This window comes from Massilia sp. Soil_C_3, assembly GCF_057657035.1.
On record NZ_JBDGJG010000007.1, the window covers coordinates 364,957 to 421,506 of the forward strand.

The window sequence follows — 56,550 nt, forward strand, 5'->3', positions numbered from 1 at the left end:
GTAGACGCGCATGGTTCAGGTCCATGTGCCGCGAGGTGTGGGGGTTCGAGTCCCTCCGTGGGCACCAAAATCTACCTTGTTTTTCCGGACTTCTCGTCCCGCAAAACGCCGTAGCCTTCTCATGAGGACTACGGCGTTTTGCGTTTTTGCTCCCGTTTTGCGCCCTCTTTTCATTGCGTCGCCAGGTCGTCCAGGATCGGACAATCCGAACGATCGTCGCCATGACAGGATGTCGCGAGGCTTTCCAGCGTCCTGCGCATCGCTTCCATTTCCGCGATCTTGCGATTTAGCTCGGCGATATGCGCCAGCGCCATCGCGCGCACGTCGGCGCTGGCCCGGTGTTTATCTTCCCACAGCGCCAGCAATTCCCTGATCTGGTCCAGCGAAAAACCGAGCGCGCGGCCGCGGTGGATGAATTGCAGCACCCGCACGTCCTGTTCGCTGTACAGGCGATATCCGGCTTCGGTCCGGCGCGGCGCTTTCACCAGGCCGATCGACTCATAATGGCGAATCATTTTCGCCGACACGCGGGAAGCGCGCGCGGCGTCGCCGATGTTCAGGCTTGTGGACTGCATGGTCATTCTCCCGTTGTTTCCCGACCCAAGCATACACCTTCCCACTGTGGGAAGCTCAAGCGGCGCTTGACTTGCAGTCGAGAACGTCCGAGCATGGCCCCATGCAGATTATCCGACCCGCGGCCCTCGGGCTTGCACTCGTCCTCATCCTGTCCTCGGCCCTGGCCGGACCGGCGCCCTATTACCAATGGCGCAGCAAGCTCACCGGCGAACTGGTCTGTTCCCAGACCCCGCTGGGCGAAGGCTGGGAAAAATCAAACGGTCCCTATCGGGACATGCGTTGCGAAAAACTCATTGTTGTTAAATAATGAAAGCGGAAGGGGCGGCGTTTTGACAAACATCGCCGCCAGACTTCATTACATAACAGAGCATCCACTGAGGAGACATCCATGTTTACCAGCCCGGAGCAGTTCGCAAACGCCACAAAAACCTTGTTCGACCTGCAGATGCAGACCTTCAACGCCCTGGCCGGCAAGACCGTCAAGGGCGTCGAGCAGGTCGTCGCCCTCAACCTGAACGCCGCGAAAAGCTCGGTCGACAGCACGATGGCCGCCGGCCGCAGCATGGCCGAGGCCACCCAGGCCGGCAACCCGAAAGCCGCCTTCGACACCCTGGCCGCGCGCATGCAGCCGGCCGCCGGCGTCACCAACGCCACCGAGTACGCGGCCCAGCTCAAGTCCATCATCGACGAGATGCATAATGAATTCCGCGGCGCCGCCGATGCCCACGTGGCGGAGGCGAAGAACACGCTGTCGGCGCTGATCTACGACGTCACCCAGAACGTCAAGCCGGGTTCGGAGAACGCGGTCGAGATCATCAAGGCCGCGATCGAAAATGCTTTCAAGGGCTACGAGCAGGTAACCCAGGCCACCCGCCAGGCGGTGCAGACCGTCGAAGCCCAGTTCGAGCGCGCCAGCTCGATCGTCACACCGGGCGCCTCCAAGCCGCAAAAGCCCGAGTAATCGGCCCCAGTGCACGTCCGCATCCGGCGTCACGGCGCCGGATGTTCGATCCCCAGCAAGTCTTCCAGCCGCGCCAGCGAGGCGTCATCCTTGATCACCGAACGCAGCCAGGCGTGCAGCGGCTGCTCGCCCCAGCGCGCGGCCTTCTCGGCCAGGTAGGCCACCGGGCTGTGCGGCTCGGTGCGGCGGAAGAATTCGGCCACCTGGCGCAGCTGGGCCAGCGCCTGGTCGCGGTGCGCCACCTGGCCGTCGACCCGCACCGGCAGCGCGAGTGCTGTGACGGTGCCGCCGGATGCCGCCTCGGTCGGCGTTGACGCCGCTCCCGCCATCACCACCGGCGTGATCAAGTCGACCACGTCGCCCAGCGCGGCACGCCCGATGCTATAGCCCGGCCCATCGGCGCCGAGCTGGCCGTCGACCACCCGTTCCAGTTCCTGCAAGGCCCCCAGGCAGGCTTCGCAATCGGCCAGCAGCGCCTGCACGAAGGCGCCCTTGCTGCGCGCACGCGCCGTCTCCAGTTCGGCCACCGCGTCCGGTCCCTTGGCGCGCGCAACTTCCCAGGCCTGCAAGGTCAGCACGCCGTTCTCGGCCAGCGGCATCGTCTTGACCAGCGGTGCAATGCGCCCCGCCAGCCAGGCCAGGACCCCGATGCGGCGCTCGAAGCCATCCTCGTCGGCCTGCGGGTGCAGCCCTTCCCAGTAGCGCTCGCACAGCGCCGCCACCAGTCCCAGGCCCTCGGCCAGGCCGCGCATGCCGCCGGTCTTCGCGTTCGCCTCGGCCAGCCACACGGCCAGTTGCAAGTCCTTGCTGCGGGTTTGCAGCAAGCCGGTGCAACGCTTGCCGACCAGCTTCCAGTCGGCTTCCTTGAGCGCCGTGACCCAGGCGCCCTGCTCCAGCGATGGGTCGTCGGCCAGGCGCGCGCGCGCGATCTCGTCGACCTCGGGCGAAAACGCCAGGTCGGCGCCGCAGGGATTGTCGGGCGCGATCGGCGCCAGCAATGCATCGATGTCCATCATCGCGCCCTCCTCAGGACTGTGTCGCTTCGATCAGGTACTTGAACTTGCCGGCCTTTGTCGCGCCGACCTTCACGCGGGCGATGCCGCCGCCATGGGCCATGCGCGCCAGCACGCTGTCGGCGATCTCCGGCAGCAAGGTGCCGTTCAGGACGTTGTCGACGTTGCGGGCGCCGGAATCGACCTCGGTACAACGTTTCAATACGGCCTCCACCAGCGCCTCGTCGTACTCGAACGTCGCCTTGTGGTTGTCCAGCACGCGCGCGCCGATGCGCGCCAGCTTGAGACGGATGATATTGGCCAGCACCTCGTCGCCGATCGGGTAGAACGGCACCACCGCCAGGCGGCCCAGGAAGGCCGGCTTGAAGTTTTTCATCAGCGCGGGCCGCAGCAATTCGGACAGCTGTTCGGGCGTGGGCAGCTCGCTTGCCGGCTTATTCAGGCACGCCGACATCAGCTGGCTCGAGCCGGCGTTCGAGGTCAGGATGATGATCGTGTTGCGAAAGTCGATCTGGCGTCCTTCGGCGTCATCCATCACGCCCTTGTCGAACACCTGGAAGAACATCTCGAGCACGTCGGGATGCGCCTTCTCGGCCTCGTCGAGCAGCACCACGCTGTAGGGATTGCGCCGCACCGCCTCTGTCAGCACCCCGCCCTCGCCATAGCCGACATAGCCCGGCGGCGAGCCTTTCAGGCCGGAGACACTGTGCGCTTCCTGGTATTCGCTCATATTGATCGTGATGAGCTTGCGCTCGCCGCCGTACAGGATGTCCGCCAGCGCCAGCGCGGTCTCGGTCTTGCCCACACCCGAGGTGCCGACGAACAGGAACACGCCCTTCGGCTTGTTCGGATCGTCCAGGTTGGCGCGCGCGGTGCGCACGCGCTGCGCCACGACATGACTCGCGTGGCCCTGGCCCAGGATGCGCTCGTCCAGCATCGTTTTCAGGTTGGCCACGGTGCGGATCTCGTCCTTGACCATGCGGCCCAGCGGGATGCCGGTCCAGGCGGCGACGATCTCGGCCACCGTGTGGCCGTCGACCTGCACCGGCACCAGCGGGGCTTCGCCCTGCAGCGCGCGCAGGGCGTCGGTCAGTGCGCGCAAATCCTTCGCACCGCTGGTTTCGCTCCGGCTGCCGGAGGCCTCCAGTGCGGCACGCAGCTTGCCGATCTGGCCGGCCAGCGCCTGCTCTTCTTCCCACCTGCGCTGCAGCATCTCCTGCCCGGCGGCGGCGCTGCCGCGCTGCTGGCAGAGCGCTGCCAGCACCTCGGCATGGTCGGCGCCTGCGCTGGCGTCGCGGCTCAAGGCGCCGATGCGGGCGTCCAGCCGCTCGATGCGGCGCACACAGTCTTCGAGCAGCGCCGGCGTGGCGCTCTGACCCAACGCCACCTTGGCGCAGGCGGTGTCCAGCACGCTGATCGCCTTGTCCGGCAGTTGGCGACCGCTGATGTAGCGGTGCGACAGGCGCACCGCCTCGGTGATCGCATCGTCGTAGACCCGCACGCCGAAATGCTGCTCCATCAGCGGCGCCATGGCGCGCAGCATGGCCGCCGCCGTGTCTTCGTCGGGCTCTTCGACCTTGATCACCTGGAAGCGGCGGGCCAGCGCGGCGTCCTTCTCGAAATACTTCTTGTACTCGCCCCAGGTCGTGGCCGCGATCGTGCGCAGCTCGCCGCGCGCCAGCGCCGGCTTCAGAAGGTTGGCCGCGTCGTTCTGGCCGGCCGTGCCGCCGGCGCCGATCATCGTATGGGCCTCGTCGATGAACAGGATGATGGCGTGCGGACTCTTTTTCACTTCGTCGATGACGTTCTTGAGGCGGTTCTCGAACTCGCCTTTCACGCTGGCCCCGGCCTGAAGCAGGCCCATGTCGAGCGTGTGGATCTCGACGCCCTTCAACACGTCCGGAACGTCGCCCTGGGCGATGCGCAGCGCCAGTCCCTCGACCACGGCGGTCTTGCCGACGCCGGCCTCGCCGGTAAGGATCGGGTTGTTCTGGCGCCGCCGCATGAGGATGTCGATCGCCTGGCGGATCTCCATGTCGCGCCCGATCACCGGGTCGACCTTGCCGTCGCGAGCGCGCGCCGTCAGGCAGGTGGTGTACTGGTCGAGGGCCGGCGTGGCGCGGGCAGCGGCCTGGGTCAGGTCGGAAGCCGCGTCCGGCCCGGCGTCCACCACTTCCTCCGTCTCGAGCGCGGGCGCCTCAAGCGAGCCACGCGTCAGGCGCTCCAGGTCGTGTTTCAGGCGGTCGAGCGGGAAGCGCGCGAACAGCTTTGATGCGCGCTGCGCCAGCTGGGCCAGTGACGGTTCGGTCAATAGCGCCAGCAACAGGTGGCTGCTGCGGATGCGGTTCGGCTGGCCCGAGCCAAGTGAGGCGATCAGCCACGCATGCTCGAACAGCAGCGGCAGGTGGCGCGAGAACACCGGCGTGCGCCCGCTGCCGGTGGCGAAGCGCCCCACTTCGCGCCGCAGGTCGGCTTCCAGGCCGGTCAGGCTGATGTCGCACTGGCGCGCGATCGCGGCCAGGTCGCTGCCCGGCTGCTCGATCAGGCCCAGGAACAGGTGCTCGACGTCGACCTCGTACTGGCCCAGCCCCATGCAGATGCTGGCGGCGCGGGTGGCGGCGGCGCGGGTGGTGTCGTTCAGCTTGGAGATGAGCGTCTTGAGGTTGATGTCCATCGTGGCTCCCTTATTGTAGTGGCGTGGTGGCGCCGCCTTCAGCCCCTGGGCGGCCGGGCGGTGCAATTGATCTCGTAGTGCAGCGACGACGGCTGCAGCACCGCATTGAAGTTGACCGGTTCGAGCAGGCCGTCGACGGCAAGACGTGCGTGGATCGCGAAGTGCAGGCGGTTGACGTCGCCGGCCTCGGGTTCGAGCACGGCGCGCGCATCGAGCAGGCGCGGTTCGTGGGTGGCGATCGCATCCTCGATGCTGGCGCAGACGGCAGCGCGGTCGACGCTGCTGGTCAGGCAGAAACCGGCGAAGTCGATCAGGCCGTAGTGCAGGATCGAGGTGCGCGCCGCGGGATAGCCTTCGAGGTGGGCGACGTCCAGCGCGATGCGGGTATTGAGCAGGGCTTCCAGGTCGCGCGCGACGCTGTCCTTGAGTTGCTCGACGCCCAGCGCGGCGCCGGCCGCGCCGTCGTCGACCATCAGGCGGTCGAGCAGGCCCGGTGTGAAGCCTTTCATGGTGCCTCCCGGGGAATGTCGGATGCGCGGCAGAACACGTGAAAATGCGGCGGCGACCGACGCGCAGCCGCCGCGCGCACAAGAACGACGAACGCCGCTCAGACGATCTTGTTGGCCGCCAGGTCCCAGCCGCCGGAGGTGTTGCCGCCGGCGCCGCCGGTGACCTTCTGCTGGGTGTACTTCCACTTGATCTTCGAGAACTTCAGGCCGACCGATTCCTGGATGATGCTGCCCTCGGCCACGCTGGGCTTGATGCCGCCGATCAGGACGTTCTCGAGCTCGATCTCGAAATACTTGATGCGCTCGCCCTGGCCATCGGCGCGCATGAATTCCAGCTTGGCTTTCGGGATCGTCTTGCCGGCCGAGCAGGTTTGCAGCAGGATCGGCGACGCCAGGTCGGCCAGCTTGGTCAGCGCGATCTCCTGGTGCTCGCAGCGTTCGGCAGTGTGGCCGCCGCCGGTGGACGCGGTGGCCGAACGCGGCTGGCTCACGCCCCACGCCACCGAGGTGCATTCGATCCAGTCCTTGTGCTTGTCGTCCATCGATTCGCCCTTGATCCCGTCGATCTGCAGGTACACGTCAATTGCCATGCTCTACTCCAAGTAAGTTAATAAGGGTTCTAGCTTTTGGTCGACTGCGGCAGCTCCGCGACCAAACGGAGCGAAACAGAGAGTTCATCGAGCTGGAAGTGCGGGCGCAGGAAGGACACGGCGCGGTACACGCCGGGGCGGCCCGGCACCTCGGACACCTGCACGCTGGCTTCGCGCAGCGGGAATTGCGCCTTCTGGTCCTGGCTCGCGTTATCGTCGAGCAGCACATATTGGGTCAGCCAGCGGTTCAGGTAATCCTCGACGTTGGAGGCGGCGGCGAAGCTGCCGATCTTGTCGCGCATCATGGACTTCATGTAATGGGCGATGCGCGAGACGGCGAAGATGTACTGCAGCTGCGACGACAGCACGGCATTGGCATTGGCCGCCTCGTTGTTGTACTTGCGCGCCTTCTGGGCCGACTGGGCGCCAAAGAAGGCCGCATACGAGGTGTTCTTGCAATGCACCAGCGAGATGAAGCCCAGGTCGGACAGCTCCTTCTCGCGGCGGTCGGTGATCGCGACCTCGGTCGGGCATTTCAGCGCCACCTCTCCCTCGTCGGTCTTGAAGGTGTGGGTCGGGAGGTTTTCCACCAGGCCGCCGCCCTCGACGCCGCGGATCGCAGCACACCAGCCATAGTCCTCGAAGGCGCGCGTCAGGCGCGCGCCGAAGGCATAGGCCGCGTTGCACCACAGGTATTTGGAGTGGTCGCTCCCGTCCACGTCCTCGACGTAGTTGAAGCCCTCGGTCGTCATGCCGTCGGCCGGGTGGTAAGGCAGGCGCCCCAGAAAGCGCGGCAGGCACAGGCCGACGTAGCGCGAATCCTCCGACTCCCTGAACGCCTTCCACTTGGCGTATTCGACGGTGTCGAACACCTTGGCCAGGTCGCGCGGCTTACCCAGGTCGCCGAAGCCTTCGACGCCGAACAACTCGGGGCTGCTCGAGGTGATGAAGGGTGCGTGGCTGGCCGCGGCCACGTGCGACATCTGCTCGAGGAAGTAGATGTCCTCGGGCTGGCGCGAGATCTCGAAGTCGCCGATCAGGGTGCCGTACGGCGCGCCGCCGAAGGTGCCGAATTCTTCTTCGTAGATCTTCTTGAACATCGTGCTCTGGTCGAACTCCATGGCCGACTGGAAGTCCTTGACCAGCTCGCGCTTGCTGGCATTGAGCATGCGGATCTGCAGGTTCGCGCTCGTGGTGCTGTTCCTGACCAGGTAGTTCAGGCCGGTCCAGCTGCGCTCGAGCTTCTGGAATTCGGGCGCATGCATGATGCTCGACAGCTGGTCGGAGATCATGCGGTCCAGTTCCGCCAGGCGCGCGTCGATGGTGGCCGACAGGTTGGACGAGATCACCATCGTCCCCTGCATCACCTGGGTCACGAGCTCCGAGATCAGGTCGCGCGCCCGTTCATGCTCGCTGCTCGATGCCGCCACGCGGCTTTCTTCGACGATCTGGTCGAGCAGCGAAGCGTCCAGTTCCGGGATCGCCGCTGTCGCTTGGGTGGATTCGAATACCGCCGCCATCTCACTCCCCTTTGCCTGGTTTGCGCAGGCTGTCGAGTTTTTCGGTATTGCCCAGCACCTCGGTCAGGATGTCTTCGAGCTTGTCGTTCCCGGCCAGCTTGTTGCGCAGGTCGGCCAGCTTGGTGCGCGCTTCGAGCAGCCCGGCCAGCGGCGCCACCTGGCGCACCACCGACTCGGGGCGGAAGTCGTCCATCTCCCGAAACTGCAGCTGCACCCCGAACTGGCCGCCGCCAGGCGACAGGTGGTTGTCGACCTTGAAGGTGGCGACGGGCGCGACGGCGCCCAGCACCTCGTCGAAATTGCCGGCGTCGACATTGACGAACTTGCGGTCCTTGAGGCGCTTCTTCTCGGCCTTGGGATCGAGGCCGAAGTCGCCGACCACGCCGACCACGAAGGGCAGCTCCTTGTTCTCGATCGCGTCGCCGATCTCGACGTCATAGGTCATCTGCACGCGCGGCGCGCGCACCTTCTGCAAGCGTTTTTGTACGCTTTCGCTCTTGGCCATGTCGACTCCAGTGGGGGAAGATGGGGTTACTTCAAAACGTCGAACGGACTGGCGTTGCCGGCCGCCGGGCGCGGCGGGGCCGCCACCGCCGGCTGGCTCGGGGTCCTGCGGGTCGACGCCGGGCGCGCGGCCGGACGGGTCGTGACCAGCACCTCCTCGCCCAGGCTGGTGCGCAGCAGCTTGGCCAGGTCTTGCGCTTCGCTGCGCACCGAACCCTGCAGGTTGTTCTTGCGCGTCAGGTCGGCCAGCGCCTTGCTGGCCACGCGCAGGCCGCTGACGGCCAGGATGCTGTAGGCCAGCGTGTCGTCGGGATCGCGCGCCAGCGCTTCCTGCGCGCTGCTGATGGCGTCGCCGTACTGGGTGGCGTCGAAGCGGATCTGGGCCATGCGCACCCAGGGTTTCTTGTCGACCGGATGCGCCACGCTGGCCGCCTTGAGCAGGCTGACGGCCTTGTCGCTCTGCCCGGCCGCGAGTGCGGCATCGGCTTCGGCATAGATGTTGTCGGACACGGCGGCGCGCTTGGCGGTCGTGCCCGTGCCGTCGGTGACGCACCCGGCCAGGGCGGCGCCCGCGACCAGCAGGGGTAACAGGCGTTTGCGGAACATGTTCGTCTCTCCAGTGGGTGAACAAGCCCCCATTATTCGCATCGCCCTTTCCGAGAAGTTGTGCACTGTCAATGAAAAGCGAGTTCAGCAATGGACCGTTGGATATCGCTTGCGTTTGCGCGGTGTCAGCCCGGCCTGGCGCGGATGGGTTTCAATCCAACCCTGGTGCCTTAAGACAATTGCGAGGAGATCGTTGATGAGGACGTTCAACCGGGTCGGCCTGCTGATGGCGGCAACCGCGCTGGCAGTGGCGCTTGCCGGCTGCGGCGGCGCCGCGCTGGCGCCGCTGGCGGGCGTGGCCCTGGAAGCGGCCGGCCTGCGCAAGCCGGCCGAACTGCCCGAGTCGCAAAAACCGCCGCGCAACGTGCCGCTCAAGCTGCACGCCGCCACGCGCCTGAACGTGGACGCGCGCGGCCAGCCGCTGGCGCTGGCGGTGCGCCTGTACAAGCTGCGCCAGAAGGACGCCTTCGAGGGCGCGCCCTACGCCACCTTCCTCGATCCGCGCCTGGAACGCGAAAGCCTGGGCGCCGACCTGGTCGAGGTGCGCGAGATCATGCTGGTGCCGGGCCAGCGCTACGAGGTGACGGAAAAAGTCGCGCGCGAAGCCGGCCACGTCGGCATAGTCGCCCTGTTCCACACCCCGGCCTCCGGCCGCTGGCGCACCGCGGTCAGCAGCCTGGACGCCGAACGCGACGGCCTGAGCGTCGGGCTACACGCCTGCGCGATGAGCGTCGGCTCCGGTACTGCGGCGCTAGGCTCTGTGCGCTGTCAATAATCGTTTGTGACTTTCCTGCAAGCTAGTCCTTTCTGAACGGCGAGGAGGCGATCGTGATGCCATCCAAGGTCTTATGGGGCGAGGGATTGTTCCTGCGGCCCCAGCATTTCCAGCAGCAGGACCGCTACCACGAGGGGCGCCTGAACCAGACCGCCTGCGCCTTGCACCCGTATTGCTGGGGCGTGCGCAAGCTGGCGGTCGACCTCGACGCGCTGCGCAGCGACATCCTGCGCATCGACGAGCTGTCGCTGCTATTCCCCGACGGCGAAGTGGTGCGCGCACCGGGCGACGACGTGCTGCCGCCGCAGGTGCGGCTGGGCGACCTGCCGCCGGCACAGCAGACGGTCACCTACCACGCCGCCCTGCCGGCGCTGCGCACGCACGGCGACAACTGCGCCAACGGCCTGGACGCCCTGGAGACCATCGACGTGCGCTTCGGGCGCATCGACCGCGAGACCCAGGACTTGTATACCCAGGCCGCTGACGCCCCCGTCACCTACCTGCGCAAGGCGCTGCGCCTGGTGGCCGACAGCGAGCCGCTGGAAGCCTACGAAAGCTTTGCGCTGCTGCGCCTGCGGCGCGTGGCCACCGGCGGCTTCGAGATCGATCCCGGTTTCATTCCGCCCAGCCTGTCGATCGACGCCGTGACGATGCCCGGCGCCGGCCTCTACATCGGTCTGGCGCGCCTGATGGAAAAGCTGCTGGCCAAGGTCAATGCGCTGTATGGCGACCTGCGCGAGCCGAGCCGCAACGTGGTCGAGATCCGCGGCGGCGACGTGTCGTCGTTCTGGCTGCTGCACACGGCCAGCGCCGGCTATGCGGCGCTGGCCCACTACCTGCACCACCGCGAGCTGCACCCCGAGCGCCTGTACGGCGCCATGCTTGAACTGGCCGGAGGACTGATGACCTATTCGCGCAGCTACCGGCTCGAAGACCTGCCCTCCTACGTCCACGCCGATCCCGGCCCGCAGTTCGCGCGCCTGGACGGCATCATCCGCGACCTGCTCGACACCGTGATCTCGTCGCGCTACTTCACCATCGCCCTGCACAAGGACCGCACATCCTACTACCACGGCGCGCTCGACTCGGGCCGCATCAACGCCCAGACCACCCTGTATCTTGCGGTAGCGGCCGACATGCCGGCGCTGCGCCTGGTCGAGGCGGTGCCGCTGCAGTTCAAGGTCGGCTCGCCCGAAGACGTCGACAAGTTCGTGCTGTCGGCCCTGCCCGGCGTGAAGCTGGTGCATGCGCCCCAGGTGCCGAGCGCGATCCCGGTGCGGCCCGACACTTATTATTTCGTGCTCGAAGGCCGCGGCGCGCTGTACGAGGCGATGCTCAAGGCCCAGGCGATCTCGGTGTACGTGCCGAGCGGCATGCGCGAACTGCGCCTCGAACTGATCGCGGTGTCGGCATGAGCGCCTTCGTCGAGCGCCGCGCCGCGCCCAGAGGCGAGGATGGAAAACTCGCCAACCGCCGCCAGCGGCTGGTGGACATCATGTACGAGGGCTTCCACGCCCTGTTCCTGCTCAAGAACGGCTGCGGACCACAGGACAAGGGCGCCTTCGCCGACAATATGACCGCCTTCCTGGCCGACGTCGACCGCAGCGCCAAGGCGCTCGGCATCGCGGCCGAAGACGTGACGGCGGCCAAGTACGCCTATTGTTCTGCCGTGGACGAAATCATCCTGCGCTCGAGCTACGAGGTGCGCGAAGCCTGGGAAACCCGTCCGCTGCAGCTGCGCGTGTTCGGCGACCAGCTCGCCGGCGAGCATTTCTTCCGCCGGCTGGAAGACTTGCGCGCCAAGGGCGCGCAGCAGGTCGAGGCGCTGGAGGTCTTCCATATGTGCCTGCTGCTGGGTTTCCAGGGCCGCTATGCGCTGGACGGCAAGGACAAGCTGGACTACCTGGTGGCGCGCCTGGGCGACGAGATCGCCCGCATGCGCGGCCGCACCCGCGGCTTCGCGCCGCACGCCGAACGGCCGGACCAGGTGGTCAACCGGCTGCGCAGCGACCTGTCGCTGTGGGTGCTGGCGTCGGTGTTCACGCTGGCCGGCCTGGGCGCCTACGTGGGCTTTCGCACGGTGCTGGGCAACGAGTCCGAGTTCGCGCTGGCGCACTACAATGACCTGGTCAAGCTGCCGCCGAAAGCGGCGCACGTGACCATCACGCTGCCCTGATCAGCTTTTATCGTTAGCGCATGCACGTCGTCCCCGCGGAGGCGGGGACCCAAGCTTGCGTGCGGGTCTGAATCGCGGTTAGGGCTACGCACAGGCGCTTGGGTTCCCGCCTTCGCGGGAACGACGAGCTATGGAAACGAGCCAGGTACTACTGAATCACCTTGAACTCGATGCGCCGGTTGCGCGCCTTGCCCTCCGGCGTGCGGTTGTCGGCCACCGGCCGGTCGGGGCCTTCGCCCGATACCGCGATCGACTCTTGCGCGATCCCCTGGCTTACCACATAGGCCTTGACGGCCTCGGCGCGCGCCTGGCTCAGCGACAGGTTGCCGGCGCGCGAGCCGGCGTTGTCGGTATGGCCGATCACCTCGACCTTCACGCCATTGAGCTTTTTCAGGGCCGCCGTCATTCCGTCCAGCACCTCGGTGCCGGCCGGGGTCAGGGTCGCCTTGCCCGACTCGAATTCGATGATGCGGTCGGCAAGCGCCGCATCCAGCACGCCTTGCTGCGACACGGTCACCCGCAGGCCGTTATTGACCGTATAGGTCGGATTGAGCCGCGCCGCGATCTCGCCGGCGATCTGCTGGCGCTGGGCTTCGCTGGCCACGTCTCCGCGCAGGCTAACGCTGTTGCCCTCGACTTTCAGCTGGCCGCCCTTCACCAGGCGCAGGCTCGGCCCGATCAGGCTGCCCACGTAGTTGTTCCAGTTGGCCGGCGTCGACACGGTGCCCACCGACAGCTGGTCGACCACGCGCTGCGCGCCATACACGCCGCGCAGGCGCTCGAGCAGCGCGGCCTTGGCGGCTTCGTCGGCGACCATGCCGCTGACCACGACCGGGGCGTCGGCCGCGCCGGGCGGCGTCTGCGCGGCCAGCGGCACGATAACGGCCATCCCAAGAAAGAGCAACGAGATGCGGGCTTTCATGTCAGGCTCCAATGAAGGTCTTCATGAACAGGTCGCGCGCCAGCGACAGCGGCAGGTCGGGCTGGGCCAGGTGGCTCGACAGCTGGCGCACGTCGGCGTCGAACTGCAGCTGCTCGTCGATCCAGTCCGTGTCCAGCAGCCGCACCTGCAGCTCGGCGCCGACCAGCGGGTCGATCACGGCGCGCAGGGTTTCGGCCAGCGCCGCGCAAAAGCCCACCACCAGCACCGGCCGTTCTTCCTGGCGCGTGATGAACAGCGCCAGGTCGAACTGCGCGCGGCGCAGGAAAGGCGTGATCAGTTCGAGCCAGAAGGCGGCCACCGGATAGCGCGCCGCCTGGTTGTGCGGCAGCGGCAGCACCAGGCTTTTGTGCAGCTCGGCCGGCTGGCTGTGCATGACCGGCTGCAGCAGCAATCCCAGCGCCAGCACCAGGCGAGCCACCCCGCAGCGGTCCAGCAATGCATCGAGAGAGGCGAGCGTGCCGTGCTCCATCCAGCGCGCCAGGTCCGCTTCGTCCCCGAGCCCGATCGCGCTGTCGGCGATCGCCTGCAGGTAGGCGGCGGGATCGCCCTCGCCGAGCACCTTGGGGCAGATCTCTTCCAAAAACACCCACAGCGGCGCGAACGCCAGCGGGCAACGGGCGACGAAGGCGGCCGGATCGCTGACCGCCAGCGTGCGGGTGGCAAGAAAAGGGAAGCGCCGTCCCGACTGGTCGTGGCTGGCCAGCAGGTGGCCGGCCACCGCGTGGTGACGCGCCGGGCCGACCAGGGCGAAACTCACCGGCGCCATCGCATCGTAGTGAAAGCGCCAGCGCGCGTCCGACGGCAACAAGGTCATCACCTGCGCCAGCCAGGCGTCGAGCATGCCGATCGCGGCCGGGTCATGGGCCAGCTTGACGAAATCGGCGCGCGCCGGAACCTTGCCGAAGTAGCCGATGCGGTCCGCACGCATCATTGGGCTCCCGCGCTGGCCAGCGCCGGCGCTGCGTTCTGGACATCATGGCGCCCGACGATCGCCGGCGGCAGGCGCAGGCCGCGGAAGCCCTGGGCCTGGCCCTGGCCGCCCCCGGTGGACTGCGGGCTGCTGACGATTTTCAGGTCGACCGCCACCGACACGTTCTGCGCGCTCCAGCGCAGTTCGAACACGCCGCCGTCCTTGCGCGTGCGCTGGGCCGCCTCGAACAGGCGCTGCAGGCCGAACTGGCCCGGCTGGTTGAACAGCTCCACCGTGCGCCCATCGAAGGTGACGGCCGAGACCCGCGCGCCCGAGACACCCTGCGGGCCCGGATGGACCATATTGCTCCAGCTTGGGGGCGTGTTCCGGTAGCGCAGCTGCTGGCCGTCGATCTCGAGCGTGTATTCGAGCGTGCCGGGCGCGCTCAGGGGCAGTACCTGGAACACGGTCTGGGCCGCCCCGCTGGCCGCCACGCCGTTGTTCGACAGCGGCGCCACCCAGCCCGGGAAGGCGGCCACCGCCTGCGGCGCCAGCGCGATGCCGATGTCGGCCCAGGTGCGCGCCGCCAGCACGTCGCCGCGCCGCACCACCAGCGGCCCCATCGCGGTGCCCACGAACTTGGCCACCGCGCCCTCGGGGCCGAACACCTGGCCGATCTCGCCGGGCGTCGCCTCGACACTGGACTCCTGGGCGAACGGGTACTTGGTGGCGAGCGTGCGGGTAAACGGCTCGACCACCTGCGCCTGCCAGGTCTTGTTGATCTCGGCCTCGGACGGCAGCACGATCATGGCGAAGGTCTGGGTCAGCGGGCGCACCAGCAGCGGGCGCAGCGCCTGTTTCTGGCTGTCGCTCATCCCGGTCAGCATCTGTTCGTCGACGTAGCGCAGCGCGTCGGCCAGCTCCGAGCCGCTGCCCTCCAGCGTCTGCTGCATGAACTGCTTGGCGCCGGGGCCGGGATCGCCCTGGTTCTTGAGCGCGTTCAGGCGCGTACGCAGGCGAGAGAGCGCGTCGAGATAGCCGGTCATCAGCGACGCCTCCTTCTCCTTGGCGCCGACCAGGCGCGCCACGCCCGCGAACTCACGGCCGATGGGCCCCGCGCCCTGCTGTTGCTGGGCCAGCAGCTGGGCCGGATCGACCGTATCGGCCAGGGTGCGCGCGTCCGATGGCGCGCGCCGCAAGACCACCTGCTTGAACCACTCGACCGCGCCGCGCTCGGTCTTGCCGATGGGCGCGCGCAGGCCGCCCGGATTATCCCAGGCCGTCTCTTCGTAGATCGTGCGCAGCAGCTTGGCAATCGGCGAGGATTGCGGGTCGCCCAGGCGGTTCATGGCTTGCACGCTGGCGTCGAAGCCGCGCAGGTCGGCGATCGCCACGCCCTGCACGAACTTCAGCCATTCGCGCGCATAGTCGGCCTTGTACAGGTCGATCAGCGCCTTCTGGATCTGTTCCGGGCTGCCTTCCAAGGTCAGGTCGTCGCGCGCGGCGGTCTTCAACACCCAGTCGACCGTATTCAGTTCCTTGTTGGAGGCATCCCGGATCGCGCCCAGCACGAACTTGTCCCAGGCCGCGCGGGTGAAGGCCCCGCTGATGGCGTGGCTGCCGGCCACCAGCGCCGCATCCTGCTCGCCGACGATCCGCGCCACCGTCACCGCCGGGAAGCGGGTGGCGGCGCGGGTCTTGATGTCGGCATACACGCGCTCGCGCGCCGGCGTGCCGCGCACCACGCGGCGCAGGTGTTCGCGCGTGGTGTCGAGCAGGCCCAGTTTGTTGGAAATCTGCGGCCAGGCCGTGTCGTCGATGTGGGCCAGGTGGAAGGTCATCAGGCGCTCGGCGCTGCGGATCATCTGCTCGCGCGGCATGCTGCCGCGGTTCGTCTCCAGCCAGCCGCGCCAGTAGCGGGTGAGCTGGTCGTTCAGGTGGCCCGGCTCGGCGTACGATTTATTGCCCAGCATGAGATAGGTCTTGAGCGCGTTGTAGGCGTCGCCGACATCGGTGGGCGACGCGTCCTGGTAAGGCTGGCCGAGCCTGGGCGCGGTGGCGGAGACCGATGCGGGCGCGGCCACCTGGCCCACCGGCTCAAGTCCGGCGGCCTTGTTGTTCACCTCCGTCAGCATGGTCTCGAGCGCGCCTGCGACCGGTTCGACCATCACCGCGCGCACCCCGGCGAAGTATTCGTCGCGCAGCTTGCGCGCCAGGACGTCGCCCTGGTACAGGCCGAAGCCCAGCGCCCACGGCTTGTCGTCGGCATAGCGTTCGAGCTGCTCGATGCGGTCCTGCAGGATGTCGAGCGCCTCCAGGCGCGACTGCAGGTCGATGCGGCCGGCCTGCAGTTTCATCACCTTGTCGAGATCCGACTGCACATTGGCGACCAGCTGGCGATTGCCCATATACGACCACGACCAGCCGCCCATCGCGCACCCCAGCAGGATCGTGGCGGCGAAGAAGGCGCCCAGCTTCCAGCGCGCCGCGGCCGGATTCGTGTAGCGCTTGACCAGTTCGCGGTCGGCGAAGATCACCTTGCGGAACAGCTCCAGCAGAAAATACCCCGCCTGCAAATTTGGCTGCAACTGCCCCGGTTCCACGGCAGCCTCGCCGCCCTTGCGCTCCTGCAGCGCCAGGTCGAAGCGGCTGGCCACGCGCCGGCTCGACAGGTCTTGCACGCTGCCTTCCTGCAGCGCGCTGGTGAAGTAAAAGCCCCGGAACACCGGTTTGAACTGATAGGCATTCTCTTCGAACAGCGTGGCCAGGAAGGCGCGCAGCGGCGTGCGCAGCGCGGCGAATTCCAGCGGGAAGGTGAACACGCCGGAACGCAGCGTCGTGCTGCGGTTGGCGCCCATGCCGGCCAGGCTCATTTCCTTCAGGCCGTCGACCAGTTCGTCGAAATGCTCGTCGAAGAAGGCCAGCACGTCCTGTGGCGCGGCGCGCCGGTTGTAGCGCAGGGTCGCGCCCCAGATCCGTTCGCGCTCGGTCTGCTCGCTGTCGTGGAAGAAGTCGAGGAAGCCGGCGACCAGGTCGGCCTTGGTGAAGACCACGTACACCGGCGCGTGCACGCCCAGGCGCTCGGTCAGCTCCTGCACGCGAGTGCGCAGGTTCTTGGCCAGTTCGTGCGAGGCGGTGGCCGGGCCGGCCATCAGCTCGGCCACGCTGACCGCGATCAGGATGCCGTTGATCGGCGCGCGCTGGCGGTGTCGCTTGAGCAGGTCGAGGAAGCCGAACCATTCGACACGGTCGTCGTCCTGCACCGAGTAGCGCCCCGCAGTGTCGAGCAGGATGCCGTCGGTGGTGAAGAACCAGTCGCAGTTGCGGGTGCCGCCCACGCCCTGCAGCGCCTTGTTGCCGGGGATCGGGAAGCTCAGCCCCGAGTGCACGATGGCGCTGCTCTTGCCGGCCGCCGGGTTCCCGATGATCATATACCACGGCAGCTCGTACAAGGCCGCGGCGCCGCGGGTCAGGCCCAGCTTGGAGGTCTTGATGGTGCCGACCGCCTCCAGCAGGTTCTTGCGCAGCACCGCGACTTCGTCCTTGCCGTCGTCGTCGCTGGCGCCGACGCCGGCGATGGCGCCCGCCAGCTTGCGCGCACGGTGTGCACGCCAGGCGCGGCGCAGCATCCACCAGATGCCCCAGCAGGCCAGCAGCGCCAGGGCGCCAATCGCGGCCCACACGATGCCGAGGCCAAGCAGGCCGGCGCCGATTACCAGGATGGCCGCCAGCGCGGCGACACCGATCGCGGCCAGCACGCGGCTGTCGGTCAGGTACTTCCAGAGTCGTGCCATGGCGGGGTCTCTTGTAGAAAAATCTCACAGGAAATGGTCGCACGGGCATACGGCACGCTGCTTGACTCTGCGCAATGCGGCCAAAATCCGAAAAATTGCGCAACAGCCCGCAGGCGCCGTTTCAGCGCCCCATCACGCCCCGCATGCGTAACTCGATGTGGCCGAAATCCATCATCTTCCAGCGCCCGCCCCAGGTCAGGCCCAGCGATTCGGCCACCTGGCCATACAGCTGGTAGCCGCGCATGGCCCACGGATCTTTTTCCGTGATCACCAGCTTGCCGTCGCGCAGGAAGGCGCAGTCGGCCGCCAGGCCGTACTGGTGCCAGCTCTGGAAGGCGCGCGCATTGGTCACGTGGCCGCCGCTTGCAGCCAGCTCATCCTGGCGCGCCGGACTGCGGTAGCCTTCGAGCAGCGCCATCTCGTAGCCATGCTGTTCCTTCATGATCTTGAACGCCAGCAGCAGGCGCTGGCTGAAGTCGGGATGCAGCAAGCCCCAGTTGCGGCTGGCGCCGACCAGCATCGGCCGCACCAGTTCGACCTCTGCCGTGGTGAACACGCCCGGCGGCAGCGCCACCGGCGGCACCAGCTGCTCGCCGGCCAGCAGCGCCGCCACCTGCTCGTCGGGCAAGGCGGTGCTGCCCTCGTACACCGGCAGCATGGCCGGATTGCTCAGGGCCAGCGCCAGCAGCGATGGGATCAACACCGCCGGGGCGCCGATGGCTAGCAGCACCTGGTGGCGGCGCACTCCCTGCACGACCCGCTCGCGCAGCGACAAAGTGACGCTGTCGCGCATGGCGCCGGCGGCGCGTGTGCCGGCATGGCCCCAGGCCCCGGCGCGGCCGGCCAGGCCGCGCACGACATACATTCCGCGCGACATCCAAGCGCGTCCACTTGGAAAAAGAACAAGCCAAGCCAGGCCTGAAGCTAGACAAACGTACAGAAGGGCGATAAAGATCAGCATCGTACTCCCCAGGATTGTTTCTAATCAGAACAGCAGAAGCCAATCTTAGGAGTAATGTCGTGCGTCCATCAGACGAAAATCAAGACAACCGCATGCATGCCCATATGCGTCCCAACCTGATGTCGTCGTCGCGCCGCGGCGGCCGTGAAGACAGCATCCTCGCCAAGCTCGAACGCGAGCCGGCGCGCCGCGCTGGTACCGGCCATGGCGCGCGCCTGGCCTGGTATGGCGCGGCGGTGGCGGTCACAGTGGGTTTGACGGCGATGCTGGCCTGGCTGGCGGCCGGCGCCGGCCCGGCGCCGCTCGGGGCGGGGCCGGACCAGATGGCGGAGATCGCTCCTGCGCCGATCGCGACGGCCGTGATCGTCGACGCCGTGCCAGAGCCAGTGCTGGCGGCGCCCCCGCCAGCGCCCATTCCCCCGCTGCGGCTGCTCGAGCCGGAAGCCGTGCCCGCGGCCCCGGCCAAGGCCGCGCCGGCGCGCCGTCCGGAACCGCGCGCCGCCACGCCTCACCCCCGCGCCCAGGCATCTCGCCAACCCGCGCGCCAGGCCGCGCGTCCTGCCAGGACGGTCAATCCGGCGCGCGCCGGCCAGTCCCAGGACGACAGCGACGTGGCCCTGATCTCGGCCGTCATCTACCATGCCAACGGCCATGCCGCGCCGGCGGAAGGCGAATCCGCCCCCGCTCCCCCGCCTGCCCGCTAGCCGTGGCAAATAGGCCGCACTTTCCACGGTGCGGCCACACCGGCCCGGCGACTGGCGCCAGTAAACGCTATACTGTATATAAGTACAGGTGGGCGTTCGGTCATGATCAGGGTGTTGGAACACGAGTTTTATTATCTGGATAACTTCCAGCGGGTCCTCGACTGGATCGGCGAACGCTATGGCGACTTGCTGGACGACGGCGAACAGGCCTTCCTGGCCCTGTTCCCCACCCTGCCGCACAATGCGCGCGCCCTGTTCGTGCGCATGGTCATGCGCAAGGGCAATCTGTTCCGGGCCAGCAAACTGAGCTATGCCGAGATCGGCTGCCCGGTCGAGGCCGCCGCGCACCTGCTCGGCACCGGCTGGATCGAGGCCGACCCCGCACTCACGCTCGACGAGTTGTTCGACCTGCTGTCCAAGCCCGAGCTCGCCGATGCCTTCGGCGCGCAGCTGCCGCGCAAGACGGCGCGCAAGGAAGAACAGCTGGACGCCCTGCGCCCCGTGTTCCCCGAGGCGCGGCGCTTCTCCGGCTGGCATCCGGCCTGTCCCGACGTCGCCTGGCGCATCCTGGTCAAGCCGCTGTGCGACCGCCTGCGCCTGGTCTTTTTCGGCAACCTGCACCAGGGCTGGACCGATTTCGTGCTGTCCGACCTGGGCCTGTTCCGCTACGAGAGCGTGGACATCTCGCCCGCCTCGCGCGGTTTCCGCCAGCGCGCCGACGTCGACCACTACCTGCAGCTGCATGCCTGCCGCGAGCGCTTCGCCGCCGGCGAAGACGTGGACGAGGTGGTGCGCGACCTGCCCGTGCACACCTTCGACAACGACTGGCTCGAGAGCCGGCGCGAAAAACTGACGTTCCAGATCGGCCAGCACTACGAAAAGCTGAAGGACTGGGACGGCGCCTTTGCCGCCTATGCACGCTGCCGCTTTCCCGGCGCGCGGGCGCGCGCGATCCGCGTGCTAGAGAAACACGAGCGCTTCGACGAGGCCCATGCCCTGTTGACCGTGGCCCAGGCCACGCCCGAGAACGACGCCGAGCGCCAGCACCTGGCCCGCATCGCGCCGCGCCTGGCGCGCCGCCTTGGGCACGCGCGCCTGGCGCCGCGCGCCAAGACCCACATCGAGCGCATCGAACTGAACCTGGCGCCACCGAATGGCGAGCGCTGGGTCGAGGGCGCCGTGCGCGGCCACCTGCACGGGGCCGATGCGCCCGTGTTCTACGTCGAGAACGCGCTGGCCAACTCCCTGTTCGGGCTGCTGTGCTGGCGCGCCGTGTTCGCCGCCATCCCGGGCGCCTTCTTCCACCCCTTCCACCGCGGCCCGGCCGACCTGCACAGCGCCGACTTCCACCAGCGCCGGCAGGCCGAATTCGCCGCCTGCCTGGCGGAGCTGGACAGCGGCAGCTACCGCGACACGATCCGGCTCACGTATCAGGAAAAAGCCGGCCTGCAGTCGCCCTTCGTCCACTGGGACGGCGTCACGCCCGAACTCATCGAGCTGGCCCTGGCCTGCATCCCGCCGGCCCACCTGCGCAGGTGGTGCGAACGCATCCTGGCCGACGTCAAGGAAAACCGCACGGGCTTCCCCGACCTGATCCAGTTCTGGCCGCTTGAGGCCCGCTACCTGATGATCGAAGTGAAAGGCCCGGGCGACCGCCTGCAGGACAACCAGCTGCGCTGGATCGACTACTGCGCGGCGCACGATATGCCGGTGGCGGTGTGCTACCTGCAATGGGCCGAGACTACCGAGATGGCGGCGTAGTAAGACGTGAACTACACCATCGCCGTACGCGCCCTGTGCGAATTCACCGCCAAGCAGGGTGACCTCGACCTGCGCTTCACCCCCTCCCCCAGCGCCCAGGAAGGCATTGCCGGCCACGCCGTCGTGGCCGGCCGCCGCGGCGACGGCTACCGCAGCGAGGTCGCGCTGTCCGGCCAGTGGAACGACTTGCACGTACGCGGCCGCGCCGACGGCTACGACGCCAATGAAAACCTGATCGAAGAGGTCAAGACCCACCGCGGCCGTGCCGACGCCATCCCCGACAACCACCGCCACCTGCACTGGGCCCAGCTGCGCGTCTACGGCCACCTGATGTGCCAGGAACAGGGCATGGATTCGGTCAACCTGGCCCTGGTCTACTACGACATCGCCAGCGGCGTCGAAACCGTGCTGCGCGAAACGCGCGACAGCGCCTGGCTGCGTGCGCATTTCGAGGAGCTGTGCCAACGCTTTTCGGGCTGGGCCGCCAGCGAAGCGGCGCACCGCGCGGCGCGCGATGCCGCATTGACCGGGCTGTCGTTCCCGCACGCCGACTTCCGTCCCGGCCAGCGCCAGCTGGCCGAAAGCATCTACCGCGCCAATGCCGGCGGCCGTTGCCTGCTGGCGCAAGCGCCGACCGGCATCGGCAAGACCGTGGGCAGCCTGTTCCCGGTGCTCAAGGCCATGCCGCGCGAGAAGCTGGATAAAGTATTCTTCCTGGCCGCGAAGACGCCTGGGCGGCGCCTGGCGCTGGACGGCGCGGCGACCCTGTGCGGCGCCAGCCAGGCGCCGCTGCGGGTGCTGGAACTCACCGCGCGCGACAAGGCCTGCGAGCATCCCGACAAGGAGTGCCACGGCGAGTCCTGCCCGCTGGCGCGCGGTTTCTACGACCGCCTGCCGGCCGCCCGCGCGGCCGCGGCCGAGGTGCTCGTGCTGGACCGCGAGGCGCTGCGCGAAGTCGCCCTGGCGCACGAGGTCTGTCCCTATTACCTGGGCAGCGAGATGGCGCGCTGGTCCGACATGATCGTCGGCGACTATAACTATTATTTCGACGGCAGCGCCATGCTGTACGCGCTCGCGCTGAACAACGGCTGGAAAACCAGCCTGCTGGTCGACGAGGCCCATAACCTGGTCGGCCGTGCGCGCTCGATGTACAGCACCGAACTCGATCGCGAGCTGCTGCGGCTGGCCCGCGCCGGCGCGCCGCCAGGCATCAAGAAGGCACTGGAGCGCGTGGGCCGGGCCTGGACCGCGGTCGACAAGACAGCGCCGGCGCCTTACCAGCTGCTCGAGAAGATTCCATCGAAGCTGGTGGATGCATTGCAGGAAATGGGCAGCGCCATCAACGAACACCTGGCGGCCTTCCCCGGCCCGCTCGACCCCGACCTGCAGCGCTTTTATTTCGACGCCATGGGCTTCGTGCGCCTGGCCGAATCGTTCGGGCCGCACTCGCTGTGCGACCTGAGCCGGGACGCCGACCGCCCCACCCTGCGCGACTCGACGATCTGCATCCGCAACGTGGTGCCGGCGCCCTTCCTCGGCCCGCGCTTCGCCGCCACGCATTCGAGCACCCTGTTCTCGGCCACGCTCGGGCCCTGGCACTACTGCCTCGATACCCTCGGCATGCCGGAAGACACGGCCTGGGTCGAGGTCGAATCGCCGTTCAAGGCAAGCCAGCTCGAGGTCCACGTCGCGCGCGGCATCTCGACCCGCTACCAGGTGCGCGCCGCCTCGGTCCAGCCGATCGCCGAACTGATCGCGCGCCAGTACCGCGAGCGTCCCGGCAATTACTTGGCCTTCTTCAGCAGCTTCGACTATCTCGACAAGGTAGCGAATGCACTGGAGCGGCTGGACCCGACGATCCCGGCCTGGCGCCAGGAGCGCCGCATGAGCGAACACGAACGCCAGGGCTTCATCGACCGCTTCGCCGTTGGCGGCTCGGGGGTGGGCTTTGCGGTGCTAGGCGGCGCCTTCGGCGAAGGGGTCGACCTGCCGGGCGAGCGCCTGATCGGCGCCTTCGTCGCCACCCTCGGCCTGCCCCAGGTCAATCCCGTCAACGAGCAGCTGCGCGAACGGATGCAGGCGCTGTTCGGCGCCGGCTACGACTACACCTATCTGTATCCTGGCATCCAGAAGGTGGTGCAGGCGGCCGGCCGCGTGATCCGCACCGAGCAGGATCGCGGTGTGGTGTGGCTGATCGACGACCGCTTTGCCCAGCCGGGCATCAGGACCCTGATGCCGGCGTGGTGGGAGCTGGGGTCACAGTCGAACTTACGCCAGTAGTTCGCGTATCTTCTGGTAGCCACTGCGGCTGATCGGCAGCTTCACGCCGTCCCTGAGCACCGCGCAGTAATTGTCCTTGCTGACCGGGTCGATGCGTTCGACCGCGCCCACATTGACGATATAGGAGCGGTGGATGCGCACGAACATGGCGCCATCGAGCTGCGCTTCGAGTTCGGACAGGCGCTGGTGCTTCAGGTAAGCCTTGCCACCAGCGCAGATCTGCACATAGTCGTCCTGGGCCTCGATGTAATCGATGCTGTTGGCGACGACCACGTGCACGCGGGCGCCATCCCGGATCAGGACCCGTTCGAGCGGCTGCTGGCGCGCCTGCGCCTCCTTCACCACCGCGGCGATGCCGGCCCGGGCCGGCTGTGGCGCGCGCAGGCGCGCCTGATTCAAGGCCTCGGCCAGGCGCTCGCGCGAGAACGGCTTGAGCAGGTAGTCGAGCGCATGCACCTCGAAGGCGCGCAGCGCGAACCGATCGTAGGCGGTGGCGAAGATATAGTGCGGCTTGCTGCCGGCCAGCTCCACCACTTCGAAGCCGTCCAGCCTGGGCATCTGGATGTCCAGGAAGACCAGGTCGGGATCGTGCTCGGCAATCGCCTTGACGGCCTCGAAACCGTTGGCGCATTCGCCCACGATCTCGACGTCGGGATGGGCCGCCAGGTATTCGCGCAGGAGTGCGCGCGCCAGGTGTTCATCGTCCACGATCAGAGTTCGCATGCCTTATTCTCCTGTGTCGGCGGGCAGCACCAGCTCCACCCTGAACATATTGTCCACGCGCGCCGCATGCACGCTCGCTTCGGTCCCGTACTCCGCCAGCAGGCGCGCACGCACATTGGCCAGGCCGATGCCGCCGCCCGCGGCTCCATCGGCGCCATCCGGATCGACGTCGTTCTCCACCCGCAGCCTGAGCTGCGAACCGGCGCGCTCGACGTGCACGCGCACCACGCCGCCATCGAGCAGCTGGCCGATGCCGTGCTTGACGGCGTTCTCGACCAGCGGCTGCAGGATCATCGGCGGCAGCAGGCAAGCCTCGGCCTGTTCGTCCACGTGGCGCTCCATGCCCAGGCGCGGTCCGAAGCGCACCTGTTCGATGGCCATGAAACGCTCGACCAGTTCCACTTCCTGGGCCACCGTCACCTTGCGATGCGCCTCCAGCCCCAGCGTCTGGCGAAAGAAACCCGCGAGCTGCAAGGTCATATCGCGCGCCGCGCCAGCGTCGATCGCGGTCAGGGCGCTGATCGAATTGAGACTGTTGAACAGGAAGTGCGGATCGACCTGGGTGCGCAGCATGCGCAGTTCGGCGTCCTGGGCCAGGAGCTTGAGTTCGAGCTCGCGCCGCTCCAGGCCACGCGCGCGCTCGAACTCCAGCGCCAGGTAGTGGCCGCAGGCGGTCATCCCATACAGCAGCACGCCGACGCCGAACATCACCGCAGTCAGCGGCCGCGACATCGCCACGCCGCCGTCGCCGTCTCCTTCGCCCGGCCCCAGCCACTGCCACCACGCGGCCCAGCCCGACGCCGCGGCGCACCACAGCAGGGCCGCGCACACGGCGGTGACAAAGAACACGCCCAGCACCGCCGGCGTCGACCTGCGCGCCAGCGGATAGGCGCGGCACAGGTAATAGGCCGAGAAGCCGCACACGGCGGCGTAGACCAGGACCAGGGGCAGCGCGAACAGCAGGCTGGCCGCCAGGCCGGCGCCGCCAGTGGCGGACAGCAGCCCGGCCAGCATCAGCCCCAGCATCAGCCAGGCCGCCAGGTAGAGCGCGGCGCTGCGCCGCGCCCAGAATCCGCCGCCCATCAGTTGCGGATTTCCACGCCACCCATGATCGCGTAGCCGCGGATGACCAGCCGCTTGCTATTGTCCGGCGGCGCGATGGTCTTTTCCTCGAAGCCGCCCAGGATCGGCGTGCCATGCAGGACGATGGCCCAGTCGGGCGGGCACTTGATGGTCACGCCGCCCCAGAAGGCGAACACATTGACCACCGCCTCGCCCTGGATCGAAGCGCCGCGCATATCGAGTTCGCAGCCGCCCATCACCGCCGTGATCTCGCCGCCGCGGAAGTTCTGGCTCGTGACGCGGCGCTCGTAGCCGCCCAGGATGGCGGTGATGTCTAGCACCTCGCCCACGCCCACGTCCACGGGCGCGCCGTCGACCATCGCCACCCCGTGTTCCGGCGTGCGCTTGCCGCGCACCGCCTTCGCCACCAGGAAGCCGCCGAGGCCGATCAGGACCAGCGGCCAGATGGTGCGCCAGCTGAAGTCGATGATGTCCATCCGGTCCAGCATCAACAGGATGCCGACGCCGACCAGGCCGGCCCCGAGCAGGGTGCCGCCCTGGGTGCGGGTGTCGCACAGCTTGACGGTGCCGACGATGACGAACAACATCGGCCAGAACGAGAAGGCACGGTGCATGTCGACCAGGCCCAGGTTATCGAGCAGGAACAGCAGGCCCATCGCGATCACGAGGAGGCCAAGCACGACCTGGCTTGTCACGCCTTTTGCATGCGGATCATTTTTCATGGCGGCTCCGTTGATTGTTGGCGAAGCGGCGCGCGATGAACGGATCCAGCACCAGCTTGACGCCCCACATCAGGATGAACAGCGGCCAGCTGTTGCGGAAGGTCAGGCCAAAAGCATTCTCCAGCACGGCGAACAACCACAGGCCCGTGAACACGGTCCACAGGCCGTTGCCGAATTCCTTCGGGCTCGGGTAGCCGATGGTCTGGCCGATGCCGACCACGACCAGCAGCAAGGGGGCGTAATGCCAGTAATCCTGGGCATCGATATAGTGCAGGCGGTCGAGCAGCACCACCGCGCCGACGACGATCAGGAGCAGGCCCCACAGCACCTGCTTGCGCCAGCGATAGGCATCTTCGGACCCCATTGCGTCACTCCTCTCGTTATCGAACTGGATACACGATAGCAAACGGGAAGGCAATCGCGAAAGCGCTATTCGGTGAATGGCGGCTGGAAGGCGGCGAATGGAGAAGATCGGGAAGGATGGACGTAAAAAAGCCCGCCTCGCAGGCGGGCCAGATAAGGCGTATGGGGTGATCAGGCGGCCGTCTGCGCCTGTTCGCGCTGGGCCTGGCCTTTCGGCTGGTTGCGGTACTTGGCGCGGGCTTCAGCCTGGCGCACTGCTTCGCGCGCGACGTTGGTGCGCTTGATCTCGAGGCGCTCTTTCTTGCCGCGATGTTGGGCGATGTGTTTGCTGCCGATCTTGCTGGTCATGGATGTCTCCTATGGTGGGCTGGGCGCCGCGTCCTCGCGGGACGTCGGCGCGAAAAGAATGAAGCGAAGCTCAGGAGCGGTTGGTGCCCATCTTGAGGTCGGCCGGCATCAGCATGCCCCAGCCAAGCTGGCGCCGGATTTCTTCCGGGGTCGGCGGCGGTTTCGGGTCGCGCGAGCGACGTTCGAGATAGGCGCGCACCAGGTGCTTGGTTGGATGCTTGACATCGTACATGGCAACCTCCGCTTCCGTTATCGGCCGCGCCTGACTGCTGTGGGCGCGGCCCTGAAATTGGTGCCGATCCTCGAGGCGACCGGCTAACCTGTTGAGGTTTCGGATGGCAGCGAATCGAATCGCGCGTTCCTCACTCAGACAGGTGCATCTTATCGAAACCTGCGCCATTGCACCGTTAGGTGACGCACACTGCGCGCGTCAATACAGATGAGCAGCCTGGCAAGTCTCCTCTTTCGCCTGCCCGAATACGACGTTTCTGCCACCGGCAAAAAACGTCGTCCCCGCGCAGGCGGGGACCCAATCTATCCAGCGCAGCCACCCACAGTGAAGCAAGTGGACTGCGCAGAACTTGGGTCCCCGCCTGCGCGGGGACGACGGTGGCTGGTAAATCCCGCCTGGATCAGAACTTGTACTTCAGGTTCAGATAGTACTGGCGACCGCTGACATCCAGCTTCTGCTGCTCTTCTTCGCTGTAGCGATACTGGGCGCGCTTGGCGTTGGTCAGGTTGGTCGCATCGAACGTCAGCACCAGGTTCTTGGCCAGGTTGTAGCTGGCCGAGAAGGCCAGCGTGGTCACGGCGTCGGCATAGGTCGGTGCCGTCGGCATCGCGATGCCGTTGATGACCGACAGGCCCTGGCTGTTGGCGGTCGGCGACGGAGCGGTGGTGCTGTTCACGTATTCGCCGCGGTAGTTGGCCACCAGGCGCGACGAGATCTTGTCGTCCTCGTAGTACAGGCCCAGGTTACCGGCCCATTCCGAGGCGCCGACCATCGGACGGCCGTCGTCGACCTTCGTCTTGGCGCGGCTGACGTTCGAGGTAAAGCCGAAGTTGGTATTGCCGAACGGTTGCTCGTACTGCACTTCGATGCCGTGGATCTTGGCGCCCTGCTGCGACGAGCTGTTGATCGCGAAGGTCTTGACCGTGTTGTCGCGCGGGTCGACCAGGTCGACCGTCGAGGAGCCGGTGGCGCCGGTCTTCACGTAGCCGTCGATCTTCGAATGGAACACCGACACGCCCACCAGCGAGCGCGGCGCGAAGTACCACGACCAGGCGATGTCGATATTGTCCGAGGTGAGCGGCGCGAGGTCTGGATTCGGGCCCGTCACACGGCAGCCGTTGGCGTCGCAGGTCGGGGTGCCGAAGCCGCTGCCCAGCAGGTTGTAGTTCTGGCGGCCGATGGTGCGGCTGGCGCCGAAGCGCGCGATCATGTCGCGGTTGAGCTCATAGCGCAGGTTCAAGCTTGGCAGCCAGTTGTCGAAGGTGCGTTTGGTCGGCGTCTTGTAGTACATGGTGCCGGCCTTCGGATCGAACGGCTGGCCGTCCGGGATCGGGGTGGCGTCACCGGCGTCGGTGATCGCACCCGGATAGCCGGCGCAGACGGTGGCCGGCTGGCCCGGCGCCGAACGGTCGCAGGCGCCGGTCGGGATCGGGGTCGCGATATTGGCCTTGACTTCGGTACGCGTGAAACGCAGGCCAAGGTTGCCCGACCAGCGTTCGCCTTCCAGGTTGGCCATCATGTAGGCGGCGCTCTGGCGCTCCTTCATGTCGATCTCGGAGCTGACGCGGCGTTCCCACGCTTCCGAGGTTTCCTTGGTGGCGCCCGAGATGTAGTCGATGGTGCCGTCCTTGGTATAGGTGAAGCCGGTATTGTCCCAGCCGCTGCCACCCAGGCCATCGCCGAAATCACCCGGATACGGCTGCCAGCCGCTGGTCGGGGTGTCGGGATTGCCTACCAGCGCGCCGGTACCTGGCACGGTCAGGTTGGCGCGGAAGGCCGGGCCGCGGCGGCCGCTGGTGCGCTCGTGGTCCGAGAAGCGCACACCGCTTTCCAGCGACTGGAAGATGCCGCGGTCGACGCGGTATTCGGCGTCGAACTGGGCGCTCCATTCCTTGTCGACGGTGCGCACGCCCGAGGCGGCGCGATCGACCACGCGGTAGCCGCTGCCGTCGGCGTTCAGGCCCGGCTGGTTGGCGCCGGCGCCGTGGTACTGGACATACGGCGCATCGTGCAGGCCGCCCAGGGCATACGAGATGCCGGTGCCGTAGCGCGCCAGGGTCAGGCCCTGATCGAGCTCGGTCGAGCCGACGCCGCGCGTGGCCGACAGCAGGGTCTTGACCGTCAGGTCGTCGTTGACGCGGTACTTGGCGTCGAGGTCGAGGAAGGAGCTTTCGGCCTTGGCGCCTTCGCGGAAGAAGCCTTCCGAGTTGCCGACGTATTGCGGGCTGGTTCCGTCCGCATACATGATGTCGGCCGCCTTCAGCACCTTCAGCGGGTGGCCGTAGACGGTGGTCTCGTCGACGATCACCGGGTTGCGGATCTGGGCGTAGACGCGCTGGCCGTTGGAGTTGGTGTTGACGGCGGCGGCAGCGGTCGAACCGAGCGGATGGTTTTTACCGAGCAGCATGGAGTAGATCGCGCTCGAGGTCAGGCGACCGTGGTTGTCGGCGTCCATCGACGAGTGGAAGCCCGTGAGGCTGACGTCCAGGTCGCGGTTGGGCTTGAATTGCAGCGACAGCATGCCGCCCTTGCGGTCGCGCACCGATTCCACGAATTCCGAACTCATCGAACCCGGCAGGCGCACGCCGTTCAGGTCCGAGGCCTTGAGGCCGGTGCCGGCCAGCGATTCATCGGTGATGCCCAGCATGGTCGAGGTGTTGATCACGTCCCAGCCGCTATTGGTGCCGTAGGCGAAGCGCGACACCGAGTCGCGCCGCACATAGCGCTTTTCGGAGAACAGCGAGGCCAGCACGCCGAAGGTGCCCTCTTCGTTCTTCCAGGTGACCGAGCCGTTCATGTCCGGCGCATAGCGGCCCGGCAGGTCGGCGTAGCTGGCGCCGACGCTGACCACGCCCGAGAAGCGCTCTTTCTGCGACAGGGGCTTGCGGGTCGAGACGTTGATGGTGCCGGCCAGGCCGCCATCGATGATGTTGGCCTGCGAGGTCTTGTAGACCACGGCCTGGTTCAGCACGTGCGACGGCATCAGCGACAGGCTGGTCGAACGCGAGCTCGAGGCCTGGTCGGCGACGTACCAGTCGGCGCTGCTGACGGTGTGGCCGTTGAAGACGATCAGCGACATGTCCGGGTTGGTGCCGCGCATCGAGACTTTCTCGGCCTCGTCGTAATCGGTGCGCACGGCCACGCCGGCCAGGCGCTGCAGGGAGTCGGCCAGGTTCTTGTCCGGCATCTTGCCCACGTCTTCCGCGGTGATCACCTCGACGTTGGCCGAGGCATCGCGCTTGACCGCCAGCGACTTGGCCATCGAAGCGCGGATACCGGTCACTTCGACCGTTTGCATCGGGGTGTCGGCCGGTGCGTCCTGGGCCATGACCGGCAGGGCTGCGAGGCTCCAGACTGCCATCGATACGGCCGCTGCGAGCGGCTTCTGCTTGAACATCATCTCTCTCCTGGGAATAGTGCTATCGTTATTGCTTAAGGCAGACTGAAGGCTGCCATGGTCGGAGTATTCATGTTCATTTCAGCGGTGAATAATCACTTGTGTTCGCTTCTATATAACTTGAAGGAATGTACATAAAGGCGACCTCCGTACGGTTATGGCTGGGCGAAGAAATTTCATTACCCAAGCCAGGCGCACCAGATTAGCTTGACGTTTTTTCCCCACATTGATGAACGCCATGCGCCTTGCCTGCCTGCTGCTTGCCAGCGCCGTCCTGACCGGGTGCACGACCGCGCCCGCTCCCAAATCCATCCCGGGCGCGCCGCCGCCGCCGACACCGCTGTCCGCCCTGCTGCAAAAGCAGGTCTACCGGATGACGCCGTTCGAGGCCGGCCAGTACATCGCCCACATGCAGGGCGCCGAGCCGGACCTGAAGAAACGCATCGCCGCGATCGGCCGCCAGAACATCGGCCAGCCCTACTCGCTGCACCTGCTGGGTGAATTCCCCTACGAGATCCACGACAGCCTGCCTCTATATAGCCTGGCGCAGAGCGATTGCGTGGTGTTCGCCGAGCATACCTATGCGATGGCCCTGTCCGGCTCATGGGAAGAGTTCTTCTGGATGCTGCAGCGGATCCGCTACCGCGACGGCGTGATCGGCGTGGCCACGCGCAACCACTACACCGAGATGGACTGGAACGTGGCCAACCGCTGGCTGGTGACCGACGTCAGCGCCCAACTGGCCGGCCCCGGCGGCCCCTCGTACGACATGAAGGTCGACCGCGCGCGCTTCCTGGCCACCCGCCACAATACGGTGCGCGACATCCCGGTCGAGACCAGCCGCCAGGCCTATGTGCCGAAGAAGCAGGTGGCGGCCATCGCCAGCCAGTTGCAGGAGGGGGATTTCGTCAACGTGATCTCGACCCGCGACGGCGAGTACTGGGCCTCGCACGTGGGCCTGGTGGTGCTGGGGCCGAACGGCGAGCGCCACTTCCTGCATTCGGCCGAACCGCAGGTGCGCGAGGAGACGTTCGAATCGTATATCGGGCGCACGCTCGAGCGCCAGGAGCGCAATGCGCGCGCGGGCAAGCGCGGCCAGGCGCTGGCGGGCTTCAAGTTCCTGCGCCTGAACGAACAGATCACGGTGCCGCCGATGGCGCCGCAGCCGCGTCCGGGTCGTCCCGCGGCCTGACATCGCTGCCAGCGTTCCGGCCTGCCGGGCCGGGACGCTTTCTTGTTTCCGCCGTTCCCGTCGGCATACGCCGATCCCGCCTTTTCTCGAACATCCTGATTTAAAGAAATATCCGCTAGAAATTATTATCCAGCGCCATTTCTTGCATTCGCTTCTTCATTTCAACTTCTCTTTTCACGCATTATATCCCTGATCGCTGTTGAGTGACCTCAAGCCCGCGATTCAATCTCGGACAGATAATAAGCTTATACCCACAAAGCCACTCCGCAAAGCCACCCTATTCAGCGCAGTAGTTATTCAAACGCCTGGTCGTGCAGTAAACCATTATTTTGATTGCAGCAGCACGTCGTTCTCTTTCAGCGAGAAGCCGATCGCCATGTCAATTCAACGCTACAGCCTGTCTCACCAGCTCTGCGCAAGAATCGTGTCCATGCACCGCACTGCGAAGGCCGCCCTGGCCATCGGGGTCGACCTGGTTGCGCTTCCCGTGTGTTTTTTAATCGCAATGATATTGCGCGGTGGCGATTTACAGCTCGCAAAACAATTCGGGCCGGGCTCTTATTTACTGGTGGCGGCGCTGACGATAATGGCTTTCTGGCTATCCGATTTATACCGGGCCGTTATCCGCTTTATCGACCATCGCCTGCTCACCCTTACCGGTCTCGCATTGGGTATTGCGGTATTATGTGCCTATCTCACTTTGGTATTCCTCAATGAGGCGCGATTTCCGCGCAGCGCGCTGGCGATATATTGGTTCATCGCTTTTTCTCATGTCGTCGTCTCGCGGATCGGCGTGCGCAAGCTGCTGCGCAGCAAGCGCGGTCCCTGCGCCGGCAAGGCGCTGGCGGTCGCCATCTACGGCGCCGGCGAGGCCGGCGCCCGGCTGGCCCAGACCATGCGCGACGGCGACGAGTACCGCCCGCTGTGCTTCTTCGACGACAAGCACGCGCTGAACGAGCGCACCGTGGCCGGCCTGCGCGTGTTCCACACTTCGCGCCTGGTCGAGCTCGGCGCCGCGCTCGGCATCCGCACCATCGTCATCGCCCTGCCCGCCGCCGCGCCCGAACGCCTGCGCGAGCTGATGCAGCGCCTGGGCCAGGCCGGCGTGCCCACTAAAATCCTCACCCGGCTGGTCGACCTGGCCGACGACAAGGCCAGCGACAAGTCGGTCCTGCGCGACGCCATCCGCGAAATCAAGTTCGAAGACCTGCTCGGCCGGCCGCCGGTGCCGCCGCGGCTCGACCTGTTCGCGCGCTGCGTGCGCGGCAAGGGGGTGCTGGTGACGGGCGCCGGCGGTTCCATCGGCAGCGAGCTGTGTCGCCAGATCGTCACCCTGAGCCCGGCGCGCCTGCACCTGGTCGACCATTCCGAATACGCGCTGTACACCATCCGGCAAGAGCTGGCGGCGCGCTTTCCCGACCTGCCCATCCACGCCCACCTGGGCTCGGTCTGCAACGCCGACCTGGTCGAGCGCGTGCTGGCCGCGGGCGGCATCGACACCATCTACCATGCCGCCGCCTACAAGCACGTGCCGCTGGTCGAGACCAATATCGTCGAAGGCCTGCGCAACAATGTGCTGGGGGCCCAGATCATCGCCGCCGCCGCGGCCCACCACGGCGTCCAGACCTGCGTGCTGATCTCCAGCGACAAGGCGGTGCGGCCGACCAATATCATGGGCGCCAGCAAGCGCATCGCCGAACTGATCTTCCAGGCCGCCGCCGCCCGCGCCGCCGGTGGCGGCGCACCGGGCGACGGCGCCGGCAACGGGACCAGCAGTGGGGCCAGCAATGGGGCCGGCAACCGCGAAGGCAACCGCGCAGGCACCACATTCTGCATGGTCCGCTTCGGGAATGTGCTGGGCTCCTCGGGGTCGGTGATTCCCCTGTTCCAGCGCCAGATCACGCGCGGCGGTCCGGTGACGATCACCCATCCCGAGGTGTCGCGCTACTTCATGCTCATCCCCGAGGCGGCCCAGCTGGTGATCCAGGCCGGCGCCATGGCCAAGGGCGGCGACGTGTTCGTGCTCGACATGGGCGAGCCGGTGCGCATCCTCGACCTGGCGCGCACCATGATCGCCATGCACGGCCTCACCGAGCGCACGCCCCAGCAGCCGCGCGGCGACGTCGAGATCCAGTTCATCGGTCTGTTCCCGGGCGAGAAGCTGCACGAAGAACTGCTCACCGACGGCACTGTCTTCCCGAGCGAGCACCCGCGCATCATGCGCATGAAAGAAAGCGCGCTGCGGCCCAGTGTGCTCGAGACCTGCATCACCTGCCTCATGATGGCCTGCGAGACCCACGAGCGCGGCCCCATCGAGTCGATGGTCAAGGCCATCGTGTCCGAATACCTGCCATCGCCTCCGGCGCCCTTGCCGCAGGCGCCGGTCGAGGAACCGGTGCCTGCTGGCCTGATTCGCAAGTTCGTACCGTTCCGGATCTAGAGCCGGCCAGCGCCGCCGCTTCACACAGTCACCGTCACATCGTTGCTGTCGTAATTGCTGCCATACCGGCTGTCATGCCTGCTGTCATACCCGTCGTCACACTGTCACTGTCGAGGAACCCATGCGAGACGAGAACCAATCAGTTCAACTGGAGCAGCTGCTGGCCCGGCTGCGCGACCGCCATGCCGTGATCGGCATCATCGGCCTCGGCTACGTCGGCCTGCCGCTGGCGCTGCGCTACGCCGCCGAAGGTTTCCGTGTCCTCGGGATCGACGTCGACCCCGACAAGGTCGCGCGGCTCAACCGCGGCGGCAGTTATATCGCGCACATCGATGCCGCGACAATCGAGGCGGCGCGCGCCAGCGGCTTCATGGCCAGCACCGACTTCGCGCGCACGAGCGAGGCCGACGCCCTGATCATCTGCGTTCCCACCCCGCTCACCGCCTACCGCGAACCCGACCTGTCGTTCGTGATCGGCACCGTCGAATCCCTGCTGCCGCACATGCGGCCCGGCCAGCTGCTGTCGCTCGAGAGCACCACCTACCCCGGCACCACCGAGGAAGAGCTGCGCCCGCGCCTGGAGTCGCGCGGCCTGCGCGTCGGCCAGGACGTGTTCCTCGTGTTCTCGCCCGAGCGCGAAGACCCGGGCAATCCCGATTTCCATACCCGCACCATCCCCAAGGTATGCGGCGGCTCCACCAATGCCTGCCTGGAAGCCGGCCTGGCCCTGTACCGCGCCGCCATCGACACGGTGGTGCCGGTCAGCTCGACCCGCGCGGCCGAACTGACCAAGCTGCTCGAGAACATCCACCGCGCCGTCAACATCGGCCTGGTCAACGAGATGAAGATCATCGCCGACCGCATGGGCATCGATATCCACGAGGTGATCCGCGCCGCCGCCACCAAGCCGTTCGGCTTCACCCCCTATTACCCCGGCCCCGGCCTGGGCGGACACTGCATCCCGATCGATCCCTTCTATCTCACCTGGAAGGCGCGCCAGTACGGCCTGCACACCCGCTTCATCGAGCTGGCTGGCGAGATCAACAGCGACATGCCGGGCTGGGTGGTCGGCAAGGTGGCCGACGCCCTCAACGAGCGCGGCCGCGCGGTGATGGGCAGCCGCATCCTGGTGCTGGGCATCTCCTACAAGAAGGACGTCGAAGACATGCGCGAGTCGCCCTCGGTGGCGCTGATGGAGCTGCTGCGCGCGCGCGGCGCCGCGGTCGACTATTCCGACCCGCACGTCCCGGTCTTCCCGCGCATGCGCGAACACCATTTCGAGCTGTCGAGCGTGCCGCTAACGCCTGCCTCGCTCGCCTCCTACGACGTGGTGCTGCTGGCCACCAGCCATAGCGCCTTCGACTACGACCTGGTGCGCCAGTACGCCAACCTGATCGTGGACACCCGCGGCGTGTACCCGAACCGCTTGCCGAACGTGGTGCAGGCCTGAGCGGCCGCAACTCCGATCCGACCCGTCCACGCCCTACTTATCGACATCTACCGTCACGCCCGGAGCCCGCATGCGCCACTATCCTCCTCCCATCCTCGACCGCAAGATCCGCTTCGCCCTGGTCGGCTGCGGCCGCATCGCCCGCAACCACATGAACGCCATGCGCGAGCACGCCGACCGCTGCGAACTGGCCGGCGTGTGCGACATCGATCCGCGCGCGCGCGAAGAAGCCGCCGGCATCGCCGGCGCCCGCCCGTATGCCAGCCTCGAGCGCATGCTGGCCGAGCTCGACGCCGACGCCTTCGTGCTCGCCACCCCGTCCGGCCTGCACCCGGGCCAGGCGATCCGCATCGCCGCTGCCGGCCGCCACGTGATCACCGAGAAGCCGATGGCCACGCGCTGGGAAGACGGCAAGCGCATGGTGGCCGCCGCCGACGAGGCCGGGGTGCGGCTGTTCGTCGTCAAGCAGAACCGCCGCAACGCCACCCTGCAACTGCTCAAGCGCGCCGTCGAGAAAAAGCGCTTCGGCCGCATCTATATGGTCAACCTCAATGTGTTCTGGACCCGCCCCGACGCGTACTACCGCAGCGCCGGCTGGCGCGGGACCTGGGAATTCGACGGCGGCGCCTTCATGAACCAGGCCAGCCACTACGTCGACCTGCTCGAATGGATCGTCGGCCCGATCGAAAGCCTGCAAGCCTATACCGCCACCCTGGCGCGCGACATCGAGGTCGAGGACACCGGCGTGATGAGCCTGCGCTGGCGCAATGGCGCGCTGGGCTCCATGAACGTCACCATGCTAGCCTGGCCGCGCAACCTCGAAGGCTCGATCACCATCCTCGGCGAGCATGGCAGCGCGCGCATCGGCGGCGTCGCCGTCAACGAAGTGCAGCAATGGGAATTCGCGCAGCCCGATCCCGACGACGCGCTGGTGCTTGATGCCAGCTACCAGACCACGTCGGTCTATGGCTTCGGCCATCCGCTCTATTACGACAACGTGATCCGCGTGCTGCGCGGCGAGGCCGAGCCCGAGACCGACGGCCGCGAAGGCCTCAAATCGCTCGAGGTGCTGGTCGCCGCTTACCGCTCGGCGCGCGACGGCCGCCGCGTCGCCCTGCCGCTGGAGTACTGACCATGGCCATCATCATCCATTCCAGCGCCATCGTCGATCGCGGCGCCCAGCTCGGCGACGACACCCACGTCTGGCACTTCGCCCACGTCTGCGCCGGCGCGCGCATCGGCGCCGCCTGCTCGCTGGGCCAGAATGTCTTCGTCGGCAACGACGTGTGCATCGGCAACGGGGTCAAGATCCAGAACAACGTCTCGATCTACGACGCTGTGACCCTCGAAGACGACGTCTTCTGCGGTCCTAGCATGGTGTTCACCAACGTCTACAACCCGCGCGCCGCGGTGCCGCGCAAGCACGAATACCGGCGCACCCTGGTGCGGCGCGGGGCCACCATCGGCGCCAATGCCACCGTGGTGTGCGGCGTGACGATCGGCCAGTACGCCTTCGTCGCCGCCGGCGCCGTGGTCAACCGCGACGTCGCGCCGCATGCGCTGGTGGCGGGCGTGCCGGCGCGCCAGATCGGCTGGATCAGCCGCACCGGCGACCGCCTGGCCCTGCCCCTCACCGGCAATGGCGAAGCGCGCTGCCCGCATACCGGCGAGTCCTACGTCCTGCAAGACAGCGTCTGCCGCGCTGCCGACAGCGCAAGCGACCTGATTGGCAGCGCCCCGAAGCCAAGCTCGATCCAGAGCGCCGCACGAGGATAATCCATGGACTTCATCGACCTCAAATCGCAATATCTCGCCTCGCGCGCGCTGATCAACGGCCGCATCCAGGCCGTCCTCGACCACGGCCAGTACATCCTCGGCCCCGAGGTGGCCGAGCTCGAGGCGCGCCTGGCGGCCCGCACCGGGGCGCGCCACTGCATCACCGTGTCGTCCGGCACCGAGGCGCTCATCATCGCCATGATGGCGCTCGGCATCAAGGCCGGCGACGAGGTGATCACCACCCCGTTCTCCTTCATCGCCGCGGCCGAAGCCGTGATGCTGGTGGGCGCCACCCCGGTGTTCGCCGACGTCGAAGCCGCCACCGGCAATATCGACGCGCGCCTGATCGCCGAGCGCATCACGCCGCGCACGCGCGCCATCCTTCCGGTCTCGCTGTACGGCCAGCCGGCCGACATGGACGCCATCAGCGCCATCGCCGAACCCTATGGCATCGCCGTCATCGAGGACGCCGCCCAGAGCTTCGGCGCCACCTACCGCGGCCGCCAGAGCTGCCACCTGTCCACGATCGGCTGCACCAGCTTCTTTCCCAGCAAGCCGCTGGGCTGCTATGGCGACGGCGGCGCCCTGTTCACCGACGACGACGCCCTGGCCCAGGCCATGCGCGAGATCCGCGTCCACGGCCAGTCGCACCGCTACGTGCACACCAGGCTGGGCGTGGGTGGACGCATGGACACCCTGCAGTGCGCCGTGGTGCTGGCCAAGCTCGAGCGCTTCGAATGGGAAGTCGAGCAGCGCCAGCGCGCCGCGGCCGAGTACGACGCCTTGCTGCGCCACCAGATTCCCGTCCTCGCCGTGCGCAGCGACCGCAGCAGCGTCCATGCCCAGTACACGGTGCTGGTCGACGACCGCGAGCGGGTGCGCGGGCAGCTTGCCGCCGCCGGCATCCCGACCGCCGTCCACTACCCGGTGCCGATCCACCGCCAGGCCGCCTATGCCCATCTGGCGCCGGACACCTATCCGGTGGCCGAAGGACTGGCCCGGCGCGTCCTCAGCTTGCCGATGGGGCCGTTCCTCGACAGTGCCAGCGCGCAGCGGGTGGCCAGGGCCTTGCTCGACGCCTGTCGCCAGTCGCGCAACGCGATGCCCGCAGTGACGCCGGACGAGGTGACGCCAGACGAGGTAGCGCCTGCGTCGGCCACCTCCGTCGCCTCGGTCGCCTCGGTCGCCGCCACTCCCGCCACCACTTCATGAGGCATTTGCCGCCATTCTGGCGCCACGTCGCCACCGTCCTCGGTGGCGCCCTCGGCGCACAGGCCCTGCCGCTGCTGGCGGCGCCGCTGCTGACGCGCATGTGCACGCCGCAAGAGCTGGGCGCCTACAGCGTCTGGCTCGGCGTGATCGCGCTGTCGGCGATCGGCGCCACCCTGCGCATGGAGGCGGCGATGATCCTCGACCACGAACAACAGCACCAGCGCACCTGCTTCCGGGTCGTGTTCTACAGCGCCACCATCGCCGCATTGCTGCTGACCCTGATTGCCACCGCGGCGCGGCTGGCCGGCTTCGAACCGGCCCTGCACCTGCCATGGGCGGCCCTGCTCACGATCGGCGCCGGCGCCTGGCTGATCGCCTGCATGCAGACCACGCTCGCCTACGCCACTTCGCACAATGCCTTCGGCAAGGCGGCGCGCGCCAAGGTGGTGGCGGCCGCCGTCATCGTCTTCACCCAGCTCACGCTGCTGCATGCCGGCCTTGGCGGGTCCGGCCTGATCGCCGGCCACCTGTGCGGCCTGCTGGCCGGCTACCTGTATGCGCGGCGCCTGCTGCGTCCACCGCGCGCGCCGGTCGCCTGGCTACCCGATCCCGACCAGCGCGCCTACCTGCGGCGCCACCAGGCCTTCTGGCGCTATTCGCTGCCGTCGAACCTGCTCAATGGCGCCGTCAGCCAGTTGCCGCTATTCCTGATCGGGATGCGCCACGGCGTGCTGGCCGCCGGCCTGTATGCGCTGACCCAGCGCGTTCTGTCGGCGCCGGTGTCGCTGCTGGCCGCCTCGGTGCTCGAAGTCTTCAAGCGCGAATCGGTGCTCGAGTTCCGCGAGCACGGCAATTGCAGCCGCACCTACCTCCACACCTTCAAGGCGCTGCTGGTGCTGGGCATCGGTCCGGCGCTGCTGCTGATGGCCTTCGCCCCGACCCTGTTCGCCACGGTGTTCGGCGCCTCCTGGCGCGAGGCGGGCGAACTGGCCCAGCTGATGGCGCCGCTGTTCCTGCTGAACTTCGTCGCCAGTCCGCTGAGCTATGTGTTCTTCGTGGCCGGCCGCCAGAAGGCCGACCTGCTGTGGCAGGTCACGCTGTTCGCCACCACCCTCGGCGCCTTCCTGCTGCCGGGCAGCGTGCACGACAACGTGCTGTGGTACGTGATCGGCTATTCCTGCCTCTACCTGGTCTACCTGCACATGTCCTGGAACTGCTCGCGCAACGGGCTGGCCACCGCATGAATACCTTGTCCACGACGCATCCAGCTCCGCCTCCGGCCCTGAATGCAGGCGCCGCACCCGATATCTGGCAGTTGGCGCTGCAGGGCGGCCCCACCCAGCCCCGCGGCGCAGCGCGCGCCCGGCGCGAGCAATGGCTGATGATCGCCTGCTTCTTCATGCTGTTCCCGGGCTTCTTCTTCTACCACACCCTGCTCGGCACCGGCACCACCGGCGCCTTCCTGGGCGGTTACTTCGGCCCGGTGGCGCTGGCCTTTGCCTGCCCGATGTGCCTGGTTTACCTTGCCCGCATGCGGCGCGACACCCGCCGCCTGACCCTGGTCGACATCCACTACGGCGTTTTCTTCGCGTATTTCGTGGGCGTGGTGGTGGTCAATGCGGCGGCCGGCGCCAACCGCGCCATCGTGGTCTACCACATGCTCGCCATCCTGTTCATGGTGCTGGTCTACATCCAGTTCTGCTTCATCGACTTCGCCAGCCGGCGCTTTCGCGTCGTCGGCCTGCTCAGCCTGGCAGCGATGTCGACCATCGTATTCTCGTATTCGGTCGACGGTGTGTTCTACCTCGGCGCGCTCGGCATCGCCAAGGACACCAATGCGCTCGCCACCTACCAGGGTTTCTCGCGTTCCTACCTGTTTACTTATCTGGCGGTGGCCACGTTCACGCGCAGGCTGCCGCTGCGCCTGACCTTGCATGCGCTGGGCGCGGCCACGCTGTTCGTCAACACCGCGCGCAGCGAGTTCGTGGCCCTGCTGTTCGCGATTCCCCTGATCGAATTCTATTATTCGCGCCACAAGCTGTACTTCGTGCTGGCTGGCGTGTGCATCGCCGCCACCGTCGGCCTCTACCTCGACCAGATCCTGGCGTCCCTGCCCTCGAACCGCATCCTCGAACTGTTCGACCTGTCGCACTCGACCTCGGCCAACAAGCGCCAGCAGTTGACCGTGCATGCGGTGCAATCGATCGCCGCCCACCCCATCCTGGGCGACTATGGCAGCTACAAGCCCGGCCATTACTCGCACAACGTGCTGTCGGCCTGGGTCGACCTCGGCCTGTTCGGCATGCTCTACGTAGCGGCGCTCGCCATCGTCCCGATCACGCCGATGTTCTTCCACGACTACTTCGCCGCACGCCGGCGCCCGCTGTTCCTGCTGGCCTTCGCCTTCGCCTGCGTCACCGTCCTGTTGCTGCTGACGTCCCATTACTTCACTGACATGCTGCTCAGCGCCACCCTCGGCGCCTGCAGCCGCTATGCCTACGAGAGGAAACATGCCGCGCATCGTTCACCTGACCTCGGCGCATCCGCGCTACGACACCAGGATCTTCATCAAGCAATGTCGCACGCTGGCCAGCCACGGTCATGAGGTGATCCTGGTCGTGGCCGACGGCCTCGGCGACGAGCTGCGCGACGGCGTCTGGATCGTCGACGCCGGAAAACACACGGGCGAGCCGTCGGGGCAGCGTCAAAACGCCCTCGTGGAGCGTTTGGACCGCATGCTGTGGACCACGCGCCGGGTCGCCGCGCGCGCGCTGGCCTTCGATGCCGACGCCTACCAGTTGCACGACCCGGAGCTATTGCCGGCCGGCCTGCGCCTGCAGCGCGCCGGCATGCGCGTCGTCTTCGATGCCCACGAAGACGTGCCGACCCAGCTGCTCGACAAACCCTATCTGGCGCCTGGCGTCGCACACCTGGTGGCAGGCCTGTACGCGCGCTATGAACGCTACGCCTGCAAGCGCCTCGACGGCCTGCTGGCCGCCACGCCGCATATCCGCGAGCGGCTCGCGCGCTGCAATGCGCAGACGATCGACGTCGCCAACTATCCGCTGCCAGAGGAATTCGCGCCCGAACGCAGCTGGGACGCGCGCACCGAAATCTGCTACGTCGGCAGCATCTCGGCGATCCGCGGCATCCGCGAAATGGTGCATGCCTGCGCCCTGCTGCGCACCCCGGTCCGGCTGGCCCTGGCCGGCAGCTTCGGCGATCCGGCGCTCGCGCGCGAGGTGGCGCTGCTGCCGGGCTGGGCCCGCATCCGCGCGCTCGGCCACCTCGACCGCGCCGGCGTGGGCCGGGTCATGGAAAACGCGTTCGCCGGCCTGGTCACCTTGCTGCCGACCGCGAGCTACCGCGATGCGCTGCCGGTCAAGATGTTCGAATACATGGCGGCCGGCATTCCCGTGATCGCGTCGGATTTCCCGCGCTGGCGCGCCATCGTCGAGGCCAGCGATTGCGGCCTGTGCGTCGACCCGCGAGATCCGGCGGCCATCGCCGCCGCCATCGACCGCCTGGCGCAAGATCCGCAACTGGCCAGGCGCATGGGCGCCAATGGCCGGCGTGCTGTCGAGCAGACCTATAACTGGAGAAACGAGGCGCAGAAACTGGTGCGATTTTATGATGACCTGACCCGGCATCCATTGGCCCACCGCCTGGCGCTGACCTAGCAAACAGAAATAAATTCATGCCGCGCCAGCGCCCTTCGTTTAAGCGGGTTCAAGGAATCGCACGGCGATCCACCTTATCGTGTAAAGCAGACTTAGAGGTGAGAATATGTTCTTGCAACACTACAACACATTTATTCAAGCCATTAATTTGCCGGTGGCGAAACTCTGTTTTCACGAGCACATCGATCCGGAGGATATCCGCACGACCTACCGCGCCTTCACCCGGCCGCATCCGCGCTTTCGCCTCATTCGCGCCAAGACCGTCGGCGCGGCGCTGATCGACCTGTCGCGCTTCGCCGACCGCCATGCCTACGAGGAGCAGATCAAGGCGAAGAACCACGGCGGCTATCACGCCAAACGGGCGCGCCGGCGCGGCTACCGTTTCGTCGACATCGACCGCAACGATTATATCGACGACATCCACGCCATCAATACCTCGCTCGATACGCGGCAAGGCCGCCCGATGGACCGCAAATATACCGAGAAACGCGAGGCATTCGACACGCTGCCGCATTTCCGCCATCACGGTATTCTCGATCCACAAGGAAAACTGGTCGCCTATGCGAGCCTCGCCATCTATGGCAATTTCGCCGCCTTTTCGCAAATGCTGGGATTTCGCAATAACGACGGCATCATGCACCTGCTGCTGGTGGAAACCATCAGCCGCCTGATCGACGAACAGCAGGTGCGCTACGTCATGTACGACACCTTCCTCGGCGCCCAGCCCGGCCTCAAGACCTTCAAGACCATCCTGGGTTTCCAGCCCTACCGAGCGCAGTATTGTCTGCAATGAAGACTTTCCTCAACCGGGTGTATGCCGACTACCTGATGCCCAGCCGCCTCGGCGAATATGCATCCCTGCTGCAGGCGGCGAACGACGCCGGTTACGCACAGGTATCGGTGCGCAGCTTCTTCCGCAACCTGAACCGCCAGGACACGCCGCGCAAGACGCTGGTGCACCGCCACGACATCGACAGCGATCTGCGCACGGCAAAGAAGATGTTCGCGCTCGAGGCCCGGCACGGCGTCCGGGCCAGCTATTACTTTCGCCTCTGCACCCTCGACTATGGCTTCATGCGCGAAATCGAAGCGGCCGGCAGCGAAGCCAGCTACCACTACGAAGAGGTCGCCGATTTCGCCAAGCGCCACCGCATCCGCAAGGGCGACGAGCTGCGTCTGCGCTTTCCCGAAATTCGCGAACTGTTCGCACGCAATATCGGCCAGATCGCGTCGCGCCTGGGCGCGCCGCTGGCCACTGTGGCAAGCCATGGCGACTTCGCCAACCGCCGCCTGAACGTGATCAACCACGAGCTGCTGCGCGACCGCGCGCTGCGCACCCGCTGCGGCATCGAATGCGAATCCTACGACGCCGAATTGCTGCGCGGCTTCGACCTGTACATCAGCGACCGCAAGCATCCCGTCTACTACACACCGATGTCGCCCTTCGGCGCCCTCGGCCACTACGAACGCATCTGCATGCTCACCCACCCGGTGCAATGGGAAACCAACTGGATCGAGAACACCCGCTGCAACTGGCGGCGCCTGGTCGAGGAAATGGCGTGGCGCATATGACGCATCAGATATGACGCATCTGATATGACGCATCTGATATGAACATCCTTCTCATCAACCACTACGCCGGCTCGGTTCACCACGGCATGGAGTACCGCCCCTATTACCTGGCGCGCGAATGGGTACGGGCCGGGCACCGGGTGCACATCGTGGCCGCCTCGCAGTCGCACCTGCGGCGCCAGGGTCCCACCATGGCCGGCCGCGACCGCGTTGTCGAGGACATCGACGGCATCCACTACACCTGGCTGCGCACCCCCGCCTATGCCGGCAATGGCGCCGGCCGCGTGCGCAATATGCTGGCCTTCGTGGCGCGCCTGTGGCGCGAAGCCCCGCGCCTGGCGCAGACCTTCGCGCCGCAAGCCGTGATCGCCTCCAGCACCTATCCGCTCGACATCTGGCCGGCCCACCGGATCGCCCGTCTGGCGGGAGCGCGCCTGCTGCACGAGGTGCATGACCTGTGGCCGCTGTCGCCGATGGAACTGGGCGGCCATTCGCGCCGTCACCCCTTCATCATGCTGCTGCAGGCGGCCGAGAACCACGCCTGCCGCCACGCCGACGCCATCGTCTCGATCCTGCCCCAGGTACGCGAACACCTGGAGGCGCGCGGCATGGCGCCGCACAAGCTGCACCTGATCCCGAACGGCGTCGACCCGGACGAATGGCCGGCCGCCGGCACGCCGCTACCCCACGCGGATGGGTCATGCAGCGGCCTGGACGCATTGCCGTCAGCCGCCCCCCTGCTTGCCCGCCTCGACAGGCTGCACGCCGAAGGCCGGACGATCGTCGGCTATGCCGGCAGCCACGGCCTGGCCAATGCGCTCGACACCCTGCTCGACGCCGCCCACCTGCTGCGCCAGCGGCCATTCGCCTTCATACTGGTCGGCGACGGCCCCGAAAAGGAGCGGCTGCGGCGCCAGGCGCGCGCGCTCGGGCTCGACCACGTCCACTTCGTCGATCCGGTCCCGAAGCGCGCCATCCCGGCCTTGCTGGCGCGCTTCGACATCGCCTTCCTCGGGTGGCGGCGCCAGCCGCTGTACCGCTTCGGCATCGCGCCCAACAAGCTGCTCGACTACATGATGGCGGGTTGTCCGGTCCTGCATGCGGTCGAGGCCGGCAACGATCCGGTGGCGGAAACCGGCTGCGGCGTCAGCGTGGCGCCCGACGATCCGTCCGCCCTGGCCGAGGGGCTGGCGCGCCTGATGGCGCTCGACCCACGCACGCGCCGGGCGCTGGGCGAGCGCGGCCGCCGCCACGTGCTCGAGCACCTGAGCTATCCAGTCCTGGCCCGACGCTTCCTTGCCGTACTCGCACAGGAGACCCGCCATGCCTGACCAGATGCTGCCCGCAGACACCTTTTTGCCCTTCGCCCTGCCCGACATCGGCGAAGAAGAGATCCGCGCGGTCGAAGCCTGCCTGCGCTCCGGCTGGGTCACCACCGGCCCCGTCACGCGGCGCTTCGAATCCGCCTTTCGCGACTACCTCGGCGGCGAGGTCGAGGCGATCGCCGTCAACTCCGCCACCGCCGGCCTGCACCTGGCGCTGGAGGCGGCCGGGGTCGGCCCGAACGATGAAGTCATCGTACCGACCCTGACCTTCACCGCCAGCGCCGAAGTCGTGCGCTACCTCGGCGCCCGGCCGGTGTTCGTCGATGCCGACCCGCACACCCTCAACCTGGACCCGGCCGCGGTGGCCGCCGCGATCACGCCGCGCACGCGCGCGATCGTCCCCGTGCACTTCGCCGGGATGGCGGCCGACATGGACGCCATCGGCCGTCTCGCGCGGCGCCACGGCCTGCGCGTGATCGAGGACGCCGCCCATGCATTCCCCACGCGCCACCATGGCCGGCTGGTGGGCACGCTCGACAGCGACGTGACCGTGTTCAGCTTCTATGCCAACAAAACCATGACCACCGGCGAGGGCGGCATGGTCGTCACGCGCGACCCGCGGCTGGCCGAACGGATCCGCTGCATGCGCCTGCATGGCATCAGCCGCGACGCCTTCGACCGCTACACGGCGCGCACGCCGTCCTGGTACTACGAGGTGGTTGCCGCCGGCTTCAAGTACAACCTGACCGATATCGCGTCCGCGATCGGCATCGAGCAGCTGCGCAAGATCGACCGCTTTCAACAGCGCCGCAGCGCACTGGCCGCACGCTACGATGCGGCGTTGGCCGGCCTGCCCCTGATCCTGCCGGCGCGCCCGGAGACGGGGTCCGGCTCGACCCACGCGTGGCACCTGTACGTGGTGCGCCTGGAGCATACGGCGCCTGATGGCTTGGACAGCGCGCGCAACGCAGGGACGGCGCACGGTGGGCGCGACGCACTGATCGCGAGGCTTGCCGAACGCGGTATCGGCACCAGCGTGCACTTCATCCCGCTGCACCGCCAGCCCTACTGGCGCGACAGCTACAACCTGCGCGCCGCCCACTTCCCGGTCGCCGAGGCCGCCTTCGGGGCGATGCTGACGCTGCCGCTGTACACCCGCATGGGCGACGCCGACCAGGAGCGGGTGATCGCGGCGCTGCACGACCTGCTGTCATGAGCAAGCGCCTGTTCGACCTGGCGGCGTCGCTGGCGGGATTGCTGCTGCTGTCGCCCTTGCTGCTCGCGATCGCCTTGTGGATCAAATGGGATTCGCCGGGGCCCGTGCTGTACCGCCAGCAGCGCGTCGGGCGCGGTGCAACCTTGTTTACGATCTATAAATTCCGCACCATGCACCAGAGACTGAACGGCGGTCCCGAGCTCACGGTCGGCGCCGACCCGCGCATCACCCACGCCGGCGCCGTGCTGAGGCGCTACAAGCTGGATGAGCTTCCGCAGCTGTTCAACGTCGTCAATGGGAGCATGAGCCTGGTGGGACCGCGGCCTGAAGTGCCGCGCTACGTGGCCCACTATCCCGAGCCGCTGCGCCGCATCGTGCTGTCGGTCGCGCCCGGCATCACCGACTGGGCCTCGATCCTCTACAAGGACGAGAACGCGGTGCTGGCGCGCGCGGGCGACCCGGAACGCGCCTATATCGACACCGTGCTGCCGGCCAAGCTGCACTACTACGTGCGCTACGTGCGCGAACGGACCTTCTGGATCGACGTGAAGATCATCCTGCGCACGCTGGCCGCGATCGTTCGCTAAGCAACAAGTGGAAGATCGGGCGATGCTGCGCGTGCTGCACCTGGGTGACCTCGATGTCGCGCTGCCGCTGGGAGCGGCGCTCGCGGCCTGGCTACTGGCCGCCGGGGCCTGGCGCACGGCGCTGCGCTGGGGCGCGGGTTTCGGCGCGGCAGTGGTGCTGGTCGGCGGCAGCAAGATCGCGCACCTGGGCTGGGGCACCGATTTCTCCATGCTCGAGTTCAAGGCGATCAGCGGCCACGCGACACTGGTCAGCGCGCTCTATCCGTTCGCGGCCTGGGTGCTGCTGTTGCGCCAAGTCGAAGGCGAGGGCCAGGTCGCGGCGCGGGTGGGCCTGGCGCTCGGCCTGCTGCTGGGCCTGGCCGTCGCGGCGCTGCTGGTCGCAACGGGCGAGCACACGGCCGCAGAGGCGTTCAGCGGCTGGCTGCTGGGCGCCGCCGCCAGCCTGCTCGGCGCAGCCTGGTCGGACGACCTGGAGCGGGCCCGGCTGCTGCCGGCGATCTGGTGGTCGCTGCCGGTACTCGCGGTCGGCGCCTGGCTGATGGAATTCGCGCACGTCGGCTACTGGATGATCCTGGTGGCCCTCGCGCTGTCGGGCAACAGCCATCCCTATCCCTGGGATGCCTGCTAACACTGCAGAAAGGAGCTACACCATGCCGTCCCTATCGCTTCCCACGATCCGCTGTCGCGCCCAATCCAACCTGCACGACCATCCGCTGCAATCGCTGGCACTCTCGCTGCTGCGCGGCGTCGCCGCGCTCGAGGTCGCCGCCGGCCACCTGCGCTCCGAAATCTATCCCGGCCTGCGCTCGCTGGAAGACCCGACGCTGGCTTACCAGGTGTTCGCCTTCGTAACCGGTTTCGCCCACCAGGCGGTGGTGGTGTTCTTCCTGATCAGCGGCTGGCTCGTCGGCGGCAGCCTGCTGAACCGCCTGCACCAGCCGCGCGCCCTGGCCAACTACGCGATCGACCGCGTCACCCGGCTGTGGACTGTCCTGCTGCCGACCCTGTTGCTGATCCTCCTGGTCGGCCTGGCCATCGGCGTGGCCCAGCCCGGGGCGATCGATGTATCGCCGTCGAACAACTACTCGGCCGCGAGCTTCGTCGGCAACCTGCTCGGCCTGCAGACCTTCCTCGTCCCGAATTTTGGCGGCAACTACGCTTTATGGAGCCTGACCTACGAGACCTGGTATTACGTGCAGTTCCCGCTGCTGGCCCTGGTGCTGTTCGGCCATGGCCGCTTCAAGCGCCTCGCCTGCGCGGCCGCCTTCGTGGTGCTGGTGATCGTGCTGCCGAAGATGATCTCGATGTACTTCATGCTGTGGCTGCTCGGGGCGGCATTCTCGCGCATCGAGCTGCATTGCGGGAACGGCTTGCGCGTGGTGCTGGGCCTGCTGACGATGGGCTTGTTCAGCTATTACCGGCTGACCGGCAGCAATAACGAACTGGTGCCGGAATCCTTCGTGCAAGACATGATCTGCAGCGTTCCCCTGCTGCTGCTGCTGTCCTCGCTGCACCAGCCGGTCGATCCTTCCGCGCCGCGCTTCCTGCGCATCAACGGCATCGCCACCTTCTTCTCGGAGTTCTCGTTTACCCTGTACGTCACCCACCTGCCGCTGATCTTCCTGGCGATCCACATTGGCGGCAAGACATTCGGACGCGAACAGCTAGATCCCTTCGTGACGCCCGACTACCTCTGGTACGGCGCGCTGCTTCTGGGCCTGATCGGCATCGCCTATGTGTTCTACCTGGCGTTCGAGCGCAATACCTTCCGCATCCGCCGGGCAGTCAAGGACTGGCTGCTCGCGCCACGCAGCAACCGGCCCACCGTGTCGGTCCTGTCGCCGGATTGAGTGGGGCGATGCCGGTCGGTGAGTGTGCTGGCCGGTACGCTCGCTGGCCAGCGCAGTCGCAAGGCGGACTACGCGCTGGCCGGACGCGCCATATGATGGATTGAATGCAGGGCTTTTGATGCAGGGCTTTTGATGCAGTGCTTTTGATGCAGCGCGCCAGGTGCAGTGCGCGAAGAGCTGCGGCGGAGCCGCAGGCAGACGCAGGCACAAGGAACGGCGCAAGCACATCAGGGCGGCCGGAACGCCGGCCGCCCTTCCCTCAGGCGGCGTACCCCAGTTGCGCCGTCCCGTACTGCGAGCGGTGCTCGCCAAGCCGCAGCGCCATATCGTTGAACAGCACCCCGCGCGGCGAAATGCCGGCGTGGTTGAGGCGCTTGATCGACTCGTTGATGTGGTTCTCGGTTGTCACGCCCGAGCGGGCCACGATGAACACGGCGCCGGCATGGGCGCCGATGATGAGCGCATCGGCCACCGCCAGCAATGGCGGCGGGTCGAGCAGCACCAGGTCGTAGCGCCCACTGACCAGCTCGAGCAGATTACCGAGGTTCAGTTGCAGCAGGAACTCCGAGCGGTTGTTCGGCAACTCTCCGGTCGGAATGAAATCCAGGTTATCCAGCACGCTCCGGTGGATGACCTCGTCGACCGGCATGGCGCCCGCGATGGCACGCGACAGGCCGCGCGAGCGATCGACGCCGAAATAGCGGTGCAGGTGCCCGTTGCGCAGGTCGGCGTCGATCAGCAGCACCCGCATGCCGCTGGCTGCCATCACCGCAGCGAAATTGGCGGTCACGAAGGATTTGCCCAGCCCGCGCGTGGGTCCGGCGATCATGACCACATTGTTCTTGAAGTGCGGCATGGAAAAGCGCAAGGCGGCGCGGAAGCTGCGCAGGCTCTCGACGGCAGGGTCCTCGGGCAGGATCTGGGCCAGCAGCGGCAATCCACCATCCGGCTTGACCTTGCGCATGAGCTTGTCCTCGTTGCCGCTGTGCGGAATCGAGGCATACACCACCCGCGCCCGCAACAGCCGCTCGATCTTGGCCGGATCGTCGATCCCGCCGCGCATGGTCTTGCGGGTGAAGGCGAGTAGTGTGCCGAGGAATAGCCCGGTGACCACCGCCAGCGCCACGATCAACGGCCGGTTCGGCTTGATCGGCCGCTCGGGCTCGATCGGCGCATCGACCAGGCGCACATTGCTGACCCGACCGACCGAGATCAGGCGCAGCTGCTGGGCCGTGTTCGACAGCGCCGTATAGAGGTCGGTATTGACCTTGATGTCGCGGGTCAGGCGCGCCTCGTCCTGCTCCATCACCGGCAAGGTGCGGATGCGGGCCGCGATCGCTTCGATCTCGGCATCGACCTCGCGCCGCTGGCGGTTGACGGCGGCGACGACCGGATGGTCTTCGGTAAAGCGGGCCAGCAATTCGGTCTTTTTCTGCATCAGCTCCATGCGCCGCGCCCGCGCGGCCGCCGCCTGCGCCAGGCTCATGCGCGCTTCTTCGCGCAGGTCGACCGTGCCATGGGCATTGCGGAACTGGTTATAGCGGTCTTCGGACTGCTCCAGCTGACGCTTCAGGATCGGTAATTGCTGGTTCAGGAAAGCCAGCGACTTCTCGGCTTCCTCGGTCTTGCGCGCCAGGTTCTGGCGCATGTATTCACGGCCGATCTCGCTCAGCAGGCTGTTGATGCGGTCGGCGTCCTGGCCCTGCATCTTGACCTCGATCACGCCCGACTGCTTGCCCTGCTCCGTGATGACCATGGAGCGCTGGATGCCCTGGATCGTGCCCAAGCGCGACTTGCGCTTGATCTTGAAGCGCGCGCCGGGATTGGCGACCAGGCGGTCGACCTTGATTTCGACCAGCCCGTCCGGCGTCTGCACCCGGTAGCGCTGGCCGACGCTGGCATCGAAGGCGATGCGCTGGCCGCCGCCGGAAAAGCGATAGCGGTTGTTGGCGCGCGTGGTGATCACGAATTCGCGGTTGAGCCAGTTGTCGGGGACCTCGAACACCGACACCGCCGCGCGCTCGCCGCCCCATACGAAGCCGCCATAGCCGAACAGCCCGGGCTTGGACAGCGCGCCGCCGTTCTGGTTGGCGAACCACGAGCCCAGCACCGGGAAGTATTTCGGCTGCACCTCGACGTACAGCTGCAGGTTGTCGACCGCGCGCGAGACCACCATGCGCGAGCGCAGCAACTCCATCTCGGCGATCGCCGCCTTCTTGGTCTCGAACAGCGACGAGGCCTCGCTCAGGATATTCTTCGAGGCGTTCGGACTTTCTTCCTCGACGTGGATCATCAGGTTCGCTTCATAGACCGGGTTGGCCACCAGCGCATACAGCACGGCGACGATCGTGATGATCGCCGTGATGCTGCCGATCAGCCAGCGACTGTCGTACAGGGTGTTGAGATAGCCCTTCAGGTCGACCGTGGATTCTTCGGGCAAGGGATCGGGCGGGCGTGGGTCGAACGGCACCGACAGCACCGGCGGGCTGTGCGAGACTTGTTTGAGCGAATGCGCCTCGTGCGGGCTGGTCATGGCGGGACTCCTCGGGACAGCTCAGGCAGTGTGGCGCTGCTCAGGGACGATTCGTGACGCCTACGGCATTCGTCAGCGCGCCCGGGAACAGCAGGCTCAGGTGGCGGTTCCAGTTCGCCAGCGGCGAGGCCGCGACGTACACGACGTCCTTGGGCCGCAGCTCGAAGGTCTCGGCCATCGCCAGCGCGCCGGAGTCGCGCGCGTCGAGCCGGAACACGCGGGTGCGGTCCGGCGCCTTGCGCACCACGTACACCTGGCGCGCGTCGCCGCTCAGGGGACTGATGCCGCCCGTCTCACCCAGCGCTTCGTTGAGCGTGAGCCGGCCGTTGTGCATGGTGAGCGCCTTCGGCGAGATCACCTCGCCCGAGACGAACACTTTGCTCTCGTCGCGCGAATGCACGCGCACGACGTCGCCATGCGCCAGCAGGATGGTGCCCGGATTGACGCCCTTCTGCACCAGCTCGCGCAGGTTGACGTGGTAGCGCTCGTCGCCGCGCTCGATCACGATGCGGCTCTGGTCGGCGCCCGGCTGCATGCCGCCGGCGCGGTTGAGCGCCTCGACCAGCGTCATCGGGATGTCGTCGATCGCCTGCAGGCCGGGCGTGCGCACTTCGCCATCGACATAGACGCGGCGACTGCGGTAGGCCTGCACGCGCAAGGTGACGTTCGGGTTGGCGATGTAGCGCGCGAGCTTGCCGGTGAGCAGGGCGCGCGCTTCTTCCTCGGTCTTGCCGTCGATACTGAGCAGGCCGATCAGGGGGAACTGGATGCGGCCCTGGTGGTCGACCGCGAAGCCCGGCGGCGTGGCGTTCGGCTGGACGACGCCGCTGTCGGCGGCCGAGGTGGCCATGGTCATGCCGCCGGCGGCCAGCTCCGGATGGTCCCAGACCACGATCGACAGGATGTCGCCGCGTCCGATCGTATACGGCGGCGGCGGGGACACGAACAGGGGCGACAGGTCTTGCCGTGCGACGCTGGCCTGCGCCGCGCGCTCCGTCTCGATCAGGGTTTCGGTAATCAGCTCGGTGGTGGGCGCCGAGGCAGCGCCGGGACCGTCCGAACGCGCCGCTTCGCGAAAGCCGATGCCGGTCGCGCAGGCCGACAGGGCGAGGCATAGCGCGAGCATCAGGGCGACGGTGAACGACGACACCGGCGCGCGAAGCGACAGCGATCGACACGGTAAAGCCCACGGCAAATCCCTTATTGCAACTGAACGAAACCAAACCATGATTGTTGCCTATCAAAAATAGTCGCTGTAGATGAACGATTCAGTTCAGGGTACGGCGTCCATCGGGCTTGGCTTTGCAGCGCATCAAATGGCGAACGGCGGCGTCAGGTCCTCAGCGCATCTCTTCGATCAGCTTGAGTCCGTCGGCGAAGCGCCAGATGCGGCGGATCTCGATGATGTCGAATTGTGCGGCGACATTCGGGGGAAACGCCGAATAGCGGGCGTTCAGGCGCACGAAGCGGCGCACCGCATCGTCCATGTCGGCCCGCCCGCTCGAGCGGATGATGGTGACGTCCTCGATGCTGCCGTCGCTGCGCAGCGACACGCTGACCAGGGGATCGATGCGCACGTCCTGCAGCGACAGGCGCGCGCCGCCCAGCACCGCGTTGCGCTCCAGCTTCTGGCGCACGCTGTCGACATACAGGCGCAGCGGCGCGTCGCGCTCGCCGCCGTCGGCCAGCACCCGGCGCCCGCCCATGGCCCGCTCGGCCGGCGTGGCGGGTGCATTCACGTTGGGGATGGTCACGCCGCGCAGCAACTCGCGCGCACGGTTGCCGGGCAAGCCGGCCAGCGATCCGGAGCCGGGCTGGCTTCCAGCGCCGCTGCCGGCGCCCCGCCCCGCGCCCTGGCCCGGACCGACGGGCATGGAGTCCATCGCCGCCGCGCCCGCGCCGGGTCCGGGCGCCTGTGCCTGCATGCGCTGCGCCGCGGCCTGGCGCGCGGCTTCGTCCGCCTGCTGACGCGCCAGGCGTTCGGCCTCGGCGCGCGCCTGTTGTTCCGCTTGTTGTTGCGCCTGCTGTTGCGCCTGTCGTCTCGCCTGCTCTTCCGCCTGCTGCTGCGCCAACTGGCGTGCGCGCTCCTCCGCCAGTTGCCGTTGCGCGAGTTCCTCGATGCGCTGGCGCTCGAGCGCCTCCTGCGCGAGACGCTGCGCTTCCAGATGTTGCCGTTCGGCGCGTTCTCGCTCCTGGATCTGCGCCTGGCGCAGCGCTTGCTCGGCCTGCTCGCGCGCGGCCTGTTCCTGGACCTGCAGCCGCTCGGCTTCGCGCAGCTGCGCGATCCGGGCCTCGTCTTCCGCTACGAGCCGTTCCTGCTCACGCCGTTCCCGTTCCAGCCGCTCCCGTTCGACGCGTTCCTGCGCCATGCGCTCGGCGGCCTCACGCTCTGCCCGGACCAGTTGCTCGAGTTCCTGTTCCGCAGCTAACAAGCGCTGGCGTTCTTCCTCGGCCTGTTGCGCGACGAGGTCCGGGCCGGTGTCCGCAACCTCGTCCGGTTCCGCCGGCGCTTCGTCCGCGACCGCATCGGCCAGTGCCGGCGCCTCCTGCACCGGTTCAGGTACGACGTCCGGCAAGGGCAAAGGAACCGTGAATTCCGAATCCGGATCCGGCGCGGCGACGATGACCGGAGGCGGCACCTCGCGCAGCTTGCGCTTCGGCGTGGGCGGTTTGGGACGCTTCGGGCGCCGGGCCTGGGCCGGTGGCCGCGCCTCGGCCTGGACGATCGGCGGCGCTGGCGGCGGATCGACCAGGCGCAGGCCGCGCGTCGGCGCGGGGGCCGGTGGCGGCGCCGGCGTGTCAGGCAATGGGGGGGCAGGCAATGGCAGAGTCGGGGCGGCCACCAGCGGCGCCGCCGGTGGCGGCGCCAGGGTGACGTCGATCGGTCCCCCTCCGCCAAGGTCGAGGCCGGGCATACCGAACTGCAGCGACAGCAACAGGCCGTGCAGCAAGACCGAAATGGCAATGCCCACGCCCAGGCGCCGGTCGCTGCGTGCCTGGTCGTATCCGCGCCTGCCAGCGGTCGCTTTGGTCATGTCATCGCTTGAGCAACATTGTCAAGCTGGCATCTTAGCGTTTACTCAGCAGTAAGGCGAGCGCGCACGATTCAAATCCGCCCACTGGCGAACGAGCTCATGCTCAGCGCTTCGTCCTCATGAACGTATAGGTCTCGCCATGCGCCAGGTACACCACTTCCTGTTCGAGTCCGGCGGCCTTCACCTCGCGCGCGAAGTCCTCGAGCGGCGACTTGAAGACGTCATAGTCGTTATAGTGGATCGGGATGGTCTTTTTCGGACGCACCACCTGCATCATTCGCACGCCGTCCTTGCCGTCCATGGTGACCTTCACCACGCCCAGGATACGCGTCCCGCCCAGGTGCAGCAAGGCCAGGTCGATGCCTGGAAAGCGTTCCGGCACGGTCTTGATGTCGTCGATCACGAGCGTATCGCCGCTGATGTACATGCGGTAGTCCGGCGCCGCCGGATCGGCCCCGAAATCCAGCACCGAACCCATCACCTTGGGCAGCAGCGCGGCCACGCCGGCCGGTCCGTGGCGGCCCGGCGTGGCCGTGACCCGCAGCCGCGCCTCGCCCTTCGACACCTCCAGCCGGTCCCACGGACCGAGTCCCGTCACGCGGGTGAATCCCAGTTTTGCGAGACTGGCCGCGGCCTGGCGGGTGCTGACGATGGGCACCGCGCGGTTCAGGCGCTTCTGTACCAGCTGGTCGAAGTGGTCGCCGTGAAAATGCGACAGCACCACCAAGTCGATGGGTGGGAGATCGTCGAAAGCGATCGCCGGATTCGTCTTGCGCTCGGAGGTCAGGCCATAGCCAAGGTGCACGTGATCGCCCTTGTGCAGGAAATTCGGGTCGGTCAGGATGGTGAAGCCCTGGTAGCGGATCAGCACGGTCGCCGTGCCGATGAACTGCACGCTGCCCTGCGCCGCATCGATCGCGCCCTCCCCGGCTGGAAGCTGCAAGCTGCTGACCTGGCCCGGCTGCCGGGTCGGCGGCCCCTGGGTCTGGGCGTGAACGCCGGCAGCGAAGCCGGACAGTCCGGTCAGGAGGATGGCGGCGCACAACAGGCGGGTCAAGCGCATGGAAGGTCTCCGGGTGGCTGCGAACCACCTGGCCCGCCGACCTTCACGCTAGCACGAAGGCCCGCGTGGCGCCGTTCACTTGTTCGCAGTACCCGGCATCGCGCCGACCAGCGCCCGCAATCCGGCTTGCGCCTGGGCCCAGGGCGTGCCGGCCAGCTGCGCCGCGCAGCTTGGGCAGGCCTGCATCGGATCGCAGTCGTGCGCCAGTTCGACGTAGTTCAGGCCGATCACGGTCTTGCCCTGGTAGCTGTCGACCCGGCCAAGCTTCGCAGACGGAGCCTCGGCGCCGGGCGCGCCGTCAATCCACTTGGCGAACGGTTCTGTGGCAATGCCATCCGGCACGTACCAGCGTTTCCGGGTCGGGTTCCAGCGGGCGCCGAGCGCCTTGGCGGCGTCCTTCTCGGCGTAAGGGACGGTGAGGAAAACCATGGACGTAGATGCTCCGGTATCGATATCAATGCAGAGCGCTATTCTACAGGGGCCGGCCCCGGTTCATTCTCCGTTCTTGCGCCTGGCCCACGCCGCATCGCTCTCGCGCTGCTCGCGGCGGTCCTTGCGCCAGGTGTATACCAGGTTGACGAGCGCTCCCAGCAGGCCGGTGAGGATGCCGACGAGGATCCCGAGGTCGGACAGCGTCAGCGAGGTCGCCAGGTCGGCGCCGACAAGGCGCAGGTATGTGTCAATGATCATTGTGTCTCCCCTGCTTCGCCATGAGTCGGCGCAACGACGGCCGTACCGTCCCCTGACCCAGCTCAATGCGGTTGATGAAAGTATAGGAAAACTATACCACATCAGTAAATAAAAACTATACTCTTTTGTATAGTTTTCCTATACCATGGCGACATGGATCTTCAAACGACGATTGCCGGCTGGGTGAGAGAAGCGCGCACCGCCGCAGGCCTGTCCGGCACGGCGCTCGGTGCGCGGCTGGCGCTCGAGCTCGGCACCGAGCGCGGCAATACCAAAGCCAACATCTCGCACTGGGAGAACGAAAAGCACAGCCCGAACCTGAAGCAGCTGCTCGCCATTTCGCGCGTCACCGGCCGCAGCCTGCCGCCCGACATCCTGGCGTCGATGTCGGGCGCGCCGGCGAACGACGCGCCCCCTGGCGGCGTGACGAACGCCCTGCGGGTGGTGGCGGCCGAAGGCGACGACGATGGTTTCGTGCAGATCCCGATGGTCAAGCTGCGGCTGTCGGCCGGCATCACCGGCTACCAGACCGAGCCGGAAAGGCGCGACGGCGGCACGCTCGGCATGCGCCGCACCTGGCTCGAACGCAACCAATACAGTCCGTCGCACCTGATCGCCATCTACGTCAAGGGCGAGAGCATGGAGCCCTCGTTGTACGCGGGCGACATCGTGGTCATCAACACGCTCGACACCAAGCTGGTCGACGGCGCCGTGTACGCCTTCAACTACGAGGGCGAGGCCGTGGTCAAGCGCCTGGCGCGCGACGCCGGCCAGTGGTGGCTGACCTCGGACAACGTCGACGGC

Annotated in this window: 50 protein-coding genes (1 of these 50 only partly in view); 25 read left to right on the top strand and 25 right to left on the bottom strand. The window is 67.1% G+C overall.

Translation table 11 applies throughout. The annotated features are described in order from the left end of the window. Positions 1-170 precede the first annotated feature (170 nt). A complete protein-coding gene (gene cueR, locus AC3A6F_RS16815; RefSeq protein WP_487682833.1) occupies positions 171-560 on the bottom strand; it encodes a Cu(I)-responsive transcriptional regulator in 390 nt (129 codons plus the stop codon). 116 nt (positions 561-676) lie between these two features. On the opposite strand from cueR, the gene AC3A6F_RS16820 reads away from it, so the two are divergent. Next, entirely contained in the window at positions 677-883 is a 207-nt protein-coding gene (locus AC3A6F_RS16820) for a hypothetical protein (RefSeq protein ID WP_487682683.1), read from the top strand. Positions 884-964: 81 nt separating this feature from the next. After that, complete coding sequence (gene phaP / locus AC3A6F_RS16825; protein ID WP_487682684.1) at positions 965-1,537, top strand: TIGR01841 family phasin; 573 nt, start codon at positions 965-967, stop codon at positions 1,535-1,537. Between the two features lie 29 nt (positions 1,538-1,566). Here the strand turns inward: phaP and tssA are convergent, their stop codons facing one another. From tssA to AC3A6F_RS16860, 7 genes are all read right to left on the bottom strand, one after another. Continuing rightward, positions 1,567-2,553, bottom strand: coding sequence for a type VI secretion system protein TssA (gene tssA / locus AC3A6F_RS16830; RefSeq protein ID WP_487682685.1), 987 nt, complete (start codon positions 2,551-2,553; stop codon positions 1,567-1,569). A gap of 10 nt (positions 2,554-2,563) precedes the next feature. After that, positions 2,564-5,224: a type VI secretion system ATPase TssH gene (tssH, locus tag AC3A6F_RS16835; protein ID WP_487682686.1), complete on the bottom strand. Its 2,661-nt coding sequence runs from the start codon at positions 5,222-5,224 to the stop codon at positions 2,564-2,566. Between the two features lie 38 nt (positions 5,225-5,262). Then, positions 5,263-5,733 carry a type VI secretion system baseplate subunit TssE gene (gene tssE / locus AC3A6F_RS16840; protein WP_487682687.1) on the bottom strand — a complete coding sequence of 157 codons (471 nt, stop codon included), beginning with the start codon at positions 5,731-5,733 and terminating at the stop codon, positions 5,263-5,265. A 98-nt stretch (positions 5,734-5,831) separates the two neighbouring features. Next, the gene (locus AC3A6F_RS16845) at positions 5,832-6,323 is read right to left on the bottom strand and encodes an Hcp family type VI secretion system effector (RefSeq protein WP_487682688.1); all 492 of its coding nucleotides are present in this window, start codon (positions 6,321-6,323) and stop codon (positions 5,832-5,834) included. Positions 6,324-6,352: 29 nt separating this feature from the next. After that, positions 6,353-7,843: a type VI secretion system contractile sheath large subunit gene (gene tssC / locus AC3A6F_RS16850; RefSeq protein WP_487682690.1), complete on the bottom strand. Its 1,491-nt coding sequence runs from the start codon at positions 7,841-7,843 to the stop codon at positions 6,353-6,355. A 1-nt stretch (position 7,844) separates the two neighbouring features. Next, positions 7,845-8,348, bottom strand: coding sequence for a type VI secretion system contractile sheath small subunit (tssB, locus tag AC3A6F_RS16855; protein WP_487682692.1), 504 nt, complete (start codon positions 8,346-8,348; stop codon positions 7,845-7,847). 26 nt (positions 8,349-8,374) lie between these two features. Beyond that, on the bottom strand, positions 8,375-8,953 hold the full coding sequence (locus AC3A6F_RS16860; RefSeq protein WP_487682693.1) for a tetratricopeptide repeat protein: 579 nt from the start codon (positions 8,951-8,953) through the stop codon (positions 8,375-8,377). A gap of 196 nt (positions 8,954-9,149) precedes the next feature. On the opposite strand from AC3A6F_RS16860, the gene tssJ reads away from it, so the two are divergent. The 3 genes from tssJ to icmH are packed head-to-tail and all read left to right on the top strand — an operon-like array spanning position 9,150 to position 11,904. Further along, positions 9,150-9,728, top strand: coding sequence for a type VI secretion system lipoprotein TssJ (tssJ, locus tag AC3A6F_RS16865; protein WP_487682694.1), 579 nt, complete (start codon positions 9,150-9,152; stop codon positions 9,726-9,728). A gap of 56 nt (positions 9,729-9,784) precedes the next feature. After that, positions 9,785-11,143, top strand: a complete 1,359-nt coding sequence (gene tssK / locus AC3A6F_RS16870; protein WP_487682835.1) for a type VI secretion system baseplate subunit TssK — start codon at positions 9,785-9,787, stop codon at positions 11,141-11,143. Beyond that, positions 11,140-11,904: a type IVB secretion system protein IcmH/DotU gene (gene icmH / locus AC3A6F_RS16875; protein ID WP_487682695.1), complete on the top strand. Its 765-nt coding sequence runs from the start codon at positions 11,140-11,142 to the stop codon at positions 11,902-11,904. The genes tssK and icmH overlap by 4 nt, the downstream gene beginning before the upstream one ends. Positions 11,905-12,052: 148 nt before the next feature. Here icmH and AC3A6F_RS16880 read toward each other — a convergent pair whose 3' ends face one another. The 4 genes from AC3A6F_RS16880 to AC3A6F_RS16895 all read right to left on the bottom strand — a co-directional run bounded on the left by AC3A6F_RS16880 (position 12,053) and on the right by AC3A6F_RS16895 (position 18,512). Further along, the gene (locus tag AC3A6F_RS16880) at positions 12,053-12,826 is read right to left on the bottom strand and encodes an OmpA family protein (protein WP_487682696.1); all 774 of its coding nucleotides are present in this window, start codon (positions 12,824-12,826) and stop codon (positions 12,053-12,055) included. 1 nt (position 12,827) lies between these two features. Beyond that, positions 12,828-13,778, bottom strand: a complete 951-nt coding sequence (tagF, locus tag AC3A6F_RS16885) for a type VI secretion system-associated protein TagF (RefSeq protein ID WP_487682698.1) — start codon at positions 13,776-13,778, stop codon at positions 12,828-12,830. After that, positions 13,775-17,551, bottom strand: a complete 3,777-nt coding sequence (tssM, locus tag AC3A6F_RS16890; RefSeq protein WP_487682700.1) for a type VI secretion system membrane subunit TssM — start codon at positions 17,549-17,551, stop codon at positions 13,775-13,777. Before tssM ends, tagF begins: the two co-directional genes overlap by 4 nt. A gap of 121 nt (positions 17,552-17,672) precedes the next feature. After that, positions 17,673-18,512, bottom strand: a complete 840-nt coding sequence (locus AC3A6F_RS16895) for a M15 family metallopeptidase (protein WP_487682702.1) — start codon at positions 18,510-18,512, stop codon at positions 17,673-17,675. Positions 18,513-18,571: 59 nt separating this feature from the next. On the opposite strand from AC3A6F_RS16895, the gene AC3A6F_RS16900 reads away from it, so the two are divergent. The 3 genes from AC3A6F_RS16900 to AC3A6F_RS16910 all read left to right on the top strand — a co-directional run bounded on the left by AC3A6F_RS16900 (position 18,572) and on the right by AC3A6F_RS16910 (position 23,257). Continuing rightward, on the top strand, positions 18,572-19,216 hold the full coding sequence (locus AC3A6F_RS16900; RefSeq protein ID WP_487682703.1) for a hypothetical protein: 645 nt from the start codon (positions 18,572-18,574) through the stop codon (positions 19,214-19,216). A 102-nt stretch (positions 19,217-19,318) separates the two neighbouring features. Further along, positions 19,319-20,977 (top strand): VRR-NUC domain-containing protein, encoded by a 1,659-nt coding sequence (locus AC3A6F_RS16905; protein ID WP_487682705.1) that lies wholly within the window; start codon positions 19,319-19,321, stop codon positions 20,975-20,977. 6 nt (positions 20,978-20,983) lie between these two features. Beyond that, the gene (locus AC3A6F_RS16910) at positions 20,984-23,257 is read left to right on the top strand and encodes an ATP-dependent DNA helicase (protein ID WP_487682707.1); all 2,274 of its coding nucleotides are present in this window, start codon (positions 20,984-20,986) and stop codon (positions 23,255-23,257) included. Here the strand turns inward: AC3A6F_RS16910 and AC3A6F_RS16915 are convergent. From AC3A6F_RS16915 to AC3A6F_RS16945, 7 genes are all read right to left on the bottom strand, one after another. Further along, positions 23,246-23,980: a LytR/AlgR family response regulator transcription factor gene (locus AC3A6F_RS16915; RefSeq protein ID WP_487682709.1), complete on the bottom strand. Its 735-nt coding sequence runs from the start codon at positions 23,978-23,980 to the stop codon at positions 23,246-23,248. The two genes, AC3A6F_RS16910 and AC3A6F_RS16915, sit on opposite strands and share 12 nt — an antisense overlap. Before the next feature lie 3 nt (positions 23,981-23,983). Next, positions 23,984-25,063, bottom strand: a complete 1,080-nt coding sequence (locus AC3A6F_RS16920) for a sensor histidine kinase (protein WP_487682711.1) — start codon at positions 25,061-25,063, stop codon at positions 23,984-23,986. After that, positions 25,063-25,785 carry a LiaI-LiaF-like domain-containing protein gene (locus tag AC3A6F_RS16925; RefSeq protein WP_487682713.1) on the bottom strand — a complete coding sequence of 241 codons (723 nt, stop codon included), beginning with the start codon at positions 25,783-25,785 and terminating at the stop codon, positions 25,063-25,065. Before AC3A6F_RS16925 ends, AC3A6F_RS16920 begins: the two co-directional genes overlap by 1 nt. Next, complete coding sequence (locus AC3A6F_RS16930; protein WP_487682715.1) at positions 25,775-26,149, bottom strand: LiaF transmembrane domain-containing protein; 375 nt, start codon at positions 26,147-26,149, stop codon at positions 25,775-25,777. The genes AC3A6F_RS16925 and AC3A6F_RS16930 overlap by 11 nt, the downstream gene beginning before the upstream one ends. A 170-nt stretch (positions 26,150-26,319) precedes the next feature. Then, positions 26,320-26,496 (bottom strand): hypothetical protein, encoded by a 177-nt coding sequence (locus tag AC3A6F_RS16935; protein ID WP_320476063.1) that lies wholly within the window; start codon positions 26,494-26,496, stop codon positions 26,320-26,322. Positions 26,497-26,566: 70 nt separating this feature from the next. After that, positions 26,567-26,728, bottom strand: coding sequence for a hypothetical protein (locus AC3A6F_RS16940; protein ID WP_320476062.1), 162 nt, complete (start codon positions 26,726-26,728; stop codon positions 26,567-26,569). Between the two features lie 400 nt (positions 26,729-27,128). Beyond that, positions 27,129-30,128: a TonB-dependent receptor gene (locus AC3A6F_RS16945; RefSeq protein WP_487682718.1), complete on the bottom strand. Its 3,000-nt coding sequence runs from the start codon at positions 30,126-30,128 to the stop codon at positions 27,129-27,131. A gap of 235 nt (positions 30,129-30,363) precedes the next feature. On the opposite strand from AC3A6F_RS16945, the gene AC3A6F_RS16950 reads away from it, so the two are divergent. From AC3A6F_RS16950 to AC3A6F_RS17025, 16 genes are all read left to right on the top strand, one after another. Further along, positions 30,364-31,317, top strand: a complete 954-nt coding sequence (locus tag AC3A6F_RS16950; RefSeq protein ID WP_487682720.1) for an N-acetylmuramoyl-L-alanine amidase-like domain-containing protein — start codon at positions 30,364-30,366, stop codon at positions 31,315-31,317. 505 nt (positions 31,318-31,822) lie between these two features. Further along, positions 31,823-33,757, top strand: coding sequence for a polysaccharide biosynthesis protein (locus AC3A6F_RS16955; protein WP_487682837.1), 1,935 nt, complete (start codon positions 31,823-31,825; stop codon positions 33,755-33,757). Positions 33,758-33,878: 121 nt separating this feature from the next. Then, positions 33,879-35,207, top strand: coding sequence for a nucleotide sugar dehydrogenase (locus AC3A6F_RS16960; protein WP_487682722.1), 1,329 nt, complete (start codon positions 33,879-33,881; stop codon positions 35,205-35,207). A gap of 70 nt (positions 35,208-35,277) precedes the next feature. Next, positions 35,278-36,339: a Gfo/Idh/MocA family protein gene (locus AC3A6F_RS16965; protein WP_487682724.1), complete on the top strand. Its 1,062-nt coding sequence runs from the start codon at positions 35,278-35,280 to the stop codon at positions 36,337-36,339. A 2-nt stretch (positions 36,340-36,341) separates the two neighbouring features. Beyond that, on the top strand, positions 36,342-36,983 hold the full coding sequence (locus tag AC3A6F_RS16970) for an acyltransferase (protein WP_487682726.1): 642 nt from the start codon (positions 36,342-36,344) through the stop codon (positions 36,981-36,983). Between the two features lie 3 nt (positions 36,984-36,986). Continuing rightward, positions 36,987-38,195 carry a DegT/DnrJ/EryC1/StrS family aminotransferase gene (locus AC3A6F_RS16975; RefSeq protein WP_487682728.1) on the top strand — a complete coding sequence of 403 codons (1,209 nt, stop codon included), beginning with the start codon at positions 36,987-36,989 and terminating at the stop codon, positions 38,193-38,195. Continuing rightward, complete coding sequence (locus tag AC3A6F_RS16980) at positions 38,192-39,439, top strand: lipopolysaccharide biosynthesis protein (RefSeq protein ID WP_487682730.1); 1,248 nt, start codon at positions 38,192-38,194, stop codon at positions 39,437-39,439. Before AC3A6F_RS16975 ends, AC3A6F_RS16980 begins: the two co-directional genes overlap by 4 nt. Next, positions 39,436-40,800: a hypothetical protein gene (locus AC3A6F_RS16985; RefSeq protein WP_487682732.1), complete on the top strand. Its 1,365-nt coding sequence runs from the start codon at positions 39,436-39,438 to the stop codon at positions 40,798-40,800. The genes AC3A6F_RS16980 and AC3A6F_RS16985 overlap by 4 nt, the downstream gene beginning before the upstream one ends. After that, the gene (locus tag AC3A6F_RS16990; RefSeq protein ID WP_487682734.1) at positions 40,706-41,875 is read left to right on the top strand and encodes a glycosyltransferase; all 1,170 of its coding nucleotides are present in this window, start codon (positions 40,706-40,708) and stop codon (positions 41,873-41,875) included. The genes AC3A6F_RS16985 and AC3A6F_RS16990 overlap by 95 nt, the downstream gene beginning before the upstream one ends. 106 nt (positions 41,876-41,981) lie before the next feature. After that, positions 41,982-42,668, top strand: coding sequence for a hypothetical protein (locus AC3A6F_RS16995; protein WP_487682736.1), 687 nt, complete (start codon positions 41,982-41,984; stop codon positions 42,666-42,668). Then, positions 42,665-43,447: a hypothetical protein gene (locus AC3A6F_RS17000; RefSeq protein ID WP_487682738.1), complete on the top strand. Its 783-nt coding sequence runs from the start codon at positions 42,665-42,667 to the stop codon at positions 43,445-43,447. Before AC3A6F_RS16995 ends, AC3A6F_RS17000 begins: the two co-directional genes overlap by 4 nt. A 38-nt stretch (positions 43,448-43,485) precedes the next feature. Then, positions 43,486-44,778: a glycosyltransferase family 4 protein gene (locus tag AC3A6F_RS17005; RefSeq protein WP_487682740.1), complete on the top strand. Its 1,293-nt coding sequence runs from the start codon at positions 43,486-43,488 to the stop codon at positions 44,776-44,778. Then, a complete protein-coding gene (locus AC3A6F_RS17010) occupies positions 44,771-45,988 on the top strand; it encodes a DegT/DnrJ/EryC1/StrS family aminotransferase (protein WP_487682742.1) in 1,218 nt (405 codons plus the stop codon). Before AC3A6F_RS17005 ends, AC3A6F_RS17010 begins: the two co-directional genes overlap by 8 nt. Continuing rightward, positions 45,985-46,575, top strand: a complete 591-nt coding sequence (locus AC3A6F_RS17015; protein ID WP_487682744.1) for a sugar transferase — start codon at positions 45,985-45,987, stop codon at positions 46,573-46,575. Before AC3A6F_RS17010 ends, AC3A6F_RS17015 begins: the two co-directional genes overlap by 4 nt. A gap of 22 nt (positions 46,576-46,597) precedes the next feature. Further along, a complete protein-coding gene (locus tag AC3A6F_RS17020) occupies positions 46,598-47,203 on the top strand; it encodes a phosphatase PAP2 family protein (protein ID WP_487682746.1) in 606 nt (201 codons plus the stop codon). 22 nt (positions 47,204-47,225) lie between these two features. After that, positions 47,226-48,425, top strand: coding sequence for an acyltransferase family protein (locus AC3A6F_RS17025; RefSeq protein ID WP_487682748.1), 1,200 nt, complete (start codon positions 47,226-47,228; stop codon positions 48,423-48,425). 259 nt (positions 48,426-48,684) lie between these two features. Here AC3A6F_RS17025 and AC3A6F_RS17030 read toward each other — a convergent pair whose 3' ends face one another. The 6 genes from AC3A6F_RS17030 to AC3A6F_RS17055 all read right to left on the bottom strand — a co-directional run bounded on the left by AC3A6F_RS17030 (position 48,685) and on the right by AC3A6F_RS17055 (position 55,746). Beyond that, complete coding sequence (locus AC3A6F_RS17030) at positions 48,685-50,958, bottom strand: polysaccharide biosynthesis tyrosine autokinase (RefSeq protein WP_487682750.1); 2,274 nt, start codon at positions 50,956-50,958, stop codon at positions 48,685-48,687. A gap of 40 nt (positions 50,959-50,998) precedes the next feature. Continuing rightward, positions 50,999-52,108 (bottom strand): polysaccharide biosynthesis/export family protein, encoded by a 1,110-nt coding sequence (locus tag AC3A6F_RS17035; protein ID WP_487682752.1) that lies wholly within the window; start codon positions 52,106-52,108, stop codon positions 50,999-51,001. Positions 52,109-52,298: 190 nt separating this feature from the next. Next, entirely contained in the window at positions 52,299-53,780 is a 1,482-nt protein-coding gene (locus AC3A6F_RS17040) for an energy transducer TonB (protein ID WP_487682754.1), read from the bottom strand. A 316-nt stretch (positions 53,781-54,096) separates the two neighbouring features. After that, positions 54,097-55,056 carry an MBL fold metallo-hydrolase gene (locus AC3A6F_RS17045; protein ID WP_487682755.1) on the bottom strand — a complete coding sequence of 320 codons (960 nt, stop codon included), beginning with the start codon at positions 55,054-55,056 and terminating at the stop codon, positions 54,097-54,099. Between the two features lie 75 nt (positions 55,057-55,131). After that, the gene (locus AC3A6F_RS17050) at positions 55,132-55,485 is read right to left on the bottom strand and encodes a DUF5710 domain-containing protein (protein WP_487682757.1); all 354 of its coding nucleotides are present in this window, start codon (positions 55,483-55,485) and stop codon (positions 55,132-55,134) included. 63 nt (positions 55,486-55,548) lie between these two features. Further along, the gene (locus tag AC3A6F_RS17055; protein ID WP_487682759.1) at positions 55,549-55,746 is read right to left on the bottom strand and encodes a phage holin family protein; all 198 of its coding nucleotides are present in this window, start codon (positions 55,744-55,746) and stop codon (positions 55,549-55,551) included. A gap of 153 nt (positions 55,747-55,899) precedes the next feature. Between AC3A6F_RS17055 and AC3A6F_RS17060 the strand changes: the two genes are divergently transcribed. After that, positions 55,900-56,550 carry the 5' portion of a S24 family peptidase gene (locus tag AC3A6F_RS17060; protein WP_487682761.1) on the top strand. Its footprint extends 84 nt past the window's final position, so the window shows 651 of its 735 coding nt (coding positions 1-651); it begins with the start codon at positions 55,900-55,902; its stop codon lies off the right edge, out of view.

Bases quoted from the DNA above. Each gene is read 5' to 3' on its own strand.
- AC3A6F_RS16820 (WP_487682683.1), top strand. From the start codon at position 677: ATGCAGATTATCCGACCCGCGGCCCTCGGGCTTGCACTCGTCCTCATC.
- phaP (WP_487682684.1), top strand. From the start codon at position 965: ATGTTTACCAGCCCGGAGCAGTTCGCAAACGCCACAAAAACCTTGTTC.
- tssA (WP_487682685.1), bottom strand. From the start codon at position 2,553: ATGATGGACATCGATGCATTGCTGGCGCCGATCGCGCCCGACAATCCC.
- tssH (WP_487682686.1), bottom strand. From the start codon at position 5,224: ATGGACATCAACCTCAAGACGCTCATCTCCAAGCTGAACGACACCACC.
- tssE (WP_487682687.1), bottom strand. From the start codon at position 5,733: ATGAAAGGCTTCACACCGGGCCTGCTCGACCGCCTGATGGTCGACGAC.
- AC3A6F_RS16845 (WP_487682688.1), bottom strand. From the start codon at position 6,323: ATGGCAATTGACGTGTACCTGCAGATCGACGGGATCAAGGGCGAATCG.
- tssC (WP_487682690.1), bottom strand. From the start codon at position 7,843: ATGGCGGCGGTATTCGAATCCACCCAAGCGACAGCGGCGATCCCGGAA.
- tssB (WP_487682692.1), bottom strand. From the start codon at position 8,348: ATGGCCAAGAGCGAAAGCGTACAAAAACGCTTGCAGAAGGTGCGCGCG.
- AC3A6F_RS16860 (WP_487682693.1), bottom strand. From the start codon at position 8,953: ATGTTCCGCAAACGCCTGTTACCCCTGCTGGTCGCGGGCGCCGCCCTG.
- tssJ (WP_487682694.1), top strand. From the start codon at position 9,150: ATGAGGACGTTCAACCGGGTCGGCCTGCTGATGGCGGCAACCGCGCTG.
- tssK (WP_487682835.1), top strand. From the start codon at position 9,785: ATGCCATCCAAGGTCTTATGGGGCGAGGGATTGTTCCTGCGGCCCCAG.
- icmH (WP_487682695.1), top strand. From the start codon at position 11,140: ATGAGCGCCTTCGTCGAGCGCCGCGCCGCGCCCAGAGGCGAGGATGGA.
- AC3A6F_RS16880 (WP_487682696.1), bottom strand. From the start codon at position 12,826: ATGAAAGCCCGCATCTCGTTGCTCTTTCTTGGGATGGCCGTTATCGTG.
- tagF (WP_487682698.1), bottom strand. From the start codon at position 13,778: ATGATGCGTGCGGACCGCATCGGCTACTTCGGCAAGGTTCCGGCGCGC.
- tssM (WP_487682700.1), bottom strand. From the start codon at position 17,551: ATGGCACGACTCTGGAAGTACCTGACCGACAGCCGCGTGCTGGCCGCG.
- AC3A6F_RS16895 (WP_487682702.1), bottom strand. From the start codon at position 18,512: ATGCTGATCTTTATCGCCCTTCTGTACGTTTGTCTAGCTTCAGGCCTG.
- AC3A6F_RS16905 (WP_487682705.1), top strand. From the start codon at position 19,319: ATGATCAGGGTGTTGGAACACGAGTTTTATTATCTGGATAACTTCCAG.
- AC3A6F_RS16915 (WP_487682709.1), bottom strand. From the start codon at position 23,980: ATGCGAACTCTGATCGTGGACGATGAACACCTGGCGCGCGCACTCCTG.
- AC3A6F_RS16920 (WP_487682711.1), bottom strand. From the start codon at position 25,063: ATGGGCGGCGGATTCTGGGCGCGGCGCAGCGCCGCGCTCTACCTGGCG.
- AC3A6F_RS16925 (WP_487682713.1), bottom strand. From the start codon at position 25,785: ATGAAAAATGATCCGCATGCAAAAGGCGTGACAAGCCAGGTCGTGCTT.
- AC3A6F_RS16930 (WP_487682715.1), bottom strand. From the start codon at position 26,149: ATGGGGTCCGAAGATGCCTATCGCTGGCGCAAGCAGGTGCTGTGGGGC.
- AC3A6F_RS16935 (WP_320476063.1), bottom strand. From the start codon at position 26,496: ATGACCAGCAAGATCGGCAGCAAACACATCGCCCAACATCGCGGCAAG.
- AC3A6F_RS16940 (WP_320476062.1), bottom strand. From the start codon at position 26,728: ATGTACGATGTCAAGCATCCAACCAAGCACCTGGTGCGCGCCTATCTC.
- AC3A6F_RS16945 (WP_487682718.1), bottom strand. From the start codon at position 30,128: ATGATGTTCAAGCAGAAGCCGCTCGCAGCGGCCGTATCGATGGCAGTC.
- AC3A6F_RS16950 (WP_487682720.1), top strand. From the start codon at position 30,364: ATGCGCCTTGCCTGCCTGCTGCTTGCCAGCGCCGTCCTGACCGGGTGC.
- AC3A6F_RS16955 (WP_487682837.1), top strand. From the start codon at position 31,823: ATGATATTGCGCGGTGGCGATTTACAGCTCGCAAAACAATTCGGGCCG.
- AC3A6F_RS16960 (WP_487682722.1), top strand. From the start codon at position 33,879: ATGCGAGACGAGAACCAATCAGTTCAACTGGAGCAGCTGCTGGCCCGG.
- AC3A6F_RS16965 (WP_487682724.1), top strand. From the start codon at position 35,278: ATGCGCCACTATCCTCCTCCCATCCTCGACCGCAAGATCCGCTTCGCC.
- AC3A6F_RS16970 (WP_487682726.1), top strand. From the start codon at position 36,342: ATGGCCATCATCATCCATTCCAGCGCCATCGTCGATCGCGGCGCCCAG.
- AC3A6F_RS16975 (WP_487682728.1), top strand. From the start codon at position 36,987: ATGGACTTCATCGACCTCAAATCGCAATATCTCGCCTCGCGCGCGCTG.
- AC3A6F_RS16980 (WP_487682730.1), top strand. From the start codon at position 38,192: ATGAGGCATTTGCCGCCATTCTGGCGCCACGTCGCCACCGTCCTCGGT.
- AC3A6F_RS16985 (WP_487682732.1), top strand. From the start codon at position 39,436: ATGAATACCTTGTCCACGACGCATCCAGCTCCGCCTCCGGCCCTGAAT.
- AC3A6F_RS16990 (WP_487682734.1), top strand. From the start codon at position 40,706: ATGCCGCGCATCGTTCACCTGACCTCGGCGCATCCGCGCTACGACACC.
- AC3A6F_RS16995 (WP_487682736.1), top strand. From the start codon at position 41,982: ATGTTCTTGCAACACTACAACACATTTATTCAAGCCATTAATTTGCCG.
- AC3A6F_RS17000 (WP_487682738.1), top strand. From the start codon at position 42,665: ATGAAGACTTTCCTCAACCGGGTGTATGCCGACTACCTGATGCCCAGC.
- AC3A6F_RS17005 (WP_487682740.1), top strand. From the start codon at position 43,486: ATGAACATCCTTCTCATCAACCACTACGCCGGCTCGGTTCACCACGGC.
- AC3A6F_RS17010 (WP_487682742.1), top strand. From the start codon at position 44,771: ATGCCTGACCAGATGCTGCCCGCAGACACCTTTTTGCCCTTCGCCCTG.
- AC3A6F_RS17015 (WP_487682744.1), top strand. From the start codon at position 45,985: ATGAGCAAGCGCCTGTTCGACCTGGCGGCGTCGCTGGCGGGATTGCTG.
- AC3A6F_RS17020 (WP_487682746.1), top strand. From the start codon at position 46,598: ATGCTGCGCGTGCTGCACCTGGGTGACCTCGATGTCGCGCTGCCGCTG.
- AC3A6F_RS17025 (WP_487682748.1), top strand. From the start codon at position 47,226: ATGCCGTCCCTATCGCTTCCCACGATCCGCTGTCGCGCCCAATCCAAC.
- AC3A6F_RS17030 (WP_487682750.1), bottom strand. From the start codon at position 50,958: ATGACCAGCCCGCACGAGGCGCATTCGCTCAAACAAGTCTCGCACAGC.
- AC3A6F_RS17045 (WP_487682755.1), bottom strand. From the start codon at position 55,056: ATGCGCTTGACCCGCCTGTTGTGCGCCGCCATCCTCCTGACCGGACTG.
- AC3A6F_RS17050 (WP_487682757.1), bottom strand. From the start codon at position 55,485: ATGGTTTTCCTCACCGTCCCTTACGCCGAGAAGGACGCCGCCAAGGCG.
- AC3A6F_RS17055 (WP_487682759.1), bottom strand. From the start codon at position 55,746: ATGATCATTGACACATACCTGCGCCTTGTCGGCGCCGACCTGGCGACC.